Raw genomic sequence first — 57472 nt, forward strand, 5'->3', positions numbered from 1 at the left:
TTCCCCGATAGAATATCGGGAAAAGGCCGTGGCATAATACTCTTTTTATTTCTGTCTACTTGACAGGGAGATGACCAGCCTCAAGGATGAGACTGACTCTTTTTTACTAACTAGTTTAATACTTTAACTGTAACTGTTTTACGTCCCCAGCTACTTGATGTACCTTTATCTGGCATTAAAACGTCGATTTTATTACCTTTAATAGCTCCACCAGTATCACCAGCGATTGCTACTCCGTAACCTTCAACCCATACTTTTGAACCTAATGGAATTACACTTGGATCAACTGCAATAAGTTTCATGTTTGGATTAGCTGTTAAGTTATGACCTAAAGCTGATTTTACTTGGTCGCCTGCTTTATAACCATTTTCAAGTGGATCTGCTGTGTAAGCTGTTGCTACAACTTGGAATTCACGAGAAGAAGATTGTGTGTTTTTCTCAGTTTCTTTTGCAACAGGTTGTTGTGTAGCTGGTTTTTGAACTTTATTAGCTGCTTCACGATCAGCTGCCTCTTGAGCCTTAGCTGCTTTACGAGCTTCAACTGCTGTCTCTTGAGCTTTAGCTGCTTCACGAGCTTCAGCATCTGCCTGAGCTTTAGCTTCTGCTTGAGCCTTAGCTGCTTCTTGAGCTTTAGCCGCTGCTTGAGCTTCAGCTGCTTCCTGAGCTTTAGCTGCTTCACGAGCTTTAGCCGCTTCTTGAGCTTTAGTTTCTGCTTGAGCTTCAGCGTCTGCCTGAGCTGAAGCTTCTGCTTGAGCCTTAGCTGCTTCACGAGCTTTAGCTGCTTCTTGAGCTTTAACTTCTGCTTGAGCTTCAGCTGCTTCGCGAGCTTTAGTTGCTTCTTGAGCTTTAGCTTGAGTTTTAGCTACTTCCTGAGCTTTAGCTGTATCTTGAACTGTAGTCGTTTTTTCAACTTTAGCTACTGGTTGAACTTTAACTGGTGCTTTACCTGTTAAGTAAGGAACATGAACATAAGCTGTTTTTCCGTTATATTCAAATTGAATCCAATCATTTTGTACTTGGTGTGTTGTTTCAATTACATCATCTTTTTTCAACTTACCAAGAATCTCTGAGTCTGTGTTTGCTCCAGCACGTACGTTTAATACGTTTGCTGTTACGTAGTAAGTGTCTTTTGTATAGTCAGCGCTTATGAAAGCTTCTTTACCGCTATTCAATTGAACTTTTGACCAACCATTTTCTGTATGTAAAACATTTACTTTATATCCATCTAATAATTTTCCTACAACTTTTGATTCAGTAGTTGGGTTTTCTCGTACGTTTAGTACGTCAGTCGTTACGATTGTTTCTGCTTTAGCAGATGTTGTGAAAATCCCAAGACCAAAAACCGCTGCTGTTGCTATACCCATAAATTTTTTCATAATAGCCTCCATTGCATTTGTTTTCGTTGACCTCATTATAGCAACCATTATTTTCTTATTTGCGAAAAACATAAAATTACAAAGCTTTCGTAACGGGGCATTAATATTCTGTAACAATTCCATAAATATCCTGATAGCGCTTCCTTGTTGTTTTTTGGCGTATCAGGGCATATGAAACACAAAATGAGTAGTATTTCAATTACTTTAACGTTAATAATGTTACAGTAATATTTCTGAGTGATATCTATAGCGTTACGAAAGTAGCGTATTTTACTGTTTGAATGGAAATTTAGTTATAAAACGATAATATTTTTAGGCGTGAAAATATATAAATGAGGTGAAATTTAATAAAATATCGATATAATTGTTACAAAATCAGTCGAAGTATGGAAAAAATTACGCCTTGATTTTCGTCTATTACATAGTATTTTTGCAATAATAGAATTAGATAATAGCCTTAGTACCTATAAATAATGAAGAGTATTAGAATGATAGTTGTAACGTGAAACATATATAATAGAAGAAACTCAATTTAGTAGATAAATAAAAAACGTAGGAGTGTAAACTCCTACGTTTTTGTTTATTCATATCGTAAACATTCAATTGGATCCAGTTTGGCAGCTTTGTTAGCTGGTAGTAAACCGAATATAATACCGATTAACATTGAGATACCTACTGCAAGAAGTCCAAGTTCTTTTGAGACAACGAGTGGCCATCCAGCAAAGATTGAGACAATCCAAGCGAAGAAAATACCCAGCATGAATCCGATGAAACCACCAAGTCCTGTTAAAATACAAGATTCGATTAAGAATTGTGTTAATACTTTACCACGTGTTGCACCAAGTGCTTTACGAATACCAATCTCCCGTGTACGTTCTGTTACAGATACGAGCATGATGTTCATTACACCGATACCACCAACAAGTAAGGAGATAGCAGCAATACCACCAAATACCATTTTCATCATACCAATTGATTCGTCTAGTTGTTTCGTAAATTCACCTAAGTCTTGTGCTTCGAATTTGTGCTCAAATTTAGGAGCTTTCATTTCGTTTAAGACAGAAACGGCTTGTTTTTCTACACTTTTACGTTCTGTCGGAGAGGTCATTGTTAATCTTACAGAGTCATACTCATTTACTCCTGAAATGACAGGCGCATTTTCAAGTGATGTATAACCTTCAGGCATAGGCATTCCAAAGTCGTTTTTCGTTTCGTATACACCAACTATTTTATACGGCTTTCCTTTTATATCTGTGTATTGATTTGATTCCCAACCACTACTAAATAATTTGTTGAAAGCTTCTTCATTTAATATAACAGCAGGGATTGCTTGGTTTAGTTCACTGTCATTTAATTCACGACCGTGAACTAATTTTATTTTCGAATCTGTCATAAAGGCGCCTGTTCCACCTTTTAAATCAAGATTTACATCTTTTGAACCAGCAGATGCTTTTACTTTCATACTTACGTCTGGATACACATCTTTAACGCCTGGTACAGTTTGCAGACGGTTTAGCATATCAGGTGTGATTTTGGCACTATCTGTTCCGTAATCAGGATTGTTGTAGTAAATCGTTACTTCGTTATCTTTTCCTTGGCCTAATTCTTTTTTAAACTTTGCGTTTGTACCATCACCCATTGAAATGATAGTAATAATGGCACTAATACCGATAATAATACCTAACATCGTTAAAATAGAACGCATTTTATGAGCAAAGATAGAGGAAAGGGCCATGCGTATATTTTCACTCGTATTCAAAATTAACCTCTCCAATCTTGGACGATATTTCCGTCACGAATTACAATTTGACGTGCTGCAGCTTCCCCGATTTCACGGTCATGGGTAATCATAATGATTGTTGAGCCTTGTTTATTTAATTCGTAAAAGAGGTCCATAATTTGTGTGCTTGTTTTTGTATCAAGTGCTCCCGTCGGTTCATCGGCTAAAATGAATTTTGGGTTATTTACGATTGCACGTGCAACAGCGACACGCTGCTTTTGTCCACCTGATAATTCGTTCGGTAAGTGAGTAGCGCGATCAGCTAAACCGACTTTTGTTAAAGCAGCTAATGAGCGCTCGCGTCTTTCTTTTTTATCGACTCCAGCGTAAATAAGAGGTAGTTCTACATTTTGAAGCGCTGTAAGTCTCGGTAATAACATGAAGTTTTGGAATACGAATCCGATCTCTTTATTACGTACGTGTGCAAGTTCTGTTTCAGTCATGTTTGAAATATTTTGACCGGCTAGTTCGTACGTACCTGTCGTCGGTTTATCTAAGCAACCGATAATGTTCATTAATGTTGATTTACCAGAACCAGAAGGTCCCATAATAGAAGTGAATTCTCCTTGGTTCAGTGTTACGTCAATTCCGTGTAATATTTGAACGGATTCTGCACCATTTTGGAAGGATTTCGTGATGCCTTTTAAGTTAATCACTGGGCGACAACCTCCATACCATCTTTTAAGTCTTTTTCAGGTTTAGAGATAATTTCCTCTCCTTTTTTCACTCCAGAAACTTTTGCTTCGCTATCAGTCTCGAATTCAACAGTAACTGCTTGTTCTTTCGCCTTACCGTCTTTTACAACGAAGACAACATTTTTGTCACCTTTTTTCACGATACTGCTTTTCGGAACAATTGTACCAGTTGCTTCGCCAGATTTACTTGTTACGTAAACGTGGAAGCCGTTTTGTAATTCGTCACTATTATCTAATGTGACAGTGAATTGATAGTTAGAAACAGTTTTATTTTCATCCATGCTCTTTAATGGTGTAGAACCGATTTCTGTTACTTTTCCTGTCCAAGTCTTACCAGCGACAGTTTTTGATGAAACAGTTACTTCTTGCCCAACTTTCATACTAGCAAGCTCATATTCAGAAAGTTGACCTTTTACTTTAAATTGACCAGCGTGACGAAGAGTAATTCCGCTCATACCTGTTTTTTCGTCAGCAGTTTTTACGATATCATCAATTACGCCATCAGCAGGACTTGTTACAGAAAGAGTGTTTACTTTCTCTTTTGCTGCTTTAATCATTTCATCAGCTTTTTCAACTTCAAACTTTTTCATTTCAAGTTGTGATTCTAATTGCCCAACTTCAACTTCTGATGCTTTTAATGCTTCAGCAGGAAGGCCTGCATTTTTATCTTTTTGTAATTTTTGTTTCGCCGCATCAATTTGTTTTTGGAACAACGTTACTTCTTTTTGTGCGATTTTCTTTTGCATTTCTGCTTCTGTTATACCTTGTTTCGCAGTCGGATCATTGTATTTAAATAGAAGCTGACCTTTTTTCACTTCATCGCCTTTTTTAACAGCTAATTCATATGTTCCTTTTGTTGGATCGAATGAAATAGTTTCAATTCCATTTGGAATAACTTCGCCACCAAATTTTTGCGCGTTTTGGATTTGTTTTTCAGTTACTTTATATCCGCTATATGCCATTGCTACTTCTGAACCGCCCCCAGCAAATGCAAAGTATGATCCAGCTGCAATTCCGATTGCTACTACACTAGTAATTAACACCTTATTTTTCTTTTTCATCTATTTATCACCTTTTCGTTCGTTTTAGTATCTACATTAAGTATAGAAGAGGTGAAGAATCTGACAAATCGTTTTAGCTTACAATAACCTTACAGTTTTGTAAGGTATGAATATGTAAATGTAAGGTAGAGGTTGTCCTATTGTAAGCAAATGAATTGACTCGTTGTTTCTTTCTTACAATAATATTGTATGAAGGAGAGGAGGAAGGAAGATGGAAGCTTATTTTAGTGCGCATCCATTAAAACCGTTTATTCCATACTCAAGGCAACATGCCATTATATTATTTATTATGTTGGTGGGGATATTTTTTCTGTATCAATACCAAGATTTATTACGTCAAAATGAGTGGAATATAACGGTTCGATATGCGATTGCATTTTTATTTATAGGTAGTGAAATTGGGCTTCATATGTGGGAGTGGAAAGCGGGGATTTTTGAGCTAGCTACTTCATTACCGTTTGAGTTATGTACAATTAGTTTATTGTTAGCGTCGATTATGATTGTAACGAAAAGTTATCGAATATATGAGATTGTATTTTTTACGGGAATTATTGGTGCATCACAAGCCATTTTAACACCAAATTTGCAATATGCTTTTCCGCATTTTCGTTTCATTGAATATTTTATCGCGCATGTATTGCTTATTTGGGCACCACTCTTTATGACTTGGGTGGAAGGCTATAGACCGACCTTGCAATCTATTAAGCGTACGATGATACTTTTAAACATATTGATTCCGCTTGTTTCGTTTGTGAATTACAAAACAGGTGGTAATTATATGTTTTTAGCTCATAAGCCAGAAACAGCTTCATTACTCGATATGTTAGGGCCGCATCCTTACTATATTATTTCATTAGAAATAGCTGCGCTTATTGGATGTTTCATTTTGTATATGCCGTTTGCGAAAAGAGAAAGGCATGCGCATAAAGAATCACTAGGATCATAGCCTAGTGATTTTTTGTTTTTAAAATATTTACAATTCAGAAAATTAAGAATAAAATTAAGAGGTAAATTATAGAGAGAGAAGGGCGAAAATGGTCAAAAAGGTATTTTTGAATGGGATGGAAGTGACGATTCAATTTCTTATTTCGATTTTGGGGATTATTTGTTTAGGAGCACTGCCGAAATTATTTTATGGATTTGAGCTGCATGCATCAGAGTACATACAGAGTTTAAAAGAAGTGTTTGTGAACTTAATGGATATTTCCAATTTGCAATATGTGAAAGGTAAATTTTTATTTCCACAGCTGTTCGTCCATTATAAAGAAACGATTATTATTTTTTTAGCTGCTTTTTTCATTTCATTATTTATAGCATTTTGCATTGTTTATGTCATTATGAGTAGTTCAACGCGTATACAACATCGAATTAAATCATTTCTTATCTTCCTAGAATCCATTCCAGATATTCTTCTTATTTTAGTATCACAAATTTTAGTTGTATGGTTTTTTAAACAAACAGGTTTTTTACCTTTTCAAATTGCGTCAATTGGAGGCGAGTCGATTAGAGGGTTACCAATATTGTGTTTGAGCATCCCGACTACGATTATGTTTGTAAAAATGGTCGTGCTTCGTTTTGAAAATGAACTAGAAAAAGATTATGTACTATTTGCTAAGGCGAAAGGGCTGGGGCGCTTTCATATTTTAAATCGTCATATTTTACGAAATGTGTTGCTTAGTACATTATTCTTTGCGAAAACGAATATCTTTTTTATGTTATCTAATTTATATATTATAGAATGGATTTTTAATACGGGTGGTATTTTTATGTTTTTGAAATCGTATTTCGGTATTAGAGTTGAGGTTTTCATCGTTAGTGTGCTTCTTATATATATTCCGATTTTTATTTTATTTAAATTGTTTCATTATCTCATTCCGGCTGCGATGAAGGAGAGATTATAATATGTGGACGTATATAAAACGTGATAAAAGATTTTGGATAAGCATTGGGTTTCTTCTCCTATTAGTTCTTTTGAGCATCGGAAATACGTTATGGAATGATGGACATATTAGACAAGTTACATTGCAATATGATGTGGATGAAAATCCACAAGTGCCACCGTTTCCACCTTCATTACAATTTTTACTCGGGACAGACCGGAAAGGGTATGACCTGTTACATTTAGTCATTGAAGGCGCGAAGTGGACGATTGGTATATCTATTTTAATTGCGGCACTTAGAATGGTAATAGGTGTGTTTTTCGGTTTCGTACTCGGAACGTATATAAAAAGAGGATTTTCAAAAATTGAGGCTTTCTTTGATAGTTTTACAGTTATTCCGACAGTTATGATTGCGTATTTTTTTCTTCAATCTGCAAATGCATTTGGAAGCGGAGAGGAGACAACAACCTTTTTTGAAAGGGCTTCGTTTCAAGTGGTATTACTTGTACTGCTTGTAATGCCAGTTATTGCACTGTATGTTGCGAAGGAAGTTCGTAAATTGCGAACGGAAGAATTTGTTGATGCCGCGCGCATATTAGGCGGATCGAGAAGACGTATTGTTATAAAACATCTTTTTCCGCATCTCTATATGACTTTTATACTCGTATTTCTTCAACAGTTTACGCAGAGTCTTACTATTTTACTGCACTTAGGATTACTTGAAGTGTTCTTTGGTGGGACTGTTACGTTTGGTGGACCTATAAAAGAGGTGGAATCTTATACGCATGAATGGTCAGGTTTAATTGGAGTATACTTTAGATCATTAACAGTGCATCCATGGATTCCTCTCGTCCCGATTACATTTTTCGGGCTAACTATTTTTTCAGGAAATATGATTGTGAAAAGTATAGAAGAGGCAATGTTGAAAGTAAGGTTAGGAGGGGAGAGAAAGAGGAAAGATGTAGAAGAGGAACAGCCTGTTGTGCAGTCAAAAGAAGAGTTATTTACTTTTAAACATACGATGTGAAGAGAAAGAAGAAGCAAGCATGGATTTCATGCTTGCTTCTTTTCTTTATTTTGTAGAAACTTCACCTGCAGCTTCTGTTTGCGGAATAAAGTATCCAATTATACCACCGATTATTGCTGGAATGATCCAGCCAATTCCTAAGTTATAAAAAGGAATGGTGTGTACGATATTAGCGATAAAATCTGGTATCATTTCCACATTATCAAGTGCATGAATACAGCTAATAATAAACGCTGCGATCATCGCTCCAATGTAGACAGAAGGTTTACGTTTCGTATATTTATCGATAAATGATACGAAAACTAAAATGATCGTAATTGGGTACAAAATAATTAATACAGGTAAAGTAATTTTAATTAATAAGCTTAATCCTAAGTTTGAAATAACGAAACTAAAGATACAAACGTATAGTACAAGCTTTTTGTATGAAACATTTGTTAGCACTGTTGTGAAGTAATTTGCAAATGCACTCACAACACCAATTGCCGTTGTTAAACAAGCGAAGATAATGGCGATACTTAATAAAATATTACCGCTTGTCCCAAAGAATTGATACATAACAGTAGCTAATAGCTGCCCACCGTTTTCGAATTGTCCTAAGTTTCCGTTTGAAGCTCCAATATAACCGAGTAAGAAGTAAACAATTGTTAAGAATAGAGCAGCGATACTTCCGCAAATGATTGTATATTTTGCGATAGATTTCTTCTCTTGTATACCATTTTGACGAATTGCATTTACAACAATTGTTGATAGTACGAGAGCCCCAATTGCATCTAACGTTAAAAATCCTTCAAGAAATCCTTTGAAAAACGGGATGTCTTTATAGTCACCGATAGGTTCTGCAAACGTCCCTGGTGAAAGAATCGCTTTTGTTGCCATAATTGCAATAATTACAAGTAAAATTGGCGTTAATATTTTACCGATATGATCTACTAGCTTGGATGGATTTAATGATAAGAAGTAAACGAATGTAAAGAAAATCGCACTAAAAACTAACATAGAATACCATTGATCTGGGAAAAGTGGTGCAATCCCGATTTCATAAGATACAGATCCAGTTCGTGGAATAACAAATAGTGGGCCGATTGAAAGATAAATAATGATAGCGAATACTGCTGCGAATTTTGGATGAACACGGCTCGCTAAAGTGTTAAAACTACCACCAGCAAGGGCAACAGCAACGATAGCAAGTAAAGATAAACCGACGTCTGTAATAATAAAACCTGTAATGGAAACCCACATATTTTCTCCGGAAGAAAGACCGAGAAGGGGCGGGAAAATCATATTACCAGCACCGAAGAAAACTGCGAATAGTAATAAACTAATCGAAAGTATTTGCGCTGGTTTTAAAGTTGTATGCATATAAAGAAAATCCTCCTAATGAGTTTTTTTGTCGAAAATTCAAACAATTTGTCGAGTAACTGTTATTATTTTAAAGGTCTGATGACTAGAAAGCAATAGGGAATTTTGAAAATATTAAAAAATAATGCATTAAATCGAATAAATATACTATTTATATGTTTAATAGGAAGGATTTAACTTTTAACGTAAAAAAACACATATCGCTAGGATACGTGTATTAAAAATATATTTTTCTATCGCGTTCTTCTTTTAAAATTTCAACCGCTTCTCGGAAACGTTGTGAATGAACGATTTCACGTTCACGTAAGAAGCGTAGACTATCATTTATATCTGGATCATCGGATAAGTTAATGAGCCATTGATATGTTGCTCGTGCTTTTTCTTCAGCTGCAATATCCTCGTATAGATCGGCAATTGGATCACCTTTAGCCTGTATATAGGTTGCAGTAAATGGAACACCAGCAGCGTTATGGTAATGAAGAGCACTGTCATGATCAGCGTAATGAGGGTCAAGACCAGCAGCTTTCATTTGTTCAGGGGTCGCATCTTTCGTCAGCTTATAAACCATCGTAGCAATCATTTCAAGGTGAGCAAATTCTTCTGTACCAATATCAGTAAGTAGGCCAATGACTTTATCAGGAATTGTATAACGTTGATTTAAGTAACGTAGTGCAGCAGCTAATTCTCCATCTGCACCACCGTATTGCTCGATTAATAATTTTGCAAGTGCGGGATTGCAAGTTCCCACTTTAACTGGGTATTGTAATTTCTTTTCATAAATCCACATAGTTTCTCTCCTTTATATTTGCCATGGCCAAGGACCTTTGCTCCATTCCCAAGGGGCATTAGAATAGCTGTTTCCAAACTGTTGGAGTGGTCCGTATTTTTCTTCCATCTTTTGTTTTAATACTCTCCGTTTATAGGAAAAGTCATTAAATTGATTAATCGCAGCGGTGTCATCTGGATGTGTATCTAAATAAAGAGTGAGTTCAACTAGTACAAAGTCCAGTTCTTGAAGCTCCAGTAAAAGTTTATAGTATTCTTCTGGTAGCGATTGATTCACGACAGTAGTCACCGCCCTTTTTTATAAGGATTTTCATAATAGTCATAAAAAACAGGCCATAAAGTCCCTTTTTGTAGTGCTTCTTTTGGTGTGAATTGTGGTAAGTTTGGCGGTTGAAAGCCTAAAAATAAATTAGGAGGAGTAGAATAATATTTTTTTCCAATAGGAGGACAAGGATCGAGAGGACTATGATAGGGCACGAATGATCTCATATATTTATTCACGAATAAACCTCCTTAAGTGTTCATTACTACGTATTGTATTCAGACATAATAGGCATTTATGACACATATAAAAAAGTAATAGGTACGGGGGGAATGAATGTGGAGAATGTGAAACAATTCATTGTATTGGAAGTGAAAAACTTAAAGGAAACTTTGTATTTTTACGAAGGGATTTTAGGAATTAAACCTAGTTTAGAAAGACCTCAATTAGATGTAACAGGGGTTTGGTATGATGCTGACTCAACGAGAATTAGTTTTATTATGAAGCGCAGTTTGGGCGGGCGTGAGAAGAGTGTTACGGACTCAGTTGATGTTCTAACGTTTTCAATTTCTAACATAGAGAATGTAAAGAAGAGGTTAGTATTTTATAAAATCGCATACACAGAAAACAAAAGTGAGAAGAGTATTGTGGTACAAGACCCGGATGGATATAAACTTCAAGTGATAGAGAAGGATGAATAGACGGAGGGGATTTAGTGGAGAGAAATTATGAAGAAAGTGCGTTGTTTGAGCATCAATTTTGGTTAAAAGTACTTACTGATCATGCACAATTTTTACTGGATGCATTAGCTCCGAAGGAAAAAGAGGATATAAAAAAAGCTACTTACTTTGTTGAAACATTTACGAATTTGTTAAATAAAGTTCGGAATGTGAATCTGATGGCATTTTCAAAAGAGGCAGAACAAGCCGCTAAGGAGATTCGGGCGTTTAAATTAAATATTATACAGAAGCAGTTGGAAGGGAAAATTACGATTCATTTTACGCCAACTTTTATTAATCATATGGTAAACGAAGTGGAAGAGTATATAGCAGTTTTAGAGTTTTTGAAGAAAGGGGAAGTTCCGCCTGTTTTTCATGAATTACATTATCATCTCGTTTGGTTAACGGATGCGGCTGGTCACGCAGGCTCTATTTCTGGTGGATTAGATCTTGTTGAAAAAAGATTAAAAGAGAAAAGCGAAGAATTTACGAAGCATTTTGAACAATTTTACTTAAAGGCAGTTGAAATGACAGGGTATTTACGAACGGAGCTTCATCATTTTCCAGCATTAAAGAAGTTTACGAAAGATGTTTCACTTGAATTGAAATTATTTTCGCATTTTTTACATGAAGTGGAAGAGCTCGAGTTATCGAATGAAGTATTAAGTGTATTATCGGCTAGAATGGCAGATCATATGGCAAGAGAGGAATGTTACTACTTATTAAAACTAGCTCAATCGTCTGGACTTGAAATGCCGAAATGTAATCCGCTTTAAAGAAAAAGAGGTCAATTTTATTTGGCCTCTTTTTCTGTTTTATTGTCTCTTTTTATTTTTGCTTGTTCAATGCTTGCCTGTAATGTCTTCATAATATTAATGATGTTCGGAGTTGGAGAGATTGTTTCAGTTTTTTCCTGTTGTTCAATTTTATTCTCGATTAATTCGGTAAGGGCTTCTTTATATTCATCTGTATACATTTCTTGTTCAAAAGGATTTGTAAGGTGGTGGATTAAATTAATTGCTGCGGTGAGTTCTTGTTTTTGTATAGGATAATTTTCGTTACTTGGTAAGTTAGGTGTATTTGTTATAGCGCGAATTTCATTAGGGTAGTGGATGGTTTGTAACATTAGTCCATCTTCAAAGTTACGGATAATAGCTAAATGTTGTTTTTTTCTAATAGAAATATGAATAAGCCCAAGTTTATTTGTACGTTCAAGAGCTTCTTTTAATAATAAATAGGATTTTTCATGTCCTGGGGTAGGTCCTATAAAATAAGAGCGATCATAAAGAACAGAATCAATTTCGTTATTTTGGACAAAAGATATAATACGAATGGATCGTGGTTCATGAGCTTGTTGTAATTCAGCTAATTCTTTTTCATCCATAATAATATATTTATGAGGTGCGTATTCATAGGCTTTTACAATATCGTTATCATCAATTTCTTCATCCGTACAATCGGGAGCGAACTTTTTATATTTAATAGGTGTTAAGCATTCTTTATGGAGACTTAAAAATTTTATGTCGTTTTCTTCTACGGCACTGTATAGTTTAATTCCTATATTTAATAGTCCAAGTGAAAGTGCGCCTTTCCAGACGGTATGCAAATGAAACATCTCCCTTCGTTCAAAAATGGTTATGTATATTATGAGATAGTAAGAAATTTCCTATACGTTTTTTGTTTTTTACGGAAGGGATTGGAATATAAAATATATTGACAAGCCCTCTGAAATATTTTAATGTGAGTGTATAAAATTGTGTATAAAGGGGAGTAACTTATTACAATAAAGTCGTCATTACAGGGAGAAACCCTCGGCTTTATTGGCAACGTTTCGTTGTTAGTGAGACCTTTACCAGCAATGGTAAAGGCCCCTTTCTGTCTTTTTGAGGACCCTTACCATATTTGGTAGGGTCCTTTTCGTATACAAAGAGAGGAGATATAAAAATGAAAAAACTTATTAGTAGATTAAGAGTTGTATTTCATGTTCGCCGATTTGTTCCATTCCTATTTGACTTTTTTACTTCAAAAGAGGTTTCAATAAAGAAGAAAATTTTATCTGTTGCTTTTTTAGTTGGGTATGTAGCGATGCCGCTCGATTTAATTCCAGACTTCCTACCGTTTATCGGTATTTTAGATGATATTGGAGTTGTGTTATTTATTTTGAACCGAATTGTAAAAATGGCGCCAGTTCAATTACAAGAAAAGCATAACGTAAACGTAGGATAGGAGTTAAAAATATGGAGCAAATTATTTTAGATATAATCGAGTTTTTAAAGCAGTTTTCTTATTTTGGAGTTGTGTTAGCATTAACGTTTGAATTTATTCCGGCAGAAGTAGTGTTGCCTATGGTTGGGTATTGGGTATACGAGGGAGATATGAATTTTTGGTTGGCTGTATTAGCAGGGACACTTGGTGGAACGACAGGACCTTTAACGTTATATGCACTCGGTTATTACGGTGGTCGTCCGCTATTAATAAAATACGGAAAATACTTCTTTATTAAAGAAGAACAAATTCAAAAAGCAGATGATTTCTTTGAGAAATATGGACCAGTTGTAGCATTTGTTGGACGCTTTGTACCTGGAGTGCGAACGCTTATTTCTGTTCCATGTGGTATGGCAAAAATGAACATATGGAAATTTAGTATTTATACATTTGTAGCAATGTTCCCGTTAACGACTTTGTATGTTTATTTTGGAATGAAATTAGGTCCACATTGGGAAAAAGCAGCGGATGTTGTTGGACAATATATGCTACCGATATTAGGAGGCGTTATTCTTATTGTTGCTAGTATCTTTGTCTATAAATATATGAAAAAAAGAAACAAAACGGAATCTATCTAGTCATTTGAATATTTTTTGAAAATAGATGAATAGTACAGGCAAAAGACTCTGGGGGACATACACATATAGGGAATATAAAAGAGAGAGGGGAAACAACTATGTCTTGTGAGTGCTCAGGGTCAGCATTAACTTGTTGTCCAGATAAAAATTATGTGCAAGATAAAGTGTGTAGTCCGTGGTCAGGAACTGTAGTGGCGACTGCTATTACGAATGTACTGTACAACAATAATATTAATCAAAATATGATTGGAACAGGGTTTGTTCGATATGACGTCGGACCGGCTCCGATCACACTGACAGTTTTAGATGCAGCAGGCGCTACAATTGATACACAAACATTAAACCCAGGAACAAGTATAGCTTTTACGTACCGTCGTTTCGTAACAATTGAAGTAACTTTACCTGCTGCAACAGCTGGAACATATCAAGGGGAGTTTTGTATAACTACACGTTATCCACTTTCATAATAGAAAAGGAGAGGGCTAAGATGTACAATTCTAACTTATCATGCTGTTCCAGTAAAACACTTGTTCAAGATCAGGTATGTATAGATTGGGCTGCTACTGGTGCGGTAACTGAAACAGTGTATACGAATAATATTACGCAAGATTTATATGCATCAGGTTATGTGAAATATGATGTAGGTACAGCTCCAATTACGGTGAATTTTTTAGTAGGAGCGACAGTGGTGAATACAATTACTGTACAACCACAAAGCAGTGGATCATTTACAGTAAGATACTTTACTACAATTCAAATTGTAACAACAGGAACGGGAGTAAGCCAAGGACAATTATGTCTGACAGTACGTTATCCAATTTCATAAGCAAAAGCATACCAAGTGGTATGCTTTTTTATATAGTTTGTAAGTTAAGGTGGTGAAGAAATTTATAAGCAAAATGAGAATTGACAACAATATTTTCCTTCCATATATCGGGTTGGGTTATTTGGAATATCAATGATAGCCACAGATTGTAAGGATTGACCTGTATATGACATTGTGTTGCCAGGATAGACTGTAAAAGTATTTGTCACCTTTCCGATAATTTGAACGGTAATTCCTGCAGTACTACTAGTACTATTATACACAGAAATGGTACCAGATATTTTAACTACACCATCTCCTTCCCATAAGATTAATGTAGGATTTTCAGAAGGTGGTGGAATTTCTTTTGTTATAAGAAAATTACCGGCAAATTCATTTGTAATTAATTCACAGCCTGGTGGTTCTGGTGGATTAGGTGGATCATAGGGAGGGCAGATGATAGATAGAGGGGCATAACAGCCGATATTTTTTTTACAAGCCATTAGTAGCTCCTCCCTTCATACTTTCTTTTTATTACTATTAAATGTTGGAAAACGATAGTTGTGTTAATAAAGGGGCGAAAAATTTCAGGAAAGTTTGTTTAATAGGCTTCCAAATCATAATAATGAATAAGAGTCTGTTAGACACAAGGTACTTGTATAAGATAATACAAGTAATGTTGGATGTTACAGAAAAATGACTGTATATTTACAAAAGTTAAATAAATTTCATTTTCACTTTAAACGAAGTTAATATGTGTTCGATACAATAACCATTGTAATTAATTCATTATATGAGGAGGATTTACGTGGACAGAACTGATTTACGAAAAGTAAAAGGCCTTATTGGATTATTAATGGTTTTTGTATTAGCATTCGTATCATTTCCGTGGAGTACATCAGTCAAGGCGGAAGAGAAAAAGCAAGAAAAGGCATCAAGTGAGAAGAAGATAGTTTTTCCAGTTGTAAGTGATGTGCATATTAAAAATAGTGGAACGGATGATACGTTTCGCTGGAAAAGAGCGATTGAACAGTTTAATACATTAGCACCGAAACAAGATGCGTTTGTTATTGTAGGTGATTTCACAGATACAGGATCAGTGCAGCAATATGATCGTTTCATGCAAGTGTATAATGAAAATGCAAATAAAGATGCAGTGCGAATGAATTCTCTCGGTAACCATGATTATTGGAACGGTTTATCCGTAGAGGGTGCACAGAAGCGTTTCTTAGAAAAAACAGGTATGGAATCAATTTATTATCATAAAGTGGTAAAAGGTTATCACTTCCTTGTTATGTCTCCAGAGAATGGAACAACACATGGTTATTATTCGGACAAGCAAATTAATTGGTTAAAAGAAGAAATGGCAAAAGCACAAAAAGATGATCCAGAAAAACCGATTTTTGTATTTTTACATCAACATATTAAAGATACAGTGTACGGTAGTCAGGAATGGGGAACACAAGATAGCGCAAAAATTAATGCAGTGTTAAAAGAATATCCACAAGTTATTACGTTTTCAGGTCATTCACATTATCCGTTAGATGATCCGAGATCGATACATCAAAAAGACTTTACATCAGTTGGTACATCTTCAGTAAGTTATATGGAAGTTGAAGGTGGTAAAGTACAAGGGAATATCCCGCCAGGAGCTAGTACGTTAAGCCAAGGTTTATTAGTAGAAGTAGATGAAGAAGAAGTGACGATTAATCGCCGTGATTTCCATACGAATTCTTGGACAGGCGAGCCTTGGAAAATTAAATTACCAGCAAAGAAAGAAACATTTACACATGTAGAAGATCGTGATAAAGAAAAGCCTTACTTTGCTAAAGATGCAAAGCTTGCTGTATCAAATGTAACAGAAAATGCGGCAACAGTAACATTCCCGCAAGCATTGGACAACCTCCTTGTTCACTCTTACCGTGTGCAGGCTAGAGATAAGCAAACGGGTGAAATAAAAAATAATTTGTTAGCATTCTCAGAGTTTTATCGTGATCCAGTGCCGAAAGATCTTACGTTTACGCTTGCAGGGTTAGATGGCGGGAAAGCATATACACTTGAAGTAGTTGCGATTGATTCATTTGGCAATGAAACCGCACAGCCGTTAACTGCGGAAATTACTACGAAAAAAGATAATATTGACCCGAATGTGAAAGTACCAAAAGCTGATGTTTTCGATGTAAACTTTGCAGATGGTACATTTAAAGACAATTCACCATTTGGTACAAAAGGTGATGTGAAGGGCAATGTGACTATTGAATATGATAAAGCATTGAAGAAGAATGTTATGAAGTTAAACGGAAAAGCAAATACATTTGGATATCTTCCATTTTCAGCAGCACAAAAAGAAAAAGTAGCAAATACGTTTACGTTAGAAACTGTATTTTCAATGAATGAAATTCGTGGACAAGGCATCTTGCAAAATACAGAGAGCGGCGGAATTGGATTTGAGTCTACAGGAAGTGGATATGTTGAATTATGGGCTCACATTGGAGGTAGCTATAAACGTGTTGGAGTTCAATTAGAAGCGAATAAAACGTATCATTTAACAGGAACGTATAACGGAAGCGAAGTGGCAATTTACGTAGATGGTAAAAAAGTAAATAGTCAGCCAGCTACTGGGAAAGTGTATCATCCGAACGTACCATTTGCATTTGGAGCGGATCCTGATAGTAACGGAAATGGTGGTATTCCGTTAAATGGACAAATCGCGTTAGCAAAATTATATAGTAAAGCTTTAAGTTCTTCAGAAGTATTAGCATCATACAATGAGTTTTCTAACCGTACGAAGTTAGAGCAAGTAAATGCGTTATTTGAAGAGCTTGGAAAAGTAAAAGAAGTGTTAGTTAGTACGTATGAATTTGGTAATAAGCCAGGTCAATATTCAAAGGAAGCATTTCAAGAACTAGAGAAAAGCTATAACATTGCAAAGCAAGCATTTGAAAATGTAGGAAGTACTGGGGAACAAATTATTCAAACATATAACGAATTAAAATCAGCTAATGTAACATTCGTACAATCAAAAGTGGCAGAAGAACAACCAAAAACAACGAAAGAAAAATTACAAATCAATATTGAATCTGCAAAAGCAGTAGTGAAGAAAGCGCAAGCTGTAAATGTAACAGATGGTTCAGTGAAATCATTACAACAAAAAATTACAGTTGCAGAAGCTGTATTACAAGATGTGCAAGTAAAAGATGAACAGGTAGAAACGATGAATCGTACATTAGAGTATGCGATTTCACTTGTTGAAAAAAGTATGAACAAATAAGAGAGAAGAAAAGAAGCTTATCATGATAGGCTTCTTTTTTGTTATACTAAAAGTAGCATAGAAAGAAGGAGCGAATAATTTGGAACAGAAAAAGCTAAAAAGAATTCTTGAATATGTATGGATCGCGGTTGTGCTCCTTGTAGGATATTATTTATTAAAAGATAAAAGTATTTGGGTTTTATTCTTAATGACGTTTTTATTAGCAGGATTAGGAACGTTATTTATTAACTTCTTCTTTGATAGTTTGAATGCCTGGAAGAAGAAAAAGAAGGGGACGAAGTAAAGGAGGGAATATATGCAAAAGTGGAAGCTCATATATCAGGTGATTATTTTCTTAGTGCTTGTGGGTATTGGAATGATCAAATACTCGACACCAATAGGAAATTGGGCATGGTTTACAGCTTGCATCGGCATATTTTTCATTTTACAATCGTTAACGAAAAAATATAATAGTACAGAAAGATAGCTCGCCATTTTATCGGCGAGCTATTTTGTTATGCTTTTTTCTGTTCATCATTTGTTTTTTCAATAGCTAAATGACTATGCTTTCTAGAGTAGAAGAAATAGAAGCATAAGCCGACTATAAGCCAAACTGCAAAGCTAATCCATGTTGTTTTAGACAAATTGATCATTAAATATAAGCAGCAAAGAATCGCGACAACTGGTAGTACAGGTACGAAAGGTGTGCGGAATCCGCGTTTTAAGTCAGGATGTGTTTTTCGTAAAATAAGTACTGCGCAGCAAACGAATGTAAAGGCTGTTAATGTGCCGATGTTTACTAAATTCGCTAGCAAATGTAAATCTAAAAGGCCTGCTAATAAAGCGGCAACAACGCCAGTAATCCACGTATTTAATAAAGGGATTTTTACTTTTTTATTTACACGTGCTAACGCTTTTGGAAGTAGACCGTCACGGCTCATTGCATATGAAACGCGAACTTGTCCATACATAACGACTAAGAGGACGGTTGTCATTCCAGTCATCGCTCCAACAGCGAGTAGTCCTGCAATTGCATCTTCACCAACGAAGTGCAATGCAAATGCAACTGGATCAGAAACGTCTAATTGTGTATAAGGAACCATACCTGTTAAAACGAAAGATACAATCATATATAAAACAGTACAAATAAGAAGAGAACCGATAATACCAATTGGTAAATCACGCTGCGGCTTTTTCGTTTCTTCTGCAGCGGTTGCGATTGCATCAAATCCTAAGAAGGCGAAGAACACAGTGGCAGCCCCAGTAATAATACCGTCGTATCCGAATGGAATGAACGGTGTCCAGTTTTCAGGTTTTACATATTTTGCGCCTGCTACGATAAAAGCGATAATAACTGCTAGCTTGATAAGAACCATAATATTATTAATGCGAGCGCTTTCGCGTATACCGAAGCTTAAAAGACCGGTAATGATTAGTAAAATACAAACAGCGGGTAAATCGATGAGGCCACCTTTTCCTACGCCAGGGGCCGAGGCGATTATGGCGGGCAGGTGTATATTGAAACCTTGTAGTAATGATTGTAAATAACCAGACCAACCGACAGCTACTGCTGCAACGGCAAGTAAATATTCGAGCATTAAACACCATCCGACGATGAAGGCGACGACTTCTCCGACTGTCATATATGCGTAAGTATACACACTTCCTGAGACAGGAATAGAAGAAGCAAATTCAGCGTAACAAAAGGCTACACAAGCACAAGTAAATGCAGCAATAAGGAATGATAGCATAATACCAGGACCAGAATGTTTTGCTGCAACAATACCTGTTAATACAAAGATCCCTGTCCCAATTACGGCGCCGATTCCTAAAAACGTTAAATCGAGTGCAGTTAATGTTCTAGCTAGCTGCTTTGGTGATTCAGTACTAAGCGCTTTTTTTCGTAATAATGACTTCACTTTGGACTCTCCCCCCGTTTTTTCATTTCCATAACTGCGACTATAGTATGAGCCCATTAAAAAAGAGTAAGTAAGGAAGTGGAGGTGCAGTTATGGTATATAGTTTTTAAAATTGCTGGATTAATCTTAATATAATTCAGAATATTTTGTCAAATAAAAATATGACAAATAAAATGCGGATCAATAGGGGAAACTACTTGCAGAAATGTACGGGGGTTAACGACCCACTGATTAAAGTTAAAGTAGGAGCAGATGCTATGTTATTTTATTTTGAACTTGTCGTCATTTTACTTTGTACGAAATTAGCTGGTGACATTAGTGTAAGACTTGGTCAGCCTTCTGTACTTGGTAAGTTAATTGTCGGTATTATTATCGGTCCGGCTGTACTCGGTATTATTAATAGTTCTGAACTGATTGATGAACTGAGTGAGATTGGTGTTTTGTTGCTTATGTTTATGGCGGGACTTGAAACGGATTTAGAAGAGTTAAATCGGAATTTGAAATCGTCATTTGCAGTAGCGGCTGGTGGAATTATTTTTCCTTTCATCGGTGGTTATGTAACAGGATTGCTGTTTGGATTAATACAGTCCCATGCCATTTTTTTAGGGTTATTACTTTGCGCAACATCGGTTAGTATTACGGTCCAGACGCTACGTGATCTAGGAAAAATGAATACGAGAGAAAGTACAACAATTTTAGGTGCTGCCGTATTTGATGATGTCATTGTCGTTATTTTATTGGCATTTGTAATGAGTTTTTTAGGAACACAAGATGTGAATATAACACTTGTCATTGTAAAGAAAATTATTTTCTTTGTAAGTATTGTTTTTATTGCTTGGAAAGTCGTTCCTTGGATTATGAAAATGCTTGTACCGCTTCGTGTAACAGAAGCGTTAATTAGCGCGGCTCTTATTATTTGCTTCTCTTTTTCTTATTACAGTGAAATGATGGGAATTGCAGGCATTATTGGAGCATTTGCAGCAGGAATTGCTATTTCTCAAACAGAGTATAAGCATGAGGTGGAACATAAAATTGAACCGATTGCTTATGCAATATTTGTTCCAGTATTCTTCGTAAGTATCGGAATGGAAATTACATTTCAAGGCATTGGAAGCCAGCTTTGGTTCATTATTATTATGACTCTCATTGCAATTTTCACAAAGTTAATCGGATCAGGTTTAGGAGCGAGACTGACAGGATTTAATCTCCAATCTTCTATTAGTATTGGCGCGGGGATGGTATCACGTGGTGAAGTAGCGCTTATCATCGCTGCAAATGGACTTACGGCGAATTTATTAGCGAAAGAAAATTTCACAGCGATTGTTATTGTTGTTATATTGACGACGATTATTACACCGCCACTTTTGAAGAAATATTTTGTATAGAGAGGAAGGGCTTATCTGATGTAGGTAAGCTCTTTTTTTATTCCCAAAAGCAATGATCATATAGCATGAAGGGTTTGTAATTATGGTAAAATCTATGTATGTGATATGACAAGGAGAGGGAAGTGTGAAGATTACGAAGGAGAAGGTTATTGGTGTAATCGTACTTATTGCAGTATGTATACCATTTACTGCATGGAAAGAATCAAAAGTGAAAGATTTTCCGGTTTCTATTTTTTCGGAAGAAGCAGATGGTGAGTACGGTCAGAAGCTGAAATATACTGCTTTTTTACCTGATGTTGCGATTTGGATGAACGGTTGGGAAAAGAAGTGGACAGAAGGGGAAAGAACTGTTTATCAAAAAGGGAATCGCATTGTAAATGTGTTTCATCCTCCTGGCGATGATGGTTTTTACCTTATTGAAGCAAGAGAAAATAAGTGAACGCAACCGTAAGAAGTGGAGGTTAAATAGTGAAAGCTTCAACATTACTATTTAAAATTGAAAGTAATATGGATCAATTTTCACCAGCTGAGAAGAAGGTTGCCATGTACATAATGGAGAATGCAGAGATTGTACCGAATTTAACGACGAAAGAAGTGTCAACGAATGCAGGCGCAAGTGAAGCGAGTGTCGTTCGCTTTTGTAAATCGATTGGAATCGGAAGTTTTAAAGCATTTAAGATAGCACTCGTTCGTGAATTAACGATTGCTGATTATAATATTAACGATTTTTCAGTGATGAATACAGAAGATGGACCGTATGATTTATTTAATAAAGTTACTTATGTGAATAAAGCTGCAATTGAGGCGAGCGTGACGGCGATAGATAAAAAAGAACTTGAAAAAGCTGCAGATCGTATTGTAAATGCCGATAAAATTATCTTTTATGGAGTAGGCGGATCAGCTACTCCGGCGATGGACGGAGCTTATAAATTTACAAGGCTCGGATTTACAGCGATGATGCTATCTGATTTTCATATGATGTTGCCGCTTGTGACGAATTTAAAAGAAGGCGATATATTTGTTGCGATTTCAACATCTGGTCGAACGAAAGATGTGCTTGAAATGGCGCAGTATGCAAAGAGACAAGGTGCAACTGTTATTGGAATTACGAAACTAGATCAATCATCACCGTTATATAAAGAAGCGGATATTCGCCTTTGTATGCCAGATGTAGAACAAGATCATCGTATTGCGAGTATTGCTTCGAGAATGACGCAATTGAATATGATCGATGCTTTATATGTGATTACTTTCAATCGAATTGGTAATAAAGTATTGAATCAATTTATGGAGACACGAGAAGAAGCGTTGCGGTTACGGAAGTTAAAGTAGAAGAAAAGATGAGGAGACTCATCTTTTTTTATCCCCCTATTTGCCGTGCAGTAAGACCCTCACTTCAAAATTCAGCGGAAGCAAAGAAAGTTAGGTGGGGATCAACTGCCCGTAAATGCCCGATTGGTGCGGGCTAATAATCAGTGGGGATGAACAAAACCCACACTGATTAAAGTTTCACTTTATGATCTTTGACAAAAATATGTCATGTCGTGAAATTTTATTTCATAAAATAAGAAAGAGTAATTGATTTTTAGTTTCTTAAAGTTATAATAAAAGTGTGAAATATAATTTCAAAGAGGGTGGCAATATGTTAGAAAATTTATCGACAGAACATCGTAATGAGAAAACAATGAATTTGGATGAGATGAGCATAAAAGAAGTGTTACAAAGTATGAATGAAGAAGATCGAACTGTTGCGTTAGCAGTTGAAAAAGAGATAGAACAAATTGAAAAGGTTGTACAGACTGTTATTAAATCTTTTGAAGAAGAGGGACGTTTAATTTACATTGGTGCTGGTACGAGTGGTCGTTTAGGTATTCTAGATGCAGTGGAATGTCCGCCGACATTTGGCACGGATGATAAAATGGTGCAAGGATTTATAGCAGGTGGATTGAAAGCGTTTACTAAAGCGGTGGAAGGTGCCGAAGATCGCGAAGAGTTAGCAGAAGAAGATTTAAAAAGTATTGGATTAAATGAGAAAGATACAGTGATTGGAATTGCTGCAAGTGGCAGAACTCCTTACGTAATTGGCGGCTTGAAATACGCACAGAGTGTAGGAGCGAGTACAGCGAGCATTTCTTGTAATAAAAATGCTGAAATAAGTAAATATGCAAAGTTAAATGTGGAAGTAGAGACAGGTGCAGAAATATTAACAGGATCAACGCGTTTAAAAGCTGGTACAGCACAAAAATTAGTGTTGAATATGATTTCAACAGCTTCGATGATTGGTGTAGGAAAAGTATATAAAAACTTAATGGTAGATGTTCAATCCACAAATGAAAAGTTAGTAGAACGATCAAAACGAATTATTGTGGAAGCAACAGGCGCTAGTTATGAAGTAGCGGCAGAGTATTATGAAAAGGCAGAACGTAACGTAAAAGCTGCCATTGTTATGGTGTTGTTGCAGTGCGAATATGGGGAAGCACTGGAGAAACTAAAATGCGCAAAAGGGTTTGTGAAGAAAGCACTATAAAATAATAGGGAGGGGGATTCTATTATGAAGAAAGAAGAGAGAATGGCCAAGGAAATTTCGGAGCAACTTGGAGGAATAAAAAATATTCGTAGTATTGCTCATTGTATGACGAGACTACGATTAACGCTTCATGATGAAAGTAAAGTAAATGTGGACCTTTTAAAAAAAGTTGAAGGCGTTATGGGTGTTATAGAAGATGAGACGCTTCAAGTTGTCGTTGGTCCAGGAACAGTAAATAAAGTAGCAGCTGAAATGGAAGGCTTAACAGGACTACGAATTGGTGAGATAGCAGATCATCACCTTGAAGATATTGGGCAAGAGATGAAATCAGAGATTAAGAAGAAAAATAATACACCAGTGAAAAACTTTTTACGAAAAATAGGAAGTATTTTCATTCCGTTAATTCCAGGACTTGTTGCGTCAGGAATTATAAACGGGGTTGCTAACTTTGCGAAAAACGCTGGTGCTGATCCAAATGCAACGTGGTTACAAATGTTACTACTCATTGGCGGCGGTATCTTTACATTCTTAGGAATTTTAGTTGGTTGGAATACAGCGAAAGAGTTCGGCGGGACACCGGTTCTTGGGGCAATTGCTGGCATTTTAATTTTCAACCCGGCGATGGCAAACGTAAAATTGTTTGGTGAAGCATTAGTGCCCGGACGGGGCGGATTATTCGCAGTTATTTTTGCAGCATGGCTTATGGTTGTAGTGGAAAGACAAGTTCGAAAAGCAGTGCCGAATGCAGTTGATATAATCGTGACACCACTCATTACTGTATTAGTTGTAAGTATCGTAACGATGTTAGCAATTCAGCCATTAGCAGGTTTCTTATCAGATGGTATTACGAGCGGAATTAATGCGATTTTAAATATTGGCGGAGCATTTGCTGGCGCAGTACTTGCGGGAACATTTTTACCTCTCGTTATGGTCGGATTGCATCACGGTTTAACACCAATTCATATGGAATTTATTAATCAAACACACGTAACACCTTTATTACCAGTACTAGCAATGGCTGGTGCTGGCCAAGTGGGCGCAGCAATTGCGATTTATGTGAAAACAAAAAACAAACGACTTCGAAATGTAATTAAAGGTGGATTGCCAGTTGGCTTTTTAGGAATTGGTGAGCCGCTATTATACGGGGTTACATTACCACTTGGGAAACCGTTTATTACTGCTTGTTTAGGAGCGGCTGTCGGTGGTGCATTCCAAGCAGTTATGCAAACAGCTTCTCTTGGAATTGGCGTATCAGGGCTATCTTTAATTCCGTTAATTGCTGACAATAAATATTTACTATATTTCTTAGGTTTAGTAATTGCATATGCTTTCGGATTTATCTTTACGTACTTCTTCGGATTTAAAGAAGAAATGGCAGAAAACATATAGAGAAAGGGATTCCTTTCTCTTTTTCTATTAATAGAAGGGGAGATTTATATGATCGGAGTTTCCATTTATCTTTCAAAAGAACGAGTAGAGAAACAAGAAGAGTGGTTAAAAGGAGCGAAGGAAAATGGGTTTACATCTATTTTTACATCACTGCACATTCCAGAAGATGATCCAAATACGTATAAAGAGTTAATTCAAATATTAGGGAGACAAGCTCTTGCACATGAAATGGAGCTAATGGTTGATGTTTCTCCAAAATCGTTACACCATTTAGGGCTAACATATGAAAATGTGGAAGAGTTATTGAACTGGGGCATTACCGGTTTAAGAATGGATTACGGCATTGCGCCAAAAGAAATTGCAAGCGTATCTCATAAGATGAAAGTAGCTTTAAATGCGAGTACGATTACAAAATCATTTTGGAAAGAATTACTTGCAGAACATATAAGAGTAGAGAATGTAGAAGCATGGCATAATTTTTACCCGCGCCCAGAGACAGGACTAGCAAAGTCTTTCTTACAAAAACAAAATCAATATTTACAGAAGTGCGGAATAAAGACAATGGCATTTATTCCAGGAGATGGTGAAAAACGAGGGCCGTTATATGAAGGGTTACCAACGTTAGAAAAACATCGCAATATGCGCCCACTTGAAGCGTACTTAGAACTTGTTCAAGATTGTGGTGTTGATAAAGTATTGATTGTAGATATAAGCGCAAGTTTAAAAAGTATGCAAGAAGTAGCTAGTGCAAGTAGAGGGATTATTCCATTGCGTTACAAATCATTTATAACTGATAAAGAAGTATTAAAATTGGTAGAGCAAGTGCATACAAATAGACTAGATCCGGCTCGTGATGTTATTCGATCTGTAGAATCAAGGGAAGGAAATAGAGTGGTGATAAAGCCGATGCATACAATTGTAAGAAAGAAAGGGAGTATTACAATTGATAATGAATTGTACGGTAGATATGCAGGGGAGATGCAAGTTGCCATAAATGATTTATCTGTAGATGAGAAAGTGAATGTTGTTGGAATGGTTGTAGAAGAGGACGTGTCTTTACTGCCTTATATTGGCGTTGGAAAAATGTTTCAACTTTTTTTATGCGATAGAATAAAAGCTTGAATTAGCGCTATTTTGTAAGAAAACATTATCCGTAAAACGGATAATGTTTTTTGTTTTCTTTAAAAAAGTATTTGACGAATGAAATAAAATACCGTATTGTTTTGACTTGTAAATAAAAGTTCACCATAACAAAACAAAAAGGAGAGTTCAAAATGAATCAATATATTGGGAATTTAATTATTCGTATCGTGTTAGGAGTTACGTTCTTTGCACACGGTTTAGCAAAGTTTCAATCAGGTATCGATAACGTAGCAGGATGGTTTACAAGCATCGGTTTACCAGGTGGCCTTGCATATGGCGTAGCAACTGTAGAATTAGTTGGTGGTATATTATTAATTATCGGTTTAGGTGTACGATATGTAGGATTGTTATTCGCTCTTATTTTAGCTGGAGCTATCGTAAAGGTAAATGGAGCAGCAGGTTTATTAGGAGATGGAAAGAATCCAGGATATGAATTAGATCTTGCATTATTATCAATGGGTGCGTATTTATTCGTAGTAAAAGCAGAAGGATATGTAGATCGTTTCTTAAAAGAGAAAGTAATGAAAACGAAGTAAATTTTATTTATAAATGTTGACTTGAAGAAATATTGTAACTATAATGATTACAACTAATAGATTAAGAGTAAAACAATTTAAATATTTTTTTACACAAGATGTAACTACGTGTGTTACATCTTGTGTAAAAATAAACGGGAGGAAGTAATATGCCTAAATCAAATTTAGAAATTATTAAAAGCACGTATGAAGGATCAGCTTCTTCAAATGCAAAGCATTTAGCAGAAGCCCTCTCTGAAAAAGTGGAATGGACAGAGGCAGAAGGTTTCCCGTACGGCGGAACATATAAAGGCGTAGAAGCTATAATGAAAAATGTATTTAGCCGTTTAGGATCAGAATGGGATGATTATAAAGCAAGTGTAAATATGTATCATGAAGTAAGCGGAAAAGATGTAATTATTGCTGAAGGTATGTATTCTGGAGTTTATAAAGAAACAGGAAAATCATTTGAAGCAGAATTTGTTCATGTATGGCAACTGGAGAACGGAAAAATCGTGAAGTTTAAGCAGTATGTAGATAGTTATATTGTTAAGGAAGCAATGAAGAGCTAATGCTTTTTAAATGGATCGTAGGTATATGCATTACAATTATAGTAATTTTCTCGTCTATAGTTGGCGGAAAGAAATTGCTTGCATATGTGGAAAAAGAAAATAAAAATATTCAAACCGAGCGAGCGGCAAACGAAAAAGAGAAAAAAGCTGCAGAAGAAGCTCCGCAAATTAGTGAAGGTGAAATTATTTCTACTATGCATAAAATGGTGCACCAAAAGGTAAAATCCTCTGAAAAATGGGGATTTGTAGAGATGACAAAAAAGGAAATTTCTAATGTAAAAAGAGATATTGAAAATAGTACAGGTTTTCAATATAAAATGAAGTTATTTTCTATTATAAATAGGTGGGAAAAAGGAGATTTTTCTCAAACTGTTGAGGAGCATAACTTTTTATGGAGCCTTCAAGGTGGAGATACTGGCAAGGCGACGGAACGTTTATCGCCAGAAGAGGAAAAGCAGTATATAAGAGAAATGAAGAGTAAATAAAAACATCGCCAACCTAGATGACGATGTTTTTTCATTAAGAATGTTTTCGTATTAAAGGTCTAGTTGGCTGAACGGCAACAGTTTTGAAATGAGAAAATAAATAACATCCTGTTACAACGACAATTGTCCCTAAAATTTGTATCCACGTTAATTCTTCTCCGAGAAATATGAATGCTAAAATGGCTGTGAAAATTGGATTGAAGTTTAGAAAAATACCTGATGTAGTTGCGCCTAATTTTTGTACGCCAATATTCCAAAATACCATACAAAGAACTGTCGAAATAAGCCCAGTATATAAAAGTGATGTGATGAAAGAAGTATTTATATTTGAAACAGTGAAGCTACCTATGTTAAACGGTAGTAATAAAATAACGCCGAAAATACCAGAGTACAACGTTGCCATAAGTGGTGTAGTTGTTTTTGTTGCCCATTTACTACAAACAGAATAGATTCCCCAAATACAAACCGCTGCAATCATCCATAAATCACCGCTATTAAAATGTAGTGAAAATAAAAGCGAGAAATCACCTTTTAATAGGACGAGGATGACCCCGAAGAATGAAAGAATCATGGATAGGATTTGAAGTGTATTTACTTTTTCTTTTAGAAATAATACTGAAAATAATGCGATTGAAATTGCATTCAATGTAGAAATAAGCCCTACATTCGTAGCGGATGTTTTTTCTAATGCTAAAAATTGAAAGATGTTAAAAAGAGCGACTCCTGAAATTCCCATTAATATTAACGGAATTATTGCGGTACGTGGTGGAAGGATTTTCTTTTCTTTAAGCCATACCATTGGTAATAAACAAACAATCGCAATCATCCATCTTAAATTTGTCAATGTCATCGGTGATGCATGATCGACGAGTGATTTTCCAACGACGAAATTTCCTCCCCATAATAAGCTCGTTAGTAATAGTAAAAAGACGTAAAAATAAGGCATGATAAAATCCCCTTTTTTGTAATCAATACGAATTGTAAATAATTTTAGCATTTTTCTTTATTGTGTAATACATTATTTTGTATAATGGTGAAAACTCGATAAAATCTTTAGTTTAAAATGATATTTACAGAAAGATATTCAGTTTTATATAAATTATAAGTTGTTTTTTCGAATAATCATCGGTAAGAAAAAAGGAGGAATTGTAATGGAGTCGTCTGTTATTAAAGTGTTGGATGATTTGGATGTACAAATTTTAGATATATTGCAGAAGGATTCACAAGTAAGTAATGCAGAGCTGGCACGTCGCGTTAATTTATCACCGGCTGCGATGCATGCAAGAATAAAAAGGTTAGATGGGGAAGGTTTCATCGATAAGCAAGTTGCGATTTTAAATCAAGAAAAGCTTGGGTTTGATTTATTATGCTTTATTTTTATGAGTACGAATATTCATCAATTTGACAAGTTAGAAGTGTTGGAGAAAGAATTAGAATCGATGCCGGAAGTGTTAGAATGTCACTGTTTAACAGGAGAGTACGATTATTTATTAAAGGTTGCAAATCGTGATCGTAAAGAACTAGAGCAGTTTATTAGAAAGCTGAATAAGCTTGGTATTACACGTATACAGACGAGTTTGGCACTTCGTGAAATTAAATATTCAACAGTATTACCGATACGAGATGAGGAACCGAGCATCGATTAGATTGCTTGGTTTTTTGTTTGTATAAAGTGATTGACGAGGAGAAAAGAGAGCTGTATTATTATATGAAATTATGAATTAAAATTCATTTAAAGTTATAAATATTAATATTGAGGGGCAAGGGGATGTAATATGAAAATCTGTAATGCGGTGACCAGTGATGTGAAAGAAATTTATAGTCTTATTGAGGTTTATGCAAAAGAGGGAGTTGTTTTACCACGTTCTCTTTTGTCTCTTTATCAATATTTGCAATGTTTATATGTTATGAAAGAAGACGAGAGAATTGTTGGAGTTGCTGGATTGCATGTGTTAGGAGAAGATCTTGCAGAAATACGATCGTTAGTAGTTTCGCATACATATGCAGGGAAAGGGATAGGACGTATGCTCGTAAATCATGTAATGGAGGAAGCTACGAAAATAAATGTAAGAAGAGTAATTTCCTTAACATATGAAACAGTATTTTTTCAAAAGTGTGGATTTGATTTTATAAATAAAGAAGCGTTGCCAGAGAAAGTATGGATTGATTGTAGACATTGTCCAAAGATGGATTATTGTGATGAAGTGGCGATGGTTCGGTATGTTGGATAAAAAATTTATAGAGAAAAAGTTCCCACTATTATTTACAGATATAGTGGGAACATATATTTACATAAGAAATGGACAGGTTATTAAGAATTTGAATTCGTTTGTCTTACGGCAAAATTATAAAGTGGATCTTTAAGTTCATAGTTATACGTTAAACCGTCGACAATTCCTACAACTTTATCATTATCATAAAGGTCGAGCATAAATTGTGCCATTTGTTTTGCAGTGTGGAATTTCGGTACAACATTATCGTATTCGAACTCATCAATACCAAATGAACGTTTTGCAAATTCTGTTTCAGTTGCCCCAGGTGCTAAAACCTTTGCTTGCAGTTTTGCGCCTTGTTCTTTCAGTTCGTGAGACAGCCCTTCTGTAAAGGCACTTACATAAAATTTTGTAGCGCAATACGTAACAGCATCAGCAACAATCGTGTATCCGCCGCCCGATGAAACGTTAATAAGCTGTGTTCCGTCAACCATTGAATAATCTCGAACGAAAAGAGAAGAGAGTATTGTTAGTGCTTCTATATTGACATGCAACATCGTCTCGATTTTATTTAAATTTTGTTCGGCAATTGAGGCGAAATTACCAAAACCTGCGTTATTAATCCACGTTTCAATTTGAAAAGCTTGTAGGCTTTCATAAAGTTTATAAACATCTTCAGTAACAGATAAATCAGTTCGTCGAATGACAACATCTAACTCTGGATGCATTTCGTTAATTTTCAATTTTAATCCATCTAATTCTTCTTGTCTTCGAGCTACAAGTACTAAATTTTTCCCGCGAGATGCAAATGCTAAAGCTGCTTCATAACCAATTCCGGAACTTGCACCAGTAATAACAGTGTATTTCATATAAAATCCCCCTAAATTCAAATTTATTTATGGTTAGATTGTATTTGTTAGAGTATACTCTAAGTCAAATGTTTTTTATAAATTTGATACGTTCATAAAATATATAAGGATAAGCATGTGGAGGGAGTTTAGTATGTATACAATTAGTGAGGTAGCAAAATTATTAGGATTGAGCACACATACACTACGTTATTATGAAAAGGAAAATATATTGATTGCAAATCGTGATACAAATGGAAATCGACTTTACGAAGAGTCACATATAAAGTGGTTGCAGTTTGTAATGAAATTAAAACAAACGCAAATGCCAATAGCGAAAATAAGAGAATACGCTAGATTATATACAGAAGGGGCGCATACAACAGAAGCTCGTTTACAGCTCCTAGAAGATCATAGGAAATCTATTCAGATTCAAAGAGAAAACTTAGAGGTTACAGAGAAGATGCTTGAGAATAAAATTCGTGCATACAAAGGCTCATTGGAAAATAAATAGATGGTTGTTATGTGATGAAAAATGGATTTGATCTATGAGTATTTCATCATAGTGTATGGATAAATAAAAAAGAGCAGCTAGCAAAAGCTAACTGCTCCATTCAAGGGATCTCTCCAAGGGGGAGTGGAGAAAATATTATGTTACTAGCATTATTGACAGATTATTAGGAAATATACAAATAGGATGAAAGAAATTTTAAATAAACTTTCGGCATTGACAATTTTTAAAATGTTCATGTACAATATATATGAATGACATTCAGTCATTTTCGTGTGACAGGATGCAGTTAGCTTAGAAATGGAACAAATACAATGGTAAATGAGGATGATAGTTGTTTTTATATAGTATTGATGAAAGAGTATATTTTTTTAAAATAAAAATGACTGATAGTCAGTCATGAAGGGTGAGAGGTATGAAAAATAGAGCTTGGTTATATGTCATATTAACATGTATCTTTGAAATTTTTTGGGTGTTTGGTTTTAATACGGCCGATACTTGGTGGCATTGGATTATTATTTTAGGAGTTATTGCTGTTGATTTTCACTTCCTTTCTAAAGCGTGTGAACATCTTGCAACAGGAACTGTATATGCTATTTTCGCTGGAGCTGGTACGGTAGGTACTTTCTTAATGGATGTATTTCTTTTCGGTGGAAGTTTCAGCGCAGGCAAACTATTCTTCATTCTTATGGTAGTAGCCGGCGTTATCGGTTTAAAGTTAGCTGACAATAAAGAAGAAACTGTGGAAGGAGTTGCTTAAAAATGGGTTGGTTTTTCGTATTTTGTGCTGCAATTAGTGAAATAGTCGGTGTGATAGGACTTAAAATGTATAGTAAAGATAAGACATTAGCCAATGGTGCGATTTATATAGGTGGGTTTGCTACATCCTTCGCATTTTTGTATACTTCCTTCTTATTTTTACAAGTAAGTGTCGCGTATGCGGTTTGGATTGGTATCGGAACAGCAGGTGCAGTTTTGTTAAACATGTTCTTGTTTGGTGAGTCGAAAAGTAAAGCGCGTATCATTAGTGTGTTTCTTATTGTATGTGGAGTGACAGGATTAAAGGCACTTTCTTAAAGATATATTGTATTTTTATCTCCTAATTGTTTATTAGGAGATTTTATTATAAAAAAATGATTTCCTCTTAGAGTTCACTATCATTGACAGTACAATCGATTATCTTATAAAATGAGTGACAGTCATTCAATATGCGTGTGAAAGGGTTTAGATGATGAATAAAAAAGAGAAAATTGTCTATGCAGCTATTGAAGTGTTTCAGGAAAAGGGCGTCGAAAAAACGAAGATTTCTGATATCGTGAAATTAGCTGGCATTGCGCAAGGAACTTTCTATTTATATTTTCCTTCTAAGTTATCTGTTATGCCTGCAATAGCAGAAGTGATGGTTGAAAAGATGATACTTGCAGTGAAAGAAAAAGTGCAAAACGATGCGCCTTTCTTAAGTAAAGTGACGCAAGTAATAGATGCGGTGTTTCACTTTATAGCTGAATATCGTGAAATACAGGCTTTAATGTATGCTGGTCTTGCATCTACAGAACATATAAAAGAATGGGAAGCTGTGTATGAGCCCCTTTATATGTGGCTAAGTGAATTTTTAAATGAGGCAAAAGAAGCTGGTGAAATTCGTGATTCGGTTCACGCAGAGCGAACAGCGAAGTTATTTATCGCTCTAGTTGAATCAGCAGCGGAACAAGTGTATTTATATGATCATAAAGATGATGAGCAAGTCGATTTGCAAAAGGCAGAAGTACTAGATTTTTTAACACATGCACTACATATAAAGAAATAGTGAGATGAACCTGTCTGAAAAGGTAGGTTCATTTTTGAGGAAAACTGAATGATAGTCATTCATCTAATGCGTATGTATGTGTGGAAGGATAGTGTGAAATTCTAACGAGTAGGGGGCATCTCTACTCATGACTAGCCCACAAATAGAAGGATAAAGAAAAAGCTTCTTGGGCATTATTTTTTGAGAGGAACTTACGGGAAGAGGTGTTAAAAAGTGAAGAAACCGATAAAAGAACAAAAGATGGTATTGGTCATTCTTTTGAGTAATATATTTATCGCTTTTTTAGGGATTGGATTAATCATTCCGGTTATGCCGTCCTTTATGAATGATATGCATTTAACAGGGAAGACGATGGGATATCTCGTTGCAGTGTTTGCAATGGCACAGCTCATTACTTCACCTATTACAGGCCGGTGGGTTGATCTTTACGGTAGAAAGAAAATGATAATCATTGGATTATTTATTTTTGGTGTTTCAGAGCTTCTTTTTGGATTAGGAAAAGATGTATGGATGCTTTATGTAGCAAGGGTATTAGGCGGAATTAGTGCTGCTTTTATTATGCCTGGTGTTACGGCGTATGTTGCGGATATTACATCTATTCAGGAACGTCCAAAGGCGATGGGATACTTATCTGCGGCTATTAGTACTGGATTCATTATAGGTCCTGGAATCGGCGGATTTATTGCAGAATACGGTATACGTGTGCCGTTTTTCGTTGCAGCAGTAATTGCTTTTATAGCATGTGTGATTTCGATCTTTATTTTAAAAGAACCGTTAACGAAAGAAGAACTTGCAGAGATTTCTTCTAATACGAAGGAATCAAGTTTTATTGGTGATTTAAAGAAATCATTACATCCAATGTATGCAATTGCATTTATTATCGTATTTGTACTCGCATTCGGATTATCAGCGTATGAAACAGTGTTTAGCTTGTTCTCTGATCATAAATTTGGCTTCTCGCCGAAAGATATCGCAGCAATTATTACAATTAGTTCAATCTTTGGGGTAGTTGTGCAAGTATTTATGTTTGGCAAATTGGTAGACATGTTCGGTGAGAAAGTGTTAATTCAAATATGTTTAATTGTAGGTGCAGTATTAGCATTCGTCTCAACTGTAGTCTTTAATTATTGGATTGTACTTCTCGTTACTTGCTTCATTTTCTTAGCATTTGATTTACTTCGTCCAGCTTTAACGACATTTTTATCAAAAGCAGCCGGAAAAGAGCAAGGATTCGTCGCTGGTATGAACTCGACTTATACGAGTTTAGGAAATATCGCAGGACCAGCGATGGGCGGAATATTATTTGATATGAATATTCATTATCCATATGCATTTTCAGGCGTTGTTTTAATAGTTGGTCTCGGCATTACATTTATGTGGAGAGAGAAACAGTTGGCTGAAAGTTTTGCGAAGTAATAAAACCCCTTACGACGGTAAGGGGTTTTTGTTTTATCCTGATTAAAGTTTCATTTTATAAACTTAACCCAAACCGTTTTAATTCAATAAAAATCCCCTCTAATTGCTTTCCTTTATCCGTTAATGTGTACTCTACACGAGGCGGAACTTCTGGATATACTTTTCTCGTTATAATGCCTTGAGACTCTAATTCTTTTAGTCGAAGCGATAATGTTTTTGGACTAATACCATCCATTGATTTTTGTAAATCACTAAAGCGTAATGTTCCTTCGATAAGAAGATCACGAATGATTAAAAACGTCCATTTTGTACTAATTACATCAAGCGTTTTAGCGATAGGACAAGGTATGCCCGGTAAACCTTTCGTTAATTCAACTGGATTTATATCGTTCATGGAACTAGCCTCCATAAAATTTTTTTTGGATGAATTTGCTTTATAGTATCACAAAACTATACTTTTGGTAACTATATGAAAAAAATATCACTACTTCCATAAAGGAAGTTAGTGCATATACAATAGCAATACGAAACAAAAAGGATTTATATAAGGAGGTGGTGATTTCCATGGGGATAAAAAAGTTATTTGGATTTCTTAGTTTGTTTGTTATTTGTATTGTGCTTGTAGCATGTGGTGTGGAACAAAAAACTGAAGTTCAGTTATTAAAAGAAATGCCAAAGCCAAAAGCAATGACAATTGATCCCTCACTAAGTAAAAAAGAAGCGACAGAAATGGTTCATGCGGCGCAGCGTTTTTATGCATTTTGGGATACAGGTAAGGAGGAACTTATTCCGCAGACTGTTACTAAAGATTTCTTCGATAATACATTGCCGAAAGGGCGACCACAAGGCATTGAAGGATTAAAGTTTGCAGCGCAAAATTTTCGTAAAGTTGTGCCTGATATACATTGTGAGATTGAAGACTTATTAGTTGTTGGTGATAAAGTAACAGCCCGTCTTTCTTTTACAGGAACGCATAATGGTAAGAAAATTAATTTTTTTGCAATTGATATTTTACATGTGAAAGACGGAAAGATAACAGAAGATTGGCATTTAGAAGATAATCTTACACTACAGTAGCAACTCGGCTTAATAGCTGAAGAGTAGATCATATAGGGGAGAGAAAAACGATGAAAAATATATTTATTATAAATGGACATGAAAAATACGGTACAAAGGAAGGACGATTAAATAAAACGTTAGTAGATTATATGGTTACTGTATTAGACGAGAATCATCATGTGAAAACAACAACGATTCAAGATGGTTACAATATTAAAGAAGAACAAGATAAGTTTTTATGGGCTGATGTTGTGATTTATCAAACACCAATTTACTGGTTTAGTGTTCCAGGCTTATTTAAAACGTATATGGATGAAGTATATGAATACGGTTTGTTCTTTAAAGGTGCAGATGAATATGGAACAGGTGGTTTATTAAAAGAGAAAGAGTATATGTTCTCTACAACTTGGAATGCACCTGAAAAAGCATTTGGAGATAAGACAAAGTTCTTTGAAGGAGAAAGTTTAGAATCAGCGCTTAGTCATTTACATCGCGTGCAAAAGTTTCTCGGTATGAGTCCGTTAAAGAGTTTTGCTTGTTATGATGTGGTGAAGAATCCGGATATAGAGAAGTTTTTAGTGAACTTGAAAGATCACTTAGATGGAGTAATTAAATAATAGTATGTGAAGAAGGTACTGCTAAGGATGTAGTACCTTCTCCTTTTATAATGACTCATATTTTAAGACATGGATGGCTGTATCCATAACTTTGCAAAATTTGCCCAACCAAATGAATCAATTGTTACATTTTTTAAAGAAGAAGGGTATGTTTTTCTTTTTAGAACGTGATAGTTAAATAAAATGATGTGTTCTGCTTGTAAAAACTCTTCAATCTCATACATGAGTTCATAACGCTTTTCTTTATTTTCTTCTAGTAAAAATGTATCTAGTAAACAGTTAATTTGTTTTTCGTAGTGCGGGTCCATGAACCGATTTACGAAGCAACTTTTATTTTTAAATACATTTAAGAATGCAATTTCATGATTGGCAGCAAAGACTTCTCCCATGAAAATAATATCAGCATGTTTATCAATAGAGCGATTCATATAATCTGAAACGGGAAATGGGTGAAGCTCTACTTGTATACCTAAACTTTCACATCGTTCTTTTAAGAAATATGCATCATTTGCACTATCTTTAAATGCGAAGAAGTAAATATGTATCGTTTCTCCATTATATGTACTCTTTTTCAAATACTCTTTTGCCTTTTCTAAAGAGTAGGATCTTCTTGTTGCAAGGCGGCTTCTATCAGGGAAAAAGCTTGATGCAGCAATTGTCCGTCTACCCTCTATGTTACGAAGTATCATTTCAACATCATATAGTTCTCTCCAAGCTTTTCGAAAGTAAATGTCGTGATGAGGACCAGGTTTTGTAAAGTTGAAGCTAGCATAAATACAACCTATTTCTTCTATTTGTATATCATGCCTTTCATTTTCCTCTTCGTTTGGTAGTTCATAATCAGCATCTATTTGCACATGGTCAGGAATACCCCAAAATTCAATACGGTCTAATAATGCGCGCTCTTTAAAATAATGGGTGAACGCTTCGAGTACGATATTATCTTCAGAGTAATGAGCAAGTTTGAAAGGTCCAGTACCTATATAATGATGATTTTGAATACTCGTATCACGCGGTAAAATTGCGAGCTGCATTGAACTTACATAGTGTAAGAAAAATAAATTTGGTTTCGCTAAATGGAATCGAATTTGTAGTGGTGATGGCGTTTCAATTTGAACGATTTCTTCTGTTAACCATTCGAAAGGAGAGTAAACTTCTTTTAGTCTTTCAAATGAAAATTGTACATCTTTAGAAGTTAAAACTGTTTCGTTATGAAAATATACATCCTTTCGTAAATAAAAAGTCCACGTAAGCCCGTCTTCACTTAATTCCCACGTATGCGCAATGTGAGGCTCCATTTTTTCAGTAACATCGTTATAGACGACTAATGTATCAAAAATTTGACTCGTAAGATGGCTCTCTGTAGTTACAGCCACAAAAGCCGGATCTAATGGGAATATCTTTCTCGATATAGGAATCTTTAATACGTCGTACATATCATTTGAAGGTTCGTATCCAAAATGATGATGTAGTTTATTTTCTATCTTTTTTTGAAGTGCGAGGGGGAGGGGTTCTTTTAAAAGAAAAAAGATATCTTTTAATTTTTCTTGCGCTAACAGTTCATCTGTATAGGACTCAATCGCTTCTACGAAATTATGTATAAATAGAATTTCCGTTTTATTTCCGCGGCCTCGCCCTGGAGTCCAGCTAATTAATTGCTCCTCGCTCATTTTCTTTAATAAAATCTTTACGTTTTTCGTACTGCAATATAAAACATCCGCTAATTCTTGTAAGCTATTTCGCATATGTTGTTGATCTTGTGCATGTAGTCTTAGTCTAATGTAATAGTCCATAATTTTCATATATACACTTCCTTCTATCATAAAAGGGGAAACTCTTTAGAATATTCTAACCTTTTTCTTCCTTTTTTTCAAAGTAAAATAAGTAAGCATAAGGAGGGGAAACAATGGGATTTTGGAGTATGCATCGAAATATAAAAATTAGAATTATAACATCGTTTTTAACACGTACTGTGTCCACGATGATTTTTCCATTTATGGCGATTTATTTTTCCGTAAAGTTAGGTAGCGCGATTGCTGGTGCGTTACTACTTATTAATGTCATAGCTTCATTAGTAATTGGTTTATACGGTGGATATGTTGGAGACCGGCTTGGGCGTAAAAAGGTTATGATTATCGGTCAAAGTATACAAGTCATTTCCATTGCTTGTATGGGAGTTGCGAATTCGGATTACGTTGACTCACCGTGGTTAACATTTATCTTTATGCTAGTGAATAGTTTAGGATCGGGACTTATGAATCCTGCGACAGAAGCGATGTTAATTGATGTGAGTACACCTGAAAATCGAAAAGTGATGTACAGCATTAATTACTGGGCTATTAATTTATCGATTGCGATTGGAGCGATATTTGGAGGATTACTATTTGAAAACTATAGACTACAATTATTTATCGTATTAACGCTTGTTGCCATTATGACTTTATATGTGATGGCTGTGTATATGGAAGAAGTGTATGTAGCACGAAAAACGATGGAGAAGAAAAATGTATTAAAAGATATGGCAGATAGTTATAAAGTCGTGATGAAAGATAAAGCATTTTTAATTTTTTGTGCAGCGAGTATATGTACATTATCGTTAGAGTTTCAAATTAATAATTATTTAGGGGTACGTTTGCAGAAGGAATTTGAAACGGTGCACTTTTTATTCGGGAATGGTTTTACGTTTGATTTAACAGGTATTCGCATGCTGAGCTGGATTTCTGCAGAGAATACAATTTTAGTTGTGTTATGTTCAGCACTTCTTATTAAAATGCTGAAAAGCTTCAACGATTTAAAAATCTTATATGTAGGCTTATTTATTTACACGATTGGATTTACAATACTCGGAACGAGCAATAGCTTATGGATTTTATTAATTGCAGGGCTTTTCCAAACAGTAGGCGAGATGATGTATGTGCCAGTGCGTCAATCTATTATGGCAGATATGGTGCCAAATGAGGCAAGAGGTTCTTATATGGCGATTAACGGAATGGTCTTTCAAGTGGCAAAAATGAACGGGGCATTAGGTGTTATGCTAGGTTCATTTATTGCATCTTGGGGTATGAGTGCTCTGTACTTTATCGTTGGTATGAGCAGTATTTTATTATTTATGAAGGCGATAGGGAAAGAGCAGTATGAGGATGAGAGAAATGTTTCTCAAATTGGATGAAACTATATAAAAGCGAACCAGTTATACTGGGACTCGCTTTTTATATAATTTTTAGAACGGATCAACTTCAGCTAAATTTGGAGTAGTACTAGGCTGTAGTAAAAGATTTTTTAATGTGCCTACTTCAGAAAGCGCTACTAATATGTAGCCACTAATCAGTACAATAAGCCCAATGATGCGTAACGTTTGTAAGCTCACTTCATTATTATTCGTTTCCGTTGGATTTGGGGGCGTTGAAGGTGGATTGTTATTCATAAATAAGGCTCCCATCTTTTGAATTTATATATGTGCGAAATCATTATTTAACTTATGGATAGGAATTATATAGTCATTTTCACTATATGAGAACTGCCTATGAAAAGTGATAAGGAATTTTTGGGCGAGAAAAGAGGGGAATCCAAAAGATTATTAAAACTGAACTTTTGGATTCCCCTCTTTTTATTTATCTTGCTATTTGTGGTGGTCGGTTTTCCTGTAAACGACCAGTTGGTGAGGGCTAATTAATTATTTTCATGTAAATACAAGGAGGTTAGTTAATCAAAGTAGTTATCCTAATATACGCAACGATTCTTCAATAAACGCTGGGATGTCCTCTGGCTGTCTACTTGTTACTAGCTGATTTTGACATACGACAACCTCTTTGTCATGAAAGTTCCCGCCGGCATTTTTTAAATCGACTTCAATAGATTTATATCCAGTTACATCGCGTCCTTCAAGTGTTTGTGCAGTGATGAGTAGCTGAGGTCCGTGACAAATAGCGAAAACAGGTTTTTCCGCATCCATAAATGCTTTACTAAAGCGAACAAAACGTTCATCGGCACGAAGTATATCTGGAGAAAATCCACCCGGTATGAAGAGGGCATCAAAGTTCTCTGGAGAAACATCATCAATACTTTTATCAATCACGACTTCACTTTTTCCTTGCTTACCGTGTACCGTTTTCCCTTTTTCCATTTCAATAGTTGTGAATTCATATCCCTTTTGTTTAAAAGCTTCTACTGGCTCTGTGTATTCTGTATCCTCGAAATAATCCGTTATTAAAATAGCAATTTTTTTACTCATTCTAATCCGCTCCTTATATTATATTATCGGCTCCAGAATCTTCCTTGGGCAATGCCTTCTATAAATGATTCAATTGAAGTATTTGTTAAGTTGTAAACTCCTGCTCCATCCAGTTTAATCTTACTATGGTCCAAAGCATGAGGATTACTAAGGACATGAGCTATCGGTTTAAAATGTTTAAAAGTAGTTTCTGCAAATTCTAAAACAGGGGGTTGAATGACAGACTCACTACTAAACACTAATACTGCATCAAAAAGGGAGGAGTCTGTTGTTGTATAAGTATCAGTTACTTTAATGGAATCATTGAACTGATAAATTTTATTATCTATGATACTATAGTTAATTCGGTGTTGTACAAAAGCTTGAATCCATTCGGACAGAAGTGAGACGCTTGGATCACCATTTAATAGAATTGCAACATTTTTGGAATCAGATTTAAAAATAGTATTGGACATACTTAGTGCAGGTGATTTTGCATCTGAATTTACTTCGTGATTTTCCTTAGGTAAAGGAGCTCCAATAATGTTAGCGACTTCTTGTGCTAATTGACGATCGACGTGGTTTAAGAGAGCAATTACATTTGCCTTCACCATGTCTGATTTACACTTCCCAACTTCAAAGCAAAAAGCTTCTTTTATGTGCTGCTTTTCAATAGGGCTCATACTATTGTAGAAAAGTTTAGCCTGAGAATAAAAGTTAAGAAAGCTTTTACTGCGACCTCTAATTTTATGCCCATCAATCTTTTCTTGATAATGTTCATATCCTCCTTGTTCGGCTTGGACGGTTGCAGGTTGATTGTTATTTAATCCATTAGGATGATAGCTTGTTTGACCGCGATGAATCTGCATTTGATGCATACCATCACGTTGATTATTATGAAAAGGACATACAGGCTGATTAATAGGAATTTGATGGAAATTAGGGCCCCCTAAACGAGATAATTGTGTATCTGTATAGGAGAATAATCTTCCTTGCAGAAGAGGGTCATTTGAAAAATCAATACCTGGTACGACATGACCAGGGTGAAAAGCTACCTGCTCTGTTTCAGCAAAGAAGTTATCAACATTTTTGTTCAGTGTCATTTTACCAACTAATTTTACGGGAACTTCTTCTTCTGGCCATAATTTCGTTGGATCTAAAATATCAAAATCAAATTTATGTTCATCTTCTTCTGGAATTAGCTGTAATCCAAGCTCCCATTCAGGATAATCCCCTTTTTCAATTGCTTCGTATAAATCTTGACGATGAAAATCAGGATTTTTCCCGGCAATCTTTTGAGCTTCATCCCATACTAATGAATGAATCCCGAGGGTAGGTTTCCAGTGAAACTTTACGAAATGGGCTTTTCCTTCTGCGTTAATGAGTCGAAATGTGTGAACTCCAAAACCTTCCATCATTCGTAAACTACGCGGAATAGCTCGGTCGCTCATTTGCCACATGACCATATGAGTGGACTCAGGATTATGCGCAACAAAGTCCCAAAAGGTATCATGAGCGCTAGCTCCTTGAGGAATATCATTATGTGGTTCTGGTTTAACTGCATGGACAAAATCAGGAAATTTAATAGCATCTTGGATAAAGAATACTGGCATATTATTACCCACTAAATCATAGTTTCCTTCATCTGTATAAAATTTTGTGGCGAATCCGCGTACATCTCTTACTGTGTCGTTGGATCCTTTAGAACCTTGAACGGTTGAGAACCGTACAAATACAGGTGTTTTCTTTGAAGGATTAGTAAGAAAATCTGCTTTCGTATATGTTTCTAAAGATTCATAAAGCTGAAAATAACCATGAGCGCCAACCCCGCGTGCATGAACAATCCTTTCGGGAATTCGTTCGTGATCAAAGTGGGTCATTTTCTCACGAAAGTGAAAATCCTCCATTAAGGTTGGGCCTCTTAAGCCCATCTTTAAAGAAAATTCATCTTCAGCTATTTTTACCCCTTGATTTGTTGTTAAAGCATGTTTGCATTGATTGTCAGTAACGTGATGCTTCAATTGTTCCGTTTTTTTATTCACAATATAGGCCCCTCCTTTACTCTGTTAATTAATAGATACCCTTTTTATTAGGTCGTAAACATGTATTATCGTTTTTGTATGTAAAAATCATAAAATATCGGTTGTTTCAGTGATTCTTGTTTGAGGAAGCAAAATAAAAAAGCCAAGGATAATTTATTTTCTCCTTGGCGTTTAAGATATTTCTTTTCGTTAAAACGAAGAAACGCGTTGCTTCGTTTTTGGTACAATAATAAATTTGATCCAGAGTAACCCGACAATCATAATGATAAGGCTATGTAAAAATTGACCTGTAGCAATGAGTATAACACTCGAAAATACAATGAGTTGAATACTTAGCAATATAAAGATTAAGCTAAGAAATTGTTTCATTCTTTCTTCAGTATGGATTGGATATAATGCTGCAATAATATTTCCCGAAAAATATTTCCATAGTGAACGAAGCTGCATAGAGATCATATATAGAACGATGTAAGTGATAGCACCTTTTACGTATATATTTGGTATGAAATATAAGGCGAAAGCACCGATCAATCCTAAGCGAATATATATACCGAAATAATCATTTCCACGTAAAAATGCTAGTGTATGTAAGTAGAAGAAAGTTGCTCGTTTTTTATGTAATAAAGGTTCAATCCAATTTGTAAGCCATTTTCTTTTATTTACTTGTTTATTCAGTTGCGGAACATCTGTGAAAATGCTAGCAAATTGATAAAAACGAACGTTCATTTTTTCTTCTTGCTCGATTATGTAATCCCACGGTATTCGTTTTGTAGGCTGTTTTTTCGTATATAGAAGTAGGAAAGCAAGTAGTAAGAGTAGTCCGCCCAATATGAGAACATTTGCGGAATAAAACAGCATGTAAATGATTAGGGCGTTACAAGTAATACGAATGATCAGCCATATATTTTTTTCGTGACTATCACGCCACATCCAATGTATGTACATGTTCCAGGCTTTCGTAATCATTAACACGATAAAGATTGTACATAAAAAAGGTACAGTTAATTGTAATGATTGCATAGCAAGTGGAACGAGAATAAGGAACGTAAATAACAATGGGAAAAGCTGCATGATGTAATTGTATAGAAGAGATTTTTTGAAATAGGATGTTAGTTTCTCTTCTAATGCAAGCAAATAGACAGCATCAGGTTTTTGAATAAATGTACGGATAGGGCATCTCGTTATAATGAACGTAAGTACAATCGTTATAATTATTAAAGATATTCCTTTAGAAGGAGATGCTTTTAGAAACTGAGCATAATAATATGCACCAACGCATGAAATAAAGATAAAGCTATATAGTAAACCGTTAATCATACGTGCAAAGTATGTAATGATATTTTGAATATGTTGTTGGAAGCGACTGCTCCATAGCGATTCGATTGACATGTTTTTCACCTCTTTGTTCTATTATATATGTTTTACAAAAGAAAAAACGAGCAAATTGCGTTATGCAACTTGCCCGTTTTTCTTTTCGTTATTTTTTTTCTGATCACGATTCATTAATGGATAGAAAGCAAATCCAATTACGAATAAACCAATTCCGAGAAGGAACGTTTTTATATCGGATGCGCCAGTTTTAATAACCCATAGTGCGTAGCAAAGTGCGATAACTGCGACTATGCCATCTGTAATTCTTGCCCGCATTTCATTTTTATATGTTTCACCAGTTGCGACTAGTTTTAACTGGAAGATTGGTGAAACGAGATATGGAATGAGGTAGGCCAGTGTTGATACGGTAATAACGAATGTATAAGCTTCCGCAATGGTTCCTGATAATGTTGAGAATAGGAATACTTGCGACATAATGTTTGTTAATCGTAATGAGTAAATTGGACTTCCTTTTTTATTTGTTTTCGTGAAGAAGGAAGGGAAGAAACCTTCTTTTGCTGCTTGATAAGGTACTTCTGAGCTTAATAAAATCCAGCCTAAGATAGAACCGAACAGGGAAGTAAGAGCAAGTAATGCCATCAGTTTCCCGCCGCCGTGACCCATTGCAGCATTTAGTGCATCTGCTAATGGACGTTCAGAAGCTTGTAATTTATCAACGTGAAGTACACCCATTGTTAAAATTGTAATTCCTAAGTAAATCGCAACTGTAATAAGTAATCCCGCAACTGTTGCACGTTTTACCGTTTTTGGAGAAACAGCACGGTTTGATAAAAGAACGGCTGATTCAATTCCGATAAACGCCCAAAGCGTTGTAAGAGCAGCTAAATTTACTTGTGAAAGAAGACCATGTGATGCACCTGATTTATCAATCATCGGTGTGTACCATTGTCCAAACTTAGAAGCTTCGAATGCAAATAACGTAACGACGATGAATAAAAGGAATCCAGTTACTTTCGTTGTTGTTGCTAAGAAGTTTAGTTTTCCAGCTCCGCTTACACCGTTTGTTAATATAATATGAGTTCCCCAAAGTAAGATGGAACAAATCGTAAATGTAATTAGTTTTCCGACTTCTACGTTAAACGAGCCGATTGAAAATAGTAGTCGCGTATCTTTCATAATGGGGAAGAAGAGTGATAAATATCCCGCAAATGATGTAATGATGGCAACGTTACTTGCCCAGTTTGCAACCCAATATCCCCATACCATACTGAAGCCAGCCATTTTTTTCTTTTTTGGTGTTGAGAATAAAGCATATGCATGACTTTGTGGTCCTGTCGTTAAATCAGGACGACGAATTGCTAAATTACCGAAAACAAGAGCTAGCATTAAAACACCAAACCCTGTAGTTAACCAAGCTAAAGTGACACCGAGTGGGCTTGCTGTTTGTGCCAACGTACTTGGCACCATGAAAATACCAGCGCCAACCATGTTACCGACAACGAAAGCTGTTAGTACCCAAAAGCCCCATTTTTTTTGTTGCATAGAAAAATACCTCCAAAGTTAGTATAACCAAGTCAAGCGAGGAGATATGTATGTCTTCCTGAGTCAGGAAGAGAAGTCCCAAACAAAACAAAAAAAGCACGTAATCTGCCGCTACATGCTTTCTATCTTATAAGAAACCCACGACATACCTCTCGATAGCTCTCCACAAACGAAACGTTTGTGACAGTTCTGCACTTATTAAATGCAGACCCAGCAAGCGTGCATGGTGGACACGACTTACTTCGGCAACCATTCCTTTCTCATTCCTTCATCAATGCCACTACATCTCCTGAAATGATACTCTTAATGATTGCAACCTCTACCTCACCGAGATACGAATGAGGATTTAAATATTAAATTAACGTCTTTAAGAGTAACAAATGAATTTTTATACGTCAATGGATATAGTAATAATCAGATTATAGAGAAGAGTTTGTGATTAAAAGCGAGTTAGGAGAAGATGTAACGATTATTAGTTCTGCAGAAGAAACAGCGATAGAGTTAAGTACCATTTTACAGCACAAAGGAATTTTGTCTGACAATCTGAATCCGAAGCATCGCTTTTTTACAACGGGATCTGTTTTATCATTTGAACATATTGCTGAGCGATGGCTAGGGTATCAAATTTCTGTAGAATGTGTACATTTGCCTATGAAAAATGCGTGTATACATAATTAAGATTTAGTAAATTACTTTTTTAAATAAATGAGGTTCGTTTCATAAGAAGGAAAGAATAAGCTTTTAATTGAAGTGTTTAAGGGCAGTTCAATTAAAGGGGAGATTGGATTATGGAATTATTAAGATCTCAATTATTTGCTTTAGAGTATATTTCAAAATATGCAGAGAACGAAAAACGTGGGGCTAAAGCAACGATTAATCATATACTTAAAATGTCTAATATTACAGATGAAATATTTGAAGAAGCTGTCGCTAATTTAAAATCTCATGCAAGGATTGCTTTACACTTTCATCCAGACAGACTAGATTCGAATATGAAAAGTGTTGCTGAAGCACTGTTTGAGCAAGGAGTATATAAAAGTCAGTTTGAAACATTGCTATCTAATGGAAGCGTATCTGCTTATCCTGGTGGTGAACGTGACCTTTGGGAAAAGAGAATATTTGGAGGGGCATATCAATTAGAAGGCGTAACGAATGATCAACGGCCAAAATACGGAGCGCTAAATTTAATGTTACATCCAGATGGGCCGGCTCCGCGTTTTGGTTCATGTTATTTTCTCTTATCTCCAAAAGTTTCTTCGCGCTCTACATATACATATTTAGATTCGCATCAAGATCCGAAAGAAAAGGGGACTTATGAGGAGTTTGATATGATTTTAGCTGCTCTTTTGGAAGAGACATTCGTAAGAGATTTTGCAATTGGTGAAGGGAATTTGACGCCAACAATATTAATTAATCATTTACTAGCTAACCTGAAAAGGCCGTTTATAGATTTAGTAAGCAAAGAGCCAGCCCGTAATCTTAATCATTATATTGAAGCGCAGATTCATGGAGAGATTTCTCTTAAAGAAGACGTGGAGGCGCTTGTTGCAGATCCTTCATTTAAGGGTACGGATGTAGGAAAAGTTTTAGAAGAAATTTGCCTGAAGTATGCGATTGATTTGTATTGGCACATCGGTTTTGTACTTGCGGTAGACGAAGTTCCAATGGATTTTAGAGGTTCAAAAATGCCATCTTTAGCAAGACGCATTGCACGGAATCATTGCATCGATGCAAATATAATTGGCTCTGCTGTAGTGGATTTGAAGCACAATCCATTATCTTGGAGTGATCGTGGAACTTATGAAGAAGTGCTTCAGGAATTAAAATTATTATGGCATGTTTTAGTTCGATTTGGAAAACCAAATCGGAAGTAGAACGAAATACTCCGTTTTTCGGAAGTATTTATATAGAAAAGAAGCTGATCTATTTATAGATCAGCTTCTTTTTATAAGATTAAACTAAGTTTAATACAGTTACTTTTTCACGTGTCATAGACTCAAGGCTCTTACGAATACCTTGTGCGCCCATACCTGAACCTTTTACACCGATGAATGGGAAATGGTCAGGGCCACGCTCTGTGCGTCCGTTAATTTGTACAGAACCAGTTTCGATTTTGTTAGCAATTGCAAATGCTTTGTTAATGTCTTTAGTGAAGACACTTGCTTGCAGACCGAATTCTGATTTGTTAGCAATTTCAATTGCCTGTTCATCTGAAGAAACACGGATGATTGGAAGGATTGGACCGAATGGCTCTTCCCAAGCAACTTTCATCTCTTCTGTTACGTGATCGATTAATGTTGGGTAAATTAAGTTACGCTCACGTTTGTTACCGATAACGATCGTAGCACCTTTTTCAACAGCGTCGTCAACTAAACCTTGAACGAAGTCAGCAGATTTGTCGTCAATTAATGGAACGATTGTGCTGTCTTGTTCTGGAGATCCAACTGATAGTTCAGCTACTTGCGCTTTTAATAAGCTAACAAGCTCGTCCGCTACGTTTTCGTGTACAAGTACACGTTTAATAGCTGTACAACGTTGACCAGAGTAAGAGAATGCACCGCTTACGATATGGTTTGCAGCATCTTGTAAGTCAGCATCTTCACGAACGATACCAGGATCTTTACCACCAAGTTCTAATACAAGTGGAATCATTGAAGCTTTTTTCGCTAAATGTTTACCTGTGTTTGTACCACCTGTGAACGATACCATATTGATGCCTTCGTGCTCTACTAAGTAGTCACCAATTACAGAACCGCGTCCTGTAGCTACGTTTACAAGACCTTTTGGAAGGCCAGCTTTGTGAAGTGCTTCAACCATTTTAATACCACTAATTGCACCTTGAGTTGCTGGTTTGAAAATAACAGCGTTACCCATAATTAATGCTGGTGCAAGTTTTGCAGCAGATAAGTTTACTGGGTAGTTAAATGGTGCGATTGCTAATACAACACCAAGTGGTGCGCGTTGGATAATCGCAAGTTTAGATTTTGTACCGCCCGGGAAGCTATCGCCCATCATGCTTTCTCCGTGCATATGTAAAGCTTCTTCGATCGTGTAACGAATGAAGTCAGCTGTACGAACAACTTCTTTCTTCGCATCTTTATATCCTTTACCGACTTCTTTCATAATGATATCGGCAATTTCATCCTGCATATTTACGAGCTCATCAGCCCATTTATATAAGTATTTTGCGCGATCTTGTAGGGAAGCTTCAGCCCATGATTTTTGAGCTTCTTTTGCAGATGCAATTGCTTCATCCACTTCTCCGCGAGTAATTGCTTGTACTTGTCCAATTACTTCGTGTAAGTATGGAGATGGAATTTCGATTGTTTCTCCTGAAGAGCTTTCTCTCCATTCTCCGTTTAAATAAAATTTGTACGTATTGCTAGTTGTCATGATTAGTCCTCCTAAAATAGCAACTTGTAAGAGCGAGTATAAGGTGATTGTAGGGGGTTTGATAACATTTTTCAAATGAAATGTTTGTGAAAACGATTTCTTATTCTTTTTTTATTTTGTATGCCCTTTCTTACAGAACATTCCCTTATTTCAAAATGGTGTATCATATATTTTTATTTGAAGTGTGAAAAAATAATTGACAGAATACTCAATAAAGTTGTAAGATTATAAATGGAAAATAAATGAAGGGGGTGTGCGTAATGATTGTAATCGTAAATGTAATGGGCTTAGCTCTGTTAAATGGCAGAAAACATTCATATCATTACGCAACCCGTACGGATATATAGGGCATCTTTGTCTTATAAAAAGCGTACGTTGCGTATATCGTAACGTACGCTTTTTATGCATTCCTGTGCATATCGTCAAGCGGCGGTATGCTTTTTTTTGTTTATTTTCCCTTGTTTAGTTCCGATAAAAAACTTTGGAAGGTGGAAAAATGTGATGAGATTGTATGGGTTACGAAATGTAAATGTGATGGGTCTGGATAGTGGATAAAGAAATGAGAGGTAAACGAGAACGAGAAGGGAGAGGTTACATTGTTATCAGTATTACTAAAGTTAAAATGGTTTTTTAGGGAGCACTGGAAGAGATATAGTATTGCCATTGGAGCTCTTTTAATTGTGAATATAGTTGAAGTTATTCCCCCGAAAGTGTTAGGGGTTACGATAGATAATATAAAAACAGGAACGTTATCGAACGAAGCAATTATGCAATCTATTCTTATTTTAATAGGGGTTACAATCGTTGGGTATGGTCTTACTTTCGTATGGCAACATCAATTGTTTGGAGGTGCATTTGTACTTGAGAAAACGATGCGCTCTAAATTTATGGGGCATTTACTTAAGATGACGCCGACTTTTTATCAAAAAAATCGTACTGGCGACTTAATGGCGAGGGCAACGAATGATTTAAAAGCAATCGCTATGACAGCTGGTTTTGGTATATTAACGCTTGTGGATTCTAGTTTATACATGCTTACGATCGTTTTTATGATGGGATTTACAATTAGTTGGGAGCTTACATTTGCAGCGCTTATTCCGCTTCCAATTATGGCGTATGCGATGAATATATATGGAAAGAAATTGCATGAAAGATTTACCGTTGCGCAAGATGCGTTTGGTGATATGAACGATAAAGTGCTTGAATCAATCGCTGGTGTGCGTGTTATTCGTGCATACGTACAAGAGAATGCAGATGAGGAAAGATTTCATCACTTAGGAGATGACGTCTACGAAAAAAATATGAAAGTAGCGAGAATTGACGCATTATTCCAACCAACTGTGAAAATGCTTGTTGGCCTTAGTTATTTAATCGGTTTAGTGTACGGGGCATATCTTGTATTTCAATCAAAGGTAACACTTGGTGAACTTGTTTCATTTAACGTGTATTTAGGGATGATGATTTGGCCGATGTTTGCAATTGGTGAATTAATTAATGTTATGCAAAGAGGAAATGCTTCGCTTGACCGTGTGAATGAAACGTTAGCGTATGAACCAGATGTAAAGGATCCGAAACATCCAAAGCTTGTGCAAGAGCCGGATTATATTCAGTTTGATGACGTTACCTTTTCATATCCTTCATCAACTGAAACAAATTTAAAAAAGGTTTCGTTTACCTTAAAACAAGGGGAGACGCTTGGGGTTGTCGGAAAAACAGGAAGCGGGAAAACGACGCTTGTACGTCAGCTTCTTCGTCAATATCCACTTGGAGATGGAGATATTGCAGTTTCTGATGTGACATTAGATAAAATGACGAATGAAAATGTACTCGGCTGGATTGGTTATGTACCGCAGGAGCATATTTTGTTCTCAAAAACAGCGCGAGAAAATATTTTATTCGGAAATAGGGAAGCGACTGAAGAAGAACTAGAGAAAGCAATTGAAATTGCTGCGTTTAAAAAGGATTTAGAGTTTTTACCAGAAGGGTTAGAAACGCTCGTTGGAGAGAAAGGTGTTTCTTTATCAGGAGGGCAAAAACAAAGGATCTCGATTGCAAGAGCTGTTATTCAAAATCCAGAAATTTTAATTTTGGACGATTCTTTATCAGCTGTAGATGCTCGTACGGAAGCAGCGATCATTGAAAATATAAGAACGGAAAGAAGCGGAAAGACGACGATTATTACGACGCATCGTTTATCAGCAGTGCAACATGCGGATTGGATTCTCGTTATGGATGAAGGCGCAGTTATAGAAGAAGGTACGCATGCTCAGCTTATCCAAAAGGGAGGCTGGTATGCCGAACAGTTTGAAAGACAACAAGGTGAAAGTGAAAGTGCGGATAGTGGGGTGAAAATATGAGCGTTTCAAAACGATTGTTTCAATACGCGATGAAAGTGAAAGGGACGATTTTTGCTGCGATGTTAATGTTATTTATTTTCGTCATCGCAGAGCTTGCTGGTCCTTTCGTCGCTAAAACGATGATTGACGATCATATCGTCGGGATAGAGAAACCTTGGTATGAAACAGAACAGAGTGAAGATGCTGTTTCGTATAATGGGGCTTTTTATAAGCGAAGTGATCGCTTTGAACAAGGGGAGAAAAAAGGAAAAGAAGTACGCGTGATGCAAGTCGGTTTTCAATATTATTTTGTACCGAATAAAGTAAATGTAGAAGGATCACGTACTGTAAAAGGGGATATGATTACCGTTCAAAATGGTAAGGCGGTGCAAGTTTATAAAGCGAAAGCATTAACAAAGGAAGAAGTATTTGCATTTTATAAGCCAGAAATAAACCGTCTATTATTACTTGGTGGTGGCTATTTTGCTTTATTAGTAGTCGTATCATTATTTGCATACGGAAAGCAGTTCTTCTTGCAAAAGGCAGCGAACAAAATTATTCAAATTATGAGGGAAGATGTTTTTTCTCATATTCAAACGTTGCCAATTCGGTACTTTGATCATTTACCGGCGGGGAAAATTGTTTCGCGTGTGACGAATGATACAGAGGCCATTCGTGATTTATATGTAACGGTGTTGGCAACATTCGTTTCTAGTATCATCTATATTATTGGGATATTTGCTGCGCTATTTTTATTAGATGTGAAGCTCGCTTCATTATGTTTATTAATTATCCCAATTTTAATTGTTTGGGCGATTCTTTATAGAAAATACGCGTCTGTATACAATCATAAAATGCGCTCTCGTTTATCTGATATTAACGGAACAGTAAATGAATCCATTCAAGGGATGCCAATTATTCAAGCGTTCCGTCAAGAGCGTGAAACGAAAAAAGAGTTTGAAGAATTAAATGGCGATTATTTTAAGTATCAAAATAAAATTTTGAATTTAAATGCAGCAACTTCTCATAATTTAGTATCCGTATTAAGAAATATCGCTTTCACAGGTGTGATTTGGTATTTCGGTGGCGCTTCATTAAGTGCTACAGGCGTCATTTCTCTAGGGATACTGTATGCGTTCGTTGATTATTTAACACGATTGTTCTCACCGATTACAAATATGGTGAATCAGCTTGCTAACTTAGAACAATCGCGTGTTGCATCAGAGCGTGTTTTTGAATTGTTAGAGGAAAAAGGAGAAGCAGTAGAAGAAGAGCGTATGCCTCGCTTACAAGGAAATGTGAAGTTTGATAATGTATCGTTTTCTTATAATGGGAAAGATGAAGTGTTAAAAAATATTTCTTTTGAAGCGAAACAAGGGGAGACCGTGGCACTTGTCGGTCATACTGGATCAGGAAAAAGTTCTATTATGAACGTACTCTTTCAGTTTTACGAGTTTGAAAAAGGAAAGCTTACGATTGATGGTCATGATGTAAAAGAGATGCCGAAACAAGCAACTCGTGAACATATGGGAATTGTACTGCAAGATCCGTTTTTATTTAGCGGAACAGTAGCATCTAATGTAAGTTTAGAAAATGAAAAAATTTCAAAAGAGCGCATCGTAAAAGCATTGCGTGATGTTGGTGCTGAAAGATTTGCGAACAATATAAATGAAGAAATTACAGAAAAGGGAAGTACGCTTTCCACTGGAGAACGTCAGCTTATTTCGTTTGCTAGAGCACTCGCTTTTGATCCAGCTATCTTAATTTTAGATGAAGCGACATCTAGTATTGATACAGAAACAGAGGCGATGATTCAACAAGCACTAGAAGTTGTAAAAAAAGGAAGAACGACATTTATTATCGCTCACCGCCTTTCAACGATTAAAAGCGCAGATCAAATTATTGTGCTCGATAGAGGGACGATTTTAGAAAAAGGGTCTCATGATGAACTCATGAAAAAGCGCGGGCGTTATTACGATATGTATAAAACGCAAATGGAAGGAAACCAGAGCGCTTAATGCGGGGAAGAACTTGCGATTATTGCAAGTTCTTTTTTGTTGGCAAAATGTCGGCGATAAAGGTACATAATAAGAAGTATTATTTTACCTTTCCTACAATTAATGCTATATTAAAAAATGTTACTTATTTTTTGTATGTAGCGTTATTTTTCCCTTTTGTTTGATTATGAAGAAAAAGGATAAACTAAATAAGAACATTTTCATTGAAAAATTGTTCAAGATTGCATACAATCAATATAGTTTTTAAATTCCTATCAGAATACTTGGAGGATTACTATCATGAAGAAATTATTTTCAGTGCTTGCAGTAACTACATTAGCGATCGGGATTGTAGCCGGCTGCGGTAAAGAAGAGAAAAAAGATACAGCTAGTCAAGACGCGTTACAAAAGATAAAACAAAGCGGTGAACTTGTAATTGGAACAGAAGGTACATACGCACCGTTCACATTCCATGATTCAAGCAATAAATTAACTGGATTTGACGTTGAACTATCAGAAGAAGTTGCAAAACGTTTAGGTGTAAAACCTGTATTTAAAGAAACACAATGGGATAGCTTACTTGCTGGTTTAGATGCAAAACGTTTCGATATGGTTGCAAACGAAGTTGGTATTCGTGAAGACCGTCAAAAGAAATATGATTTCTCTAAACCGTACGTTTCATCTTCAGCGGCATTAGTTATTGCAAAAGATAAAGATAAGCCTGCTACATTTGCTGATGTAAAAGGTTTAAAAGGAGCACAATCTTTAACGAGTAACTATGCAGATATTGCTAAGAAAAACGGTGCGGAAATTATTGGTGTAGAAGGATTTAGCCAAGCGGCAGAATTATTAGCTTCAGGACGCGTTGATTTTACAATTAATGATAAGTTATCAGTATTAAATTATTTAGAAACGAAAAAAGATGCAAAAATTAAAATTGTAGATACTGAAAAAGAAGCTTCAGAAAGTGGATTCTTATTCCGTAAAGGTAGCACTAAGCTTGTACAAGAAGTAGATAAAGCGTTAGAAGATATGAAAAAAGACGGTACGTATGACAAAATAACGAAAAAATGGTTCGGTGAAAATGTATCTAAGTAGTGCATTAGTTTCAGATCGATTGTCTACTTGGATAGATATTATGCAGACTTCCTTCATGCCTATGCTGAAGGAAGCTGTTTTTACAACAATTCCATTAACGCTTATTACATTTATTATCGGGATTATACTGGCAACGTTAACAGCGCTCGCACGTATTTCAGGTAGTCGTATTTTACAATGGATTGCTCGTATCTATGTATCTATCATTCGCGGAACGCCACTTCTTGTACAATTATTTATTATTTTCTATGGACTTCCAACTCTTAATATTGAAGTTGAGCCATATACAGCAGCAGTTGTTGGATTTTCATTAAATGTCGGTGCATATGCATCTGAAATTATTCGTGCTTCTATCCTTTCCATTCCGAAAGGGCAGTGGGAAGCAGCTTATACAATTGGGATGACATATCCACAAGCATTAAAACGTGTTATTTTACCACAAGCAACGCGCGTATCAATCCCGCCGCTTTCGAATACATTTATTAGCTTAGTGAAAGATACTTCGTTAGCATCGTTAATTTTAGTAACAGAAATGTTCCGAAAAGCGCAGGAAATTGCGGCGATGAACTACGAGTTTTTAATTGTTTATTTTGAAGCAGGTCTTATTTATTGGGTTATTTGTTTCTTATTATCAATCGTACAACAGATGTTAGAAAAGCGTTCAGAACGCTACACATTAAAATAATCCTTTTACAAAAGGAGTTTTTGTTTTTATGATTTCAATTCAGCACTTACAAAAAAGTTTCGGAGATAATACCGTACTAAAGCATATAGATTTAACAGTTGAGAAGGGCGAGGTTGTTGTTATTATTGGGCCGTCTGGATCTGGTAAAACGACATTCTTACGTTGTCTCAATGTATTAGAAACGCCAAACGCTGGTAATATTCGTATCGGTAATAAAGAGCTTAACTTCTCTCAAAAAGTAACGAAGAAAGATATTGTTAATCTTCGTACGCAAACAGGTATGGTATTCCAGCACCATAATTTATTCCCGCATTTAACAGCACTTCAAAATGTAATGGAAGGGCTCGTTACAGTGAAAAAGATGGGGAAAGAAGAAGCGAAGAAAAAAGCAAACTATTTCCTTGAAAAAGTTGGTTTAGCAGATAAAGTGGATTTATATCCGTTCCAATTATCAGGCGGACAACAACAGCGCGTTGGAATTGCTCGCGCGCTTGCGATGGAGCCGGAAGTGTTACTATTTGATGAGCCGACGTCAGCGCTTGATCCTGAACTCGTTCAAGAAGTTCTGAAAGTAATGAAAGAACTTGCTAAAGAAGGCATGACGATGGTTATTGTAACGCACGAAATGCGTTTTGCACATCAAATTGCGAACCGTGTTATTTTCATGGATGGTGGTGTCGTTGTCGAACAAGGTACACCAGAAGAAGTATTTACAAATCCAAAAGAAGAACGTACGAAGAAGTTTTTACAAATGTTGCAATAAATTAAGGAAGGTCTCAAGGCATATGCCTTGAGACCTTTTTGCCATATATATTTATTTGTGGAATCCGCCAAGGCTTTGCTCAGCCATTGCAACTAGACGTTTTGTGATTTCTCCACCAACTGAACCGTTAGCGCGAGCCGTAGAATCTGCTCCTAATTGTACACCAAATTCTTGAGCGATTTCGTACTTCATTTGATCGATTGCAGCTGTTGCACCTGGTACTACTAATTGATTTGAAGAATTTTGGTTTGCCATAGGAATATATCCTCCTTAGAGTTATAAAAGTTTTTTTGGTTGGACTAGCTGGAGTTGAACCAGATTATCGCCCCGGTTGGCGCTAATCCATCGGTAATTAAGTTTGTACTCATAGTATGGATGTTACCTAGAAAGATATACAAAATAATAATTTGTAAATTTTGTAAAAAAACTTATTGATTTCGTAAATTATGAAATAAGAGTAATCGTTGTATTTTTAAGAAAACAGGCCAAACTAAGGAGGATATTAAATATAATTTTCTCATTGTAGCCTGCTACTTGTAGGCTAATTATTAGCTTCTTATATAGGATTTATTGAAATGAAAATGAAATCGGTAGCAACTTTATAGTTCTATTTTTAAGTAGGGATGGAGTGGGCACTCCTATGTCTGGATAGGTTGCTCTCTTCATTCTAAAAAAGAGAGGCTTTAAACGATAACGTATGGAGGAATCATGATGGGGATTTGCCCGCTTTGCAACGCATTAGAATCACAAACATATTCTTGTCAAAATTGCCAAAGTATACTCCAAGATTATGGGAAGTCTGTAGATTACATAGACGATTATAGTGCCTATATGGATCAAGAATTATTAAGTGCAGTAGATGGTTTAACGCATAATAATTCAAATGAATATTGCAATCATATTTTTTATTGCGGAGTATGTAATGTGGAAACTGAGGTTGTAGTAAAACTTGTGTAAATAGAAAACTTCCACCTTATTATCTAGGTGGAAGTTTTTGTTTTTGCATTTGTGAGTGAATCATAGGAGAAGGGATACATTCGGTGTTTGATGAAGTCCCGGATTTTATTTGGGACATTTTTTCTTTTGTATCACGTAAAGAATGTTCAGTTAAGTAGATGGCATATTCGTAAAATAACTGGCGTGTCAGTTCACTTTGTTCTTTTAATTTGGCATCTTGGAATACAGTTCGCCCAGGTTTAGAGTTGGCTTCAAATAACCACGGATTTTCCTTTGTGTCTAAACCGATATCGAAACCAATCTCACCGATGTTTCCAGTTACTTGCTCGTCGAGTGCATAACTTATTTGCAGAGCTGTTTGTTTTAATTTATTTTCAATTTGAACTTGCTTCGTTGAATCTGGAAAAAGCTCTTGTAGCAATTTTGTATTACCGCCGCTATTTACATGCGTTGTTAAACTGCCTTTGCCGGCGATTTTGGCGACGATTGCACTAACTATCCAATTACCGAAATGATTTTTATTTGTATGAATGCGGAAATCAACAGGTTGACCATCAAAGCGAAGTAACGAAATACCTTGCTGTACGATAAACTTTTTTAAATCATGCCCTTTTAGTACATGGTTTAGAAGAGTTTCTAATGATTGATACTTTCTCAGTTTGTTTTCTTCATTTTCGCGATAACGACAGTAGTAGCAATTTTCTGTTTGAGAATAAAATATTTGATGAATATTTCTACCAAAGCTCCCGTGTATTGGTTTCATGTACACTGATTTATATGTGCCAAGAAACCGTTCTACTTGTTCGAAATGCTGAAATGCTTCTGTATTTGGTAATAAGGGTTTAATTGATTCGTCTTTCATAAG

At 35.8% G+C, this 57472-nt stretch carries 62 protein-coding genes, 1 pseudogene and 1 riboswitch (1 of these 64 cut by a window edge); of the genes and pseudogenes, 40 read left to right on the plus strand and 23 right to left on the minus strand.

Going from position 1 to position 57472, the window contains the following annotated elements; all coding sequences use genetic code 11:
• Positions 1–110 precede the first annotated feature (110 nt).
• The 4 genes from entC to HFD78_RS00020 form a co-directional block, all read right to left on the minus strand.
• Positions 111–1499 carry a cell wall-binding protein EntC gene (gene entC / locus HFD78_RS00005; RefSeq protein WP_116291477.1) on the minus strand — a complete coding sequence of 463 codons (1389 nt, stop codon included), beginning with the start codon at positions 1497–1499 and terminating at the stop codon, positions 111–113.
• 457 nt (positions 1500–1956) lie between these two features.
• Positions 1957–3111, minus strand: a complete 1155-nt coding sequence (locus tag HFD78_RS00010; RefSeq protein ID WP_001986269.1) for an ABC transporter permease — start codon at positions 3109–3111, stop codon at positions 1957–1959.
• A 26-nt stretch (positions 3112–3137) separates the two neighbouring features.
• The gene (locus tag HFD78_RS00015) at positions 3138–3812 is read right to left on the minus strand and encodes an ABC transporter ATP-binding protein (protein WP_000609104.1); all 675 of its coding nucleotides are present in this window, start codon (positions 3810–3812) and stop codon (positions 3138–3140) included.
• On the minus strand, positions 3809–4912 hold the full coding sequence (locus HFD78_RS00020; RefSeq protein WP_000728827.1) for an efflux RND transporter periplasmic adaptor subunit: 1104 nt from the start codon (positions 4910–4912) through the stop codon (positions 3809–3811). The genes HFD78_RS00015 and HFD78_RS00020 overlap by 4 nt, the downstream gene beginning before the upstream one ends.
• 211 nt (positions 4913–5123) lie before the next feature.
• Between HFD78_RS00020 and HFD78_RS00025 the strand changes: the two genes are divergently transcribed.
• The 3 genes from HFD78_RS00025 to HFD78_RS00035 all read left to right on the plus strand — a co-directional run bounded on the left by HFD78_RS00025 (position 5124) and on the right by HFD78_RS00035 (position 7819).
• Positions 5124–5858, plus strand: a complete 735-nt coding sequence (locus HFD78_RS00025; RefSeq protein ID WP_000388680.1) for a YwaF family protein — start codon at positions 5124–5126, stop codon at positions 5856–5858.
• 88 nt (positions 5859–5946) lie between these two features.
• Positions 5947–6813 carry an ABC transporter permease subunit gene (locus tag HFD78_RS00030; protein ID WP_000239674.1) on the plus strand — a complete coding sequence of 289 codons (867 nt, stop codon included), beginning with the start codon at positions 5947–5949 and terminating at the stop codon, positions 6811–6813.
• A gap of 1 nt (position 6814) precedes the next feature.
• The gene (locus HFD78_RS00035) at positions 6815–7819 is read left to right on the plus strand and encodes an ABC transporter permease (RefSeq protein WP_000269983.1); all 1005 of its coding nucleotides are present in this window, start codon (positions 6815–6817) and stop codon (positions 7817–7819) included.
• A gap of 45 nt (positions 7820–7864) precedes the next feature.
• Here the strand turns inward: HFD78_RS00035 and brnQ2 are convergent, their stop codons facing one another.
• From brnQ2 to HFD78_RS00055, 4 genes are all read right to left on the minus strand, one after another.
• Positions 7865–9181, minus strand: coding sequence for a branched-chain amino acid transport system II carrier protein BrnQ2 (brnQ2, locus tag HFD78_RS00040; RefSeq protein WP_000557551.1), 1317 nt, complete (start codon positions 9179–9181; stop codon positions 7865–7867).
• Between the two features lie 217 nt (positions 9182–9398).
• A complete protein-coding gene (cotJC, locus tag HFD78_RS00045; RefSeq protein ID WP_000265274.1) occupies positions 9399–9968 on the minus strand; it encodes a spore coat protein CotJC in 570 nt (189 codons plus the stop codon).
• 12 nt (positions 9969–9980) lie between these two features.
• Positions 9981–10244, minus strand: coding sequence for a spore coat protein CotJB (locus HFD78_RS00050; protein WP_001076509.1), 264 nt, complete (start codon positions 10242–10244; stop codon positions 9981–9983).
• An 8-nt stretch (positions 10245–10252) separates the two neighbouring features.
• Positions 10253–10468, minus strand: a complete 216-nt coding sequence (locus HFD78_RS00055; RefSeq protein WP_001046257.1) for a spore coat associated protein CotJA — start codon at positions 10466–10468, stop codon at positions 10253–10255.
• 93 nt (positions 10469–10561) lie between these two features.
• Here HFD78_RS00055 and HFD78_RS00060 point away from each other — a divergent pair, with 93 nt between their 5' ends.
• Together HFD78_RS00060 and HFD78_RS00065 are read left to right on the plus strand one after the other, a co-directional pair.
• Positions 10562–10930: a VOC family protein gene (locus tag HFD78_RS00060; protein ID WP_044129442.1), complete on the plus strand. Its 369-nt coding sequence runs from the start codon at positions 10562–10564 to the stop codon at positions 10928–10930.
• A gap of 14 nt (positions 10931–10944) precedes the next feature.
• Positions 10945–11724 (plus strand): DUF2935 domain-containing protein, encoded by a 780-nt coding sequence (locus tag HFD78_RS00065; protein ID WP_000440974.1) that lies wholly within the window; start codon positions 10945–10947, stop codon positions 11722–11724.
• A gap of 17 nt (positions 11725–11741) precedes the next feature.
• On the opposite strand, the gene ku is transcribed toward HFD78_RS00065, so the two are convergent.
• Positions 11742–12554: a non-homologous end joining protein Ku gene (ku, locus tag HFD78_RS00070; protein WP_098349190.1), complete on the minus strand. Its 813-nt coding sequence runs from the start codon at positions 12552–12554 to the stop codon at positions 11742–11744.
• 338 nt (positions 12555–12892) lie between these two features.
• On the opposite strand from ku, the gene HFD78_RS00075 reads away from it, so the two are divergent.
• From HFD78_RS00075 to HFD78_RS00090, 4 genes are all read left to right on the plus strand, one after another.
• Complete coding sequence (locus HFD78_RS00075) at positions 12893–13174, plus strand: YkvA family protein (protein WP_000733854.1); 282 nt, start codon at positions 12893–12895, stop codon at positions 13172–13174.
• An 11-nt stretch (positions 13175–13185) separates the two neighbouring features.
• The gene (locus HFD78_RS00080; RefSeq protein ID WP_000435017.1) at positions 13186–13791 is read left to right on the plus strand and encodes a DedA family protein; all 606 of its coding nucleotides are present in this window, start codon (positions 13186–13188) and stop codon (positions 13789–13791) included.
• Between the two features lie 98 nt (positions 13792–13889).
• Positions 13890–14258 carry a DUF3992 domain-containing protein gene (locus HFD78_RS00085; protein ID WP_001277547.1) on the plus strand — a complete coding sequence of 123 codons (369 nt, stop codon included), beginning with the start codon at positions 13890–13892 and terminating at the stop codon, positions 14256–14258.
• 20 nt (positions 14259–14278) lie between these two features.
• Positions 14279–14617, plus strand: a complete 339-nt coding sequence (locus tag HFD78_RS00090) for a DUF3992 domain-containing protein (protein WP_000282809.1) — start codon at positions 14279–14281, stop codon at positions 14615–14617.
• A 62-nt stretch (positions 14618–14679) separates the two neighbouring features.
• Here HFD78_RS00090 and HFD78_RS00095 read toward each other — a convergent pair whose 3' ends face one another.
• Complete coding sequence (locus HFD78_RS00095) at positions 14680–15099, minus strand: S-Ena type endospore appendage (RefSeq protein ID WP_000752308.1); 420 nt, start codon at positions 15097–15099, stop codon at positions 14680–14682.
• Between the two features lie 305 nt (positions 15100–15404).
• Here HFD78_RS00095 and HFD78_RS00100 point away from each other — a divergent pair, with 305 nt between their 5' ends.
• The 3 genes from HFD78_RS00100 (at position 15405) to HFD78_RS00110 (ending at position 18333) form a co-directional block, all read left to right on the plus strand.
• Entirely contained in the window at positions 15405–17867 is a 2463-nt protein-coding gene (locus tag HFD78_RS00100; RefSeq protein WP_142340324.1) for a LamG-like jellyroll fold domain-containing protein, read from the plus strand.
• Between the two features lie 79 nt (positions 17868–17946).
• Positions 17947–18150 carry a hypothetical protein gene (locus HFD78_RS00105; RefSeq protein WP_000435800.1) on the plus strand — a complete coding sequence of 68 codons (204 nt, stop codon included), beginning with the start codon at positions 17947–17949 and terminating at the stop codon, positions 18148–18150.
• Positions 18151–18162: 12 nt separating this feature from the next.
• Positions 18163–18333, plus strand: coding sequence for a hypothetical protein (locus tag HFD78_RS00110; RefSeq protein WP_001174850.1), 171 nt, complete (start codon positions 18163–18165; stop codon positions 18331–18333).
• Between the two features lie 28 nt (positions 18334–18361).
• Here the strand turns inward: HFD78_RS00110 and bcaP are convergent, their stop codons facing one another.
• Positions 18362–19765, minus strand: coding sequence for a branched-chain amino acid transporter BcaP (gene bcaP, locus HFD78_RS00115; protein ID WP_000838700.1), 1404 nt, complete (start codon positions 19763–19765; stop codon positions 18362–18364).
• Positions 19766–20022: 257 nt separating this feature from the next.
• On the opposite strand from bcaP, the gene HFD78_RS00120 reads away from it, so the two are divergent.
• The 9 genes from HFD78_RS00120 (at position 20023) to HFD78_RS00160 (ending at position 27781) form a co-directional block, all read left to right on the plus strand.
• A complete protein-coding gene (locus tag HFD78_RS00120; RefSeq protein ID WP_001985966.1) occupies positions 20023–21150 on the plus strand; it encodes a cation:proton antiporter in 1128 nt (375 codons plus the stop codon).
• Positions 21151–21274: 124 nt separating this feature from the next.
• Positions 21275–21589, plus strand: coding sequence for a hypothetical protein (locus tag HFD78_RS00125; RefSeq protein WP_000704957.1), 315 nt, complete (start codon positions 21275–21277; stop codon positions 21587–21589).
• 29 nt (positions 21590–21618) lie between these two features.
• Complete coding sequence (locus tag HFD78_RS00130) at positions 21619–22482, plus strand: MurR/RpiR family transcriptional regulator (protein WP_000648164.1); 864 nt, start codon at positions 21619–21621, stop codon at positions 22480–22482.
• Between the two features lie 310 nt (positions 22483–22792).
• Positions 22793–23677 (plus strand): N-acetylmuramic acid 6-phosphate etherase, encoded by an 885-nt coding sequence (murQ, locus tag HFD78_RS00135; RefSeq protein WP_000892344.1) that lies wholly within the window; start codon positions 22793–22795, stop codon positions 23675–23677.
• 24 nt (positions 23678–23701) lie between these two features.
• Positions 23702–25066, plus strand: a complete 1365-nt coding sequence (locus HFD78_RS00140; RefSeq protein WP_097814291.1) for a PTS transporter subunit EIIC — start codon at positions 23702–23704, stop codon at positions 25064–25066.
• Positions 25067–25114: 48 nt separating this feature from the next.
• A complete protein-coding gene (locus HFD78_RS00145; RefSeq protein WP_098842642.1) occupies positions 25115–26188 on the plus strand; it encodes a DUF871 domain-containing protein in 1074 nt (357 codons plus the stop codon).
• A 152-nt stretch (positions 26189–26340) separates the two neighbouring features.
• Positions 26341–26745, plus strand: a complete 405-nt coding sequence (locus HFD78_RS00150) for a DoxX family protein (RefSeq protein ID WP_001077751.1) — start codon at positions 26341–26343, stop codon at positions 26743–26745.
• Between the two features lie 149 nt (positions 26746–26894).
• Positions 26895–27296: a nuclear transport factor 2 family protein gene (locus tag HFD78_RS00155; protein ID WP_001126691.1), complete on the plus strand. Its 402-nt coding sequence runs from the start codon at positions 26895–26897 to the stop codon at positions 27294–27296.
• Positions 27296–27781: a PRK06770 family protein gene (locus HFD78_RS00160; protein WP_000897980.1), complete on the plus strand. Its 486-nt coding sequence runs from the start codon at positions 27296–27298 to the stop codon at positions 27779–27781. The genes HFD78_RS00155 and HFD78_RS00160 overlap by 1 nt, the downstream gene beginning before the upstream one ends.
• Positions 27782–27815: 34 nt before the next feature.
• Here HFD78_RS00160 and HFD78_RS00165 read toward each other — a convergent pair whose 3' ends face one another.
• A complete protein-coding gene (locus HFD78_RS00165; RefSeq protein WP_048567866.1) occupies positions 27816–28727 on the minus strand; it encodes a DMT family transporter in 912 nt (303 codons plus the stop codon).
• A 205-nt stretch (positions 28728–28932) separates the two neighbouring features.
• Between HFD78_RS00165 and HFD78_RS00170 the strand changes: the two genes are divergently transcribed.
• On the plus strand, positions 28933–29427 hold the full coding sequence (locus tag HFD78_RS00170) for an Lrp/AsnC family transcriptional regulator (protein WP_000446088.1): 495 nt from the start codon (positions 28933–28935) through the stop codon (positions 29425–29427).
• 129 nt (positions 29428–29556) lie between these two features.
• On the plus strand, positions 29557–30012 hold the full coding sequence (locus tag HFD78_RS00175) for an N-acetyltransferase (RefSeq protein ID WP_000686662.1): 456 nt from the start codon (positions 29557–29559) through the stop codon (positions 30010–30012).
• 80 nt (positions 30013–30092) lie between these two features.
• Here HFD78_RS00175 and HFD78_RS00180 read toward each other — a convergent pair whose 3' ends face one another.
• Positions 30093–30863, minus strand: coding sequence for an SDR family NAD(P)-dependent oxidoreductase (locus HFD78_RS00180; RefSeq protein WP_000878073.1), 771 nt, complete (start codon positions 30861–30863; stop codon positions 30093–30095).
• A gap of 133 nt (positions 30864–30996) precedes the next feature.
• On the opposite strand from HFD78_RS00180, the gene HFD78_RS00185 reads away from it, so the two are divergent.
• The 5 genes from HFD78_RS00185 to HFD78_RS00205 all read left to right on the plus strand — a co-directional run bounded on the left by HFD78_RS00185 (position 30997) and on the right by HFD78_RS00205 (position 34576).
• Positions 30997–31356: a MerR family transcriptional regulator gene (locus tag HFD78_RS00185; RefSeq protein ID WP_000288059.1), complete on the plus strand. Its 360-nt coding sequence runs from the start codon at positions 30997–30999 to the stop codon at positions 31354–31356.
• A gap of 412 nt (positions 31357–31768) precedes the next feature.
• Positions 31769–32113 carry a DMT family transporter gene (locus HFD78_RS00190; RefSeq protein WP_000796011.1) on the plus strand — a complete coding sequence of 115 codons (345 nt, stop codon included), beginning with the start codon at positions 31769–31771 and terminating at the stop codon, positions 32111–32113.
• Positions 32114–32115: 2 nt separating this feature from the next.
• Complete coding sequence (locus HFD78_RS00195) at positions 32116–32430, plus strand: DMT family transporter (RefSeq protein WP_000539671.1); 315 nt, start codon at positions 32116–32118, stop codon at positions 32428–32430.
• A gap of 151 nt (positions 32431–32581) precedes the next feature.
• Positions 32582–33160: a TetR/AcrR family transcriptional regulator gene (locus HFD78_RS00200; RefSeq protein WP_002196232.1), complete on the plus strand. Its 579-nt coding sequence runs from the start codon at positions 32582–32584 to the stop codon at positions 33158–33160.
• A 213-nt stretch (positions 33161–33373) separates the two neighbouring features.
• The gene (locus HFD78_RS00205) at positions 33374–34576 is read left to right on the plus strand and encodes an MFS transporter (protein WP_000742956.1); all 1203 of its coding nucleotides are present in this window, start codon (positions 33374–33376) and stop codon (positions 34574–34576) included.
• A 55-nt stretch (positions 34577–34631) separates the two neighbouring features.
• On the opposite strand, the gene HFD78_RS00210 is transcribed toward HFD78_RS00205, so the two are convergent.
• On the minus strand, positions 34632–34970 hold the full coding sequence (locus HFD78_RS00210) for a winged helix-turn-helix transcriptional regulator (RefSeq protein ID WP_000997917.1): 339 nt from the start codon (positions 34968–34970) through the stop codon (positions 34632–34634).
• A 170-nt stretch (positions 34971–35140) separates the two neighbouring features.
• Between HFD78_RS00210 and HFD78_RS00215 the strand changes: the two genes are divergently transcribed.
• Together HFD78_RS00215 and HFD78_RS00220 are read left to right on the plus strand one after the other, a co-directional pair.
• The gene (locus HFD78_RS00215; protein ID WP_000511559.1) at positions 35141–35653 is read left to right on the plus strand and encodes an ester cyclase; all 513 of its coding nucleotides are present in this window, start codon (positions 35141–35143) and stop codon (positions 35651–35653) included.
• 50 nt (positions 35654–35703) lie between these two features.
• Positions 35704–36252, plus strand: a complete 549-nt coding sequence (locus HFD78_RS00220; protein ID WP_000789176.1) for an NAD(P)H-dependent oxidoreductase — start codon at positions 35704–35706, stop codon at positions 36250–36252.
• Positions 36253–36314: 62 nt separating this feature from the next.
• Here the strand turns inward: HFD78_RS00220 and HFD78_RS00225 are convergent, their stop codons facing one another.
• A complete protein-coding gene (locus HFD78_RS00225; RefSeq protein ID WP_116291479.1) occupies positions 36315–38075 on the minus strand; it encodes an SgrR family transcriptional regulator in 1761 nt (586 codons plus the stop codon).
• Between the two features lie 83 nt (positions 38076–38158).
• Between HFD78_RS00225 and HFD78_RS00230 the strand changes: the two genes are divergently transcribed.
• On the plus strand, positions 38159–39421 hold the full coding sequence (locus tag HFD78_RS00230; RefSeq protein WP_097814288.1) for an MDR family MFS transporter: 1263 nt from the start codon (positions 38159–38161) through the stop codon (positions 39419–39421).
• 51 nt (positions 39422–39472) lie between these two features.
• Here HFD78_RS00230 and HFD78_RS00235 read toward each other — a convergent pair whose 3' ends face one another.
• On the minus strand, positions 39473–39676 hold the full coding sequence (locus HFD78_RS00235) for a hypothetical protein (protein ID WP_001063862.1): 204 nt from the start codon (positions 39674–39676) through the stop codon (positions 39473–39475).
• Between the two features lie 99 nt (positions 39677–39775).
• On the opposite strand from HFD78_RS00235, the gene HFD78_RS00240 reads away from it, so the two are divergent.
• Positions 39776–39925, plus strand: coding sequence for a hypothetical protein (locus HFD78_RS00240; protein WP_168369332.1), 150 nt, complete (start codon positions 39776–39778; stop codon positions 39923–39925).
• A gap of 42 nt (positions 39926–39967) precedes the next feature.
• Here HFD78_RS00240 and HFD78_RS00245 read toward each other — a convergent pair whose 3' ends face one another.
• The 4 genes from HFD78_RS00245 to HFD78_RS00260 form a co-directional block, all read right to left on the minus strand.
• Positions 39968–40483 (minus strand): type 1 glutamine amidotransferase domain-containing protein, encoded by a 516-nt coding sequence (locus HFD78_RS00245; RefSeq protein ID WP_000037532.1) that lies wholly within the window; start codon positions 40481–40483, stop codon positions 39968–39970.
• Positions 40484–40506: 23 nt separating this feature from the next.
• Positions 40507–42504: a catalase gene (locus HFD78_RS00250; protein WP_097814287.1), complete on the minus strand. Its 1998-nt coding sequence runs from the start codon at positions 42502–42504 to the stop codon at positions 40507–40509.
• 189 nt (positions 42505–42693) lie between these two features.
• On the minus strand, positions 42694–43893 hold the full coding sequence (locus tag HFD78_RS00255) for an ABC transporter permease (protein WP_000021370.1): 1200 nt from the start codon (positions 43891–43893) through the stop codon (positions 42694–42696).
• Between the two features lie 60 nt (positions 43894–43953).
• Positions 43954–45378: an amino acid permease gene (locus HFD78_RS00260; protein WP_001186301.1), complete on the minus strand. Its 1425-nt coding sequence runs from the start codon at positions 45376–45378 to the stop codon at positions 43954–43956.
• Positions 45379–45526: 148 nt separating this feature from the next.
• A riboswitch (Lysine riboswitch) is annotated at positions 45527–45708 on the minus strand.
• Between the two features lie 99 nt (positions 45709–45807).
• Between HFD78_RS00260 and HFD78_RS00265 the strand changes: the two are divergent.
• Together HFD78_RS00265 and HFD78_RS00270 are read left to right on the plus strand one after the other, a co-directional pair.
• Positions 45808–46056 (plus strand): annotated as a pseudogene (locus tag HFD78_RS00265) (glutamate racemase); the annotation flags it as partial.
• A gap of 110 nt (positions 46057–46166) precedes the next feature.
• The gene (locus tag HFD78_RS00270) at positions 46167–47252 is read left to right on the plus strand and encodes a DUF3626 domain-containing protein (RefSeq protein ID WP_191968045.1); all 1086 of its coding nucleotides are present in this window, start codon (positions 46167–46169) and stop codon (positions 47250–47252) included.
• 79 nt (positions 47253–47331) lie between these two features.
• On the opposite strand, the gene gapN is transcribed toward HFD78_RS00270, so the two are convergent.
• Positions 47332–48771, minus strand: a complete 1440-nt coding sequence (gapN, locus tag HFD78_RS00275) for an NADP-dependent glyceraldehyde-3-phosphate dehydrogenase (protein WP_000213634.1) — start codon at positions 48769–48771, stop codon at positions 47332–47334.
• Positions 48772–49367: 596 nt separating this feature from the next.
• Between gapN and HFD78_RS00280 the strand changes: the two genes are divergently transcribed.
• The 5 genes from HFD78_RS00280 (at position 49368) to HFD78_RS00300 (ending at position 55650) form a co-directional block, all read left to right on the plus strand.
• A complete protein-coding gene (locus HFD78_RS00280) occupies positions 49368–51128 on the plus strand; it encodes an ABC transporter ATP-binding protein (RefSeq protein ID WP_000953785.1) in 1761 nt (586 codons plus the stop codon).
• Positions 51125–53125, plus strand: coding sequence for an ABC transporter ATP-binding protein (locus HFD78_RS00285; RefSeq protein WP_000116648.1), 2001 nt, complete (start codon positions 51125–51127; stop codon positions 53123–53125). Before HFD78_RS00280 ends, HFD78_RS00285 begins: the two co-directional genes overlap by 4 nt.
• A 279-nt stretch (positions 53126–53404) precedes the next feature.
• Entirely contained in the window at positions 53405–54202 is a 798-nt protein-coding gene (locus tag HFD78_RS00290; protein ID WP_000732836.1) for an amino acid ABC transporter substrate-binding protein, read from the plus strand.
• Complete coding sequence (locus HFD78_RS00295) at positions 54189–54887, plus strand: amino acid ABC transporter permease (protein WP_000281499.1); 699 nt, start codon at positions 54189–54191, stop codon at positions 54885–54887. The genes HFD78_RS00290 and HFD78_RS00295 overlap by 14 nt, the downstream gene beginning before the upstream one ends.
• Positions 54888–54915: 28 nt before the next feature.
• Positions 54916–55650, plus strand: a complete 735-nt coding sequence (locus tag HFD78_RS00300; RefSeq protein WP_000623610.1) for an amino acid ABC transporter ATP-binding protein — start codon at positions 54916–54918, stop codon at positions 55648–55650.
• 51 nt (positions 55651–55701) lie between these two features.
• On the opposite strand, the gene sasP is transcribed toward HFD78_RS00300, so the two are convergent.
• Positions 55702–55905, minus strand: coding sequence for a small acid-soluble spore protein, SasP family (gene sasP / locus HFD78_RS00305; protein ID WP_000013338.1), 204 nt, complete (start codon positions 55903–55905; stop codon positions 55702–55704).
• Between the two features lie 456 nt (positions 55906–56361).
• Here sasP and HFD78_RS00310 point away from each other — a divergent pair, with 456 nt between their 5' ends.
• Entirely contained in the window at positions 56362–56607 is a 246-nt protein-coding gene (locus HFD78_RS00310) for a hypothetical protein (protein WP_000510474.1), read from the plus strand.
• Positions 56608–56626: 19 nt separating this feature from the next.
• Here HFD78_RS00310 and HFD78_RS00315 read toward each other — a convergent pair whose 3' ends face one another.
• Positions 56627–57472, minus strand: the 3' portion of a protein-coding gene (locus HFD78_RS00315) for a YheC/YheD family endospore coat-associated protein (RefSeq protein ID WP_065704788.1). The gene runs 612 nt beyond the window's last position; 846 of the gene's 1458 nt are visible here — the last part of the coding sequence; its start codon lies beyond the right edge, outside the window — the gene reads right to left on this strand; it ends in the stop codon at positions 56627–56629.

The sequence above is a fragment of the Bacillus sp. EKM501B genome (genome assembly GCF_011800505.1).
Classification (GTDB): Bacteria; Bacillota; Bacilli; order Bacillales; family Bacillaceae_G; genus Bacillus_A; species Bacillus_A cereus.

Coding starts and splice junctions, on each gene's coding strand:
- HFD78_RS00310 (WP_000510474.1), top strand. CDS start 56,362: ATGGGGATTTGCCCGCTTTGCAACGCATTAGAATCACAAACATATTCT.
- HFD78_RS00290 (WP_000732836.1), top strand. CDS start 53,405: ATGAAGAAATTATTTTCAGTGCTTGCAGTAACTACATTAGCGATCGGG.
- HFD78_RS00200 (WP_002196232.1), top strand. CDS start 32,582: ATGATGAATAAAAAAGAGAAAATTGTCTATGCAGCTATTGAAGTGTTT.
- HFD78_RS00300 (WP_000623610.1), top strand. CDS start 54,916: ATGATTTCAATTCAGCACTTACAAAAAAGTTTCGGAGATAATACCGTA.
- HFD78_RS00075 (WP_000733854.1), top strand. CDS start 12,893: ATGAAAAAACTTATTAGTAGATTAAGAGTTGTATTTCATGTTCGCCGA.
- HFD78_RS00255 (WP_000021370.1), bottom strand. CDS start 43,893: ATGTCAATCGAATCGCTATGGAGCAGTCGCTTCCAACAACATATTCAA.
- brnQ2 (WP_000557551.1), bottom strand. CDS start 9,181: ATGCATACAACTTTAAAACCAGCGCAAATACTTTCGATTAGTTTATTA.
- HFD78_RS00010 (WP_001986269.1), bottom strand. CDS start 3,111: ATGGCCCTTTCCTCTATCTTTGCTCATAAAATGCGTTCTATTTTAACG.
- entC (WP_116291477.1), bottom strand. CDS start 1,499: ATGGAATTGTTACAGAATATTAATGCCCCGTTACGAAAGCTTTGTAAT.
- HFD78_RS00030 (WP_000239674.1), top strand. CDS start 5,947: ATGGTCAAAAAGGTATTTTTGAATGGGATGGAAGTGACGATTCAATTT.
- HFD78_RS00240 (WP_168369332.1), top strand. CDS start 39,776: ATGAAAAGTGATAAGGAATTTTTGGGCGAGAAAAGAGGGGAATCCAAA.
- HFD78_RS00165 (WP_048567866.1), bottom strand. CDS start 28,727: ATGCCTTATTTTTACGTCTTTTTACTATTACTAACGAGCTTATTATGG.
- HFD78_RS00085 (WP_001277547.1), top strand. CDS start 13,890: ATGTCTTGTGAGTGCTCAGGGTCAGCATTAACTTGTTGTCCAGATAAA.
- HFD78_RS00060 (WP_044129442.1), top strand. CDS start 10,562: ATGAATGTGGAGAATGTGAAACAATTCATTGTATTGGAAGTGAAAAAC.
- HFD78_RS00180 (WP_000878073.1), bottom strand. CDS start 30,863: ATGAAATACACTGTTATTACTGGTGCAAGTTCCGGAATTGGTTATGAA.
- HFD78_RS00155 (WP_001126691.1), top strand. CDS start 26,895: ATGCCTAAATCAAATTTAGAAATTATTAAAAGCACGTATGAAGGATCA.
- HFD78_RS00185 (WP_000288059.1), top strand. CDS start 30,997: ATGTATACAATTAGTGAGGTAGCAAAATTATTAGGATTGAGCACACAT.
- HFD78_RS00145 (WP_098842642.1), top strand. CDS start 25,115: ATGATCGGAGTTTCCATTTATCTTTCAAAAGAACGAGTAGAGAAACAA.
- HFD78_RS00020 (WP_000728827.1), bottom strand. CDS start 4,912: ATGAAAAAGAAAAATAAGGTGTTAATTACTAGTGTAGTAGCAATCGGA.
- HFD78_RS00195 (WP_000539671.1), top strand. CDS start 32,116: ATGGGTTGGTTTTTCGTATTTTGTGCTGCAATTAGTGAAATAGTCGGT.
- murQ (WP_000892344.1), top strand. CDS start 22,793: ATGTTAGAAAATTTATCGACAGAACATCGTAATGAGAAAACAATGAAT.
- HFD78_RS00295 (WP_000281499.1), top strand. CDS start 54,189: ATGTATCTAAGTAGTGCATTAGTTTCAGATCGATTGTCTACTTGGATA.
- HFD78_RS00245 (WP_000037532.1), bottom strand. CDS start 40,483: ATGAGTAAAAAAATTGCTATTTTAATAACGGATTATTTCGAGGATACA.
- HFD78_RS00175 (WP_000686662.1), top strand. CDS start 29,557: ATGAAAATCTGTAATGCGGTGACCAGTGATGTGAAAGAAATTTATAGT.
- HFD78_RS00210 (WP_000997917.1), bottom strand. CDS start 34,970: ATGAACGATATAAATCCAGTTGAATTAACGAAAGGTTTACCGGGCATA.
- HFD78_RS00090 (WP_000282809.1), top strand. CDS start 14,279: ATGTACAATTCTAACTTATCATGCTGTTCCAGTAAAACACTTGTTCAA.
- HFD78_RS00170 (WP_000446088.1), top strand. CDS start 28,933: ATGGAGTCGTCTGTTATTAAAGTGTTGGATGATTTGGATGTACAAATT.
- HFD78_RS00150 (WP_001077751.1), top strand. CDS start 26,341: ATGAATCAATATATTGGGAATTTAATTATTCGTATCGTGTTAGGAGTT.
- HFD78_RS00160 (WP_000897980.1), top strand. CDS start 27,296: ATGCTTTTTAAATGGATCGTAGGTATATGCATTACAATTATAGTAATT.
- HFD78_RS00110 (WP_001174850.1), top strand. CDS start 18,163: ATGCAAAAGTGGAAGCTCATATATCAGGTGATTATTTTCTTAGTGCTT.
- HFD78_RS00025 (WP_000388680.1), top strand. CDS start 5,124: ATGGAAGCTTATTTTAGTGCGCATCCATTAAAACCGTTTATTCCATAC.
- HFD78_RS00225 (WP_116291479.1), bottom strand. CDS start 38,075: ATGATAGAAGGAAGTGTATATATGAAAATTATGGACTATTACATTAGA.
- HFD78_RS00095 (WP_000752308.1), bottom strand. CDS start 15,099: ATGGCTTGTAAAAAAAATATCGGCTGTTATGCCCCTCTATCTATCATC.
- HFD78_RS00285 (WP_000116648.1), top strand. CDS start 51,125: ATGAGCGTTTCAAAACGATTGTTTCAATACGCGATGAAAGTGAAAGGG.
- HFD78_RS00260 (WP_001186301.1), bottom strand. CDS start 45,378: ATGCAACAAAAAAAATGGGGCTTTTGGGTACTAACAGCTTTCGTTGTC.
- gapN (WP_000213634.1), bottom strand. CDS start 48,771: ATGACAACTAGCAATACGTACAAATTTTATTTAAACGGAGAATGGAGA.
- cotJC (WP_000265274.1), bottom strand. CDS start 9,968: ATGTGGATTTATGAAAAGAAATTACAATACCCAGTTAAAGTGGGAACT.
- HFD78_RS00215 (WP_000511559.1), top strand. CDS start 35,141: ATGGGGATAAAAAAGTTATTTGGATTTCTTAGTTTGTTTGTTATTTGT.
- HFD78_RS00140 (WP_097814291.1), top strand. CDS start 23,702: ATGAAGAAAGAAGAGAGAATGGCCAAGGAAATTTCGGAGCAACTTGGA.
- sasP (WP_000013338.1), bottom strand. CDS start 55,905: ATGGCAAACCAAAATTCTTCAAATCAATTAGTAGTACCAGGTGCAACA.
- HFD78_RS00035 (WP_000269983.1), top strand. CDS start 6,815: ATGTGGACGTATATAAAACGTGATAAAAGATTTTGGATAAGCATTGGG.
- HFD78_RS00270 (WP_191968045.1), top strand. CDS start 46,167: ATGGAATTATTAAGATCTCAATTATTTGCTTTAGAGTATATTTCAAAA.
- HFD78_RS00235 (WP_001063862.1), bottom strand. CDS start 39,676: ATGAATAACAATCCACCTTCAACGCCCCCAAATCCAACGGAAACGAAT.
- HFD78_RS00120 (WP_001985966.1), top strand. CDS start 20,023: ATGTTATTTTATTTTGAACTTGTCGTCATTTTACTTTGTACGAAATTA.
- HFD78_RS00220 (WP_000789176.1), top strand. CDS start 35,704: ATGAAAAATATATTTATTATAAATGGACATGAAAAATACGGTACAAAG.
- HFD78_RS00230 (WP_097814288.1), top strand. CDS start 38,159: ATGGGATTTTGGAGTATGCATCGAAATATAAAAATTAGAATTATAACA.
- HFD78_RS00080 (WP_000435017.1), top strand. CDS start 13,186: ATGGAGCAAATTATTTTAGATATAATCGAGTTTTTAAAGCAGTTTTCT.
- HFD78_RS00190 (WP_000796011.1), top strand. CDS start 31,769: ATGAAAAATAGAGCTTGGTTATATGTCATATTAACATGTATCTTTGAA.